This is a genomic window from Propioniciclava sp. LT432 (assembly GCF_059515965.1).
In genome coordinates, this window is the sequence record NZ_JCAKNE010000005.1 from 1 (window position 1) to 56,472 (window position 56,472).

Below are 56,472 nucleotides of genomic sequence, written 5' to 3' on the forward strand. Positions count from 1 at the left end.
GTAGGTGGTGGTTTGGACTGGGGTGTTGTCGCTGGAACTGCGGGTGAGGAGCCGGTAAGGGCCGTACGCGTTGAGTTGGCAACTGGTGGCGCCCCCACTAGTCGCACAAATCTTGGTTCCATTGGCGGCATAGACGTCGACGTAGCCGCGGCCCGTGGCATCAACACTGGACAAGCGGATGTACTCGCCGAGGTTGGCGGTGAACTGATGACAGGTGATCTCCCCGCCGGTCGGGAGGGAAGCGACCAGTCCGGGTGCGGTCCAACTGGTGTCGATAACGCTCGAACAACCGGTCGACCCGTTCACGTCGAACAGGCCAAAAGTGTACGTGTTGGGGTAGCCGGCCGGGTCACCGCTGTACACGAACCGGTAAGTGTGGTTCGCCTTGAGCGTGAGCTCCAGCGGAGAACTGGACACCCACGAACTGGTGACAGCCACGCCACCGGCGTCATACACGTCCACGTAGTGGCTCCAAGAAGAGTTCACCCTGTTGGTGCGCAACAGGTACTGGCCGTAAGCACCAGTGGTCACGGTGAAGCACTCGCTGTCACCCTCACGCGTGCCAGCACCAGGCAACGCCTTACCCCATTCAGCCAACGGCACCGCCGCACATTCAGCGGCTGCAGTGATGTTGTTCAAGTAGGTGGTGGTTTGGACTGGGGTGTTGTCGCTGGAACTGCGGGTGAGGAGCCGGTAAGGGCCGTACGCGTTGAGTTGGCAACTGGTGGCGCCCCCACTAGTCGCACAAATCTTGGTTCCATTGGCGGCATAGACGTCGACGTAGCCGCGGCCCGTGGCATCAACACTGGACAAGCGGATGTACTCGCCGAGGTTGGCGGTGAACTGATGACAGGTGATCTCCCCGCCGGTCGGGAGGGAAGCGACCAGTCCGGGTGCGGTCCAACTGGTGTCGATAACGCTCGAACAACCGGTCGACCCGTTCACGTCGAACAGGCCAAAAGTGTACGTGTTGGGGTAGCCGGCCGGGTCACCGCTGTACACGAACCGGTAAGTGTGGTTCGCCTTGAGCGTGAGCTCCAGCGGAGAACTGGACACCCACGAACTGGTGACAGCCACGCCACCGGCGTCATACACGTCCACGTAGTGGCTCCAAGAAGAGTTCACCCTGTTGGTGCGCAACAGGTACTGGCCGTAAGCACCAGTGGTCACGGTGAAGCACTCGCTGTCACCCTCACGCGTGCCAGCACCAGGCAACGCCTTACCCCATTCAGCCAACGGCACCGCCGCACACGGGTCCTCGGCGGCTGCTGCCGCGTCTGCCGCCGGGGGCATCTCCGACTCTGGTGCGGCAGAAGGATCGGCGCGGGATTCTTCTGGGAGAGCTACGGACGGGGAAGGTGTCGTGTCCGGAAGCGCCGCAGGGGCAGCGGGTAGTTCCTCCACGACCTCCACTTGGGGGCTGGGCGCGGTCGGCTCGGGGGTGGAAACAACTGTCGGAACGGGGTCAGCGGACACCCCTTCCACCGCCACGCTCGGCGCGGCTGAAGAGAGGGCGAGGAGGCAGGCCGTCAGGCCAACTACGAATCCACGGGTGATACGAGCAATTCTCATGTCAGTGCCCTCTGCGAGGTGGTGGTTCCGGTGGGCACTGGGGGGCCGGTCCTCTACAGCGAGGACGGTGGGCGCGAGCGCCTCCCCAGCGAACCCACGGCGAGCCTAATGCGTGGGCCAGCGACTCGGGGCCGGTTCCGAATGAACTGCGAGATCAGATCAGCCTCGATTCCGCCGGCGCTGACTCGTAGGTACCTGTTTCTTTCGGGATTTCGGGGGGCGAGCCGCGCTGCCGGGTGGAGCCACATGCAAAGCTTTGGTGACCCGCGGGCGGTGCACCCTACGGTGCCCAACCCGAGTATGCGGCCTTCACCTCGGCGACCCCGGCGTTCGATGATGCCGTTTACGAGATGCTCACCGTCACTCACGGACGTGGTCACCGCCCTGGGTCCGCGCACCTACGTGCGGGGACTCCGTTGGATCGTGCGAAACGACGCTAGTGTGGAGCGGGGAACAGCGTTCGAGCGGTCACGACGGGAAGGGACGCGCATGTACGCCAGCAGCAACCGAAGCGTCCTCGCCGATCGACGTGCCCTGCACTCCTGTCAGAGCCTGGTCGCCGCCGTGGCGGCCGGAGTTGATCGATGAGGACGCTGTGAGCCAGTCGGTGCAGGACCAGTCCCGGCGGCACGGCCGCCTGCGCGTGGCCGTGCTGGCCGACATTGGGCAACCCGTCTACCACGTGGGTGATGAGGCGATCGGGCACGCAGCGTTCGAGGAGTTGACGCGGCGCGGCGTGGACGTGGTCCTGCTCAGCCGCGATGTCGAGCACACACGACGCCACTTCGGTGACGTCGACGCGGCCCCCACGCTCCCGTTTCCGTGGCCGCCGGCAGAGCGCGAGCGATTCCTGTCCACCGTAGCGGCCGCAGCGCGGGACCGGTCCGCGGCGTCCACGCCCGCCGTCTCCGCGCTCATTGAGACCATTCGGGGCGTCGACGCCGTGCTCATCGCCGGTGGCGGCAACCTGAACTCCATCTACGGCTGGCTGCTGCACGAGCGCGCCGCGACGGCGCAGGTGGCCCGCACCCTTGGCAAGCCTGTCGCGCTGAGCGGGCAAACACTCGGCCCGGCGCTGACGCTCCACGATCGCGGCGTTCTCTCCGAGCTCCTGACGTCTTGCGCCCTTGTCTCCCTACGGGAGCGGCACTCGGTCCAGCTCGCCCGCGAACTTGCGCCCGACCACCCGGCCATCCTGGGGGGGCTGGACGACGCAGCCGGCTGGCGACGTGACAGCCGGCCCCCCGGGGGCGCAACGTCACCCCGGGTGGTTGCCACCTTCAGCCCCAGCACAGGTCGCCTTGGGCACGAGGAAGCGGTCTACCTCCTCGCTGCGCTGCTGGACAACGTCGTCCATCGCTTCGGGGCGGACGTGGAGTTGGTCCCGCACATGGGCCGTCCCGACGGCGAAGACGTCGACGTGGCATTCCACCGATCCATCGCCGACTTGTCGACGTCGGGCCGCGTCCGGGCGCTTCCGCTGGGGTCCGCGGACGAGGCCGCGGACGCAGTGCTGGGCGCTGCGATGGTCATCACCAGCCGCTACCACCCGGCCGTGTTCGCCTGCTCACGGGCGGTGCCCACCTTCGCTCTTGTGCCCGACCACTACACCGACATCCGGGTGGACGGCGCCATGGCCAACCACGGGCTGGGCGGCTGGACGGTGCCGATGGAGGCACTCCGGCAAGGGCAGGCCGTCGCAGCCCTGGGCGCCGCGTGGGACGCCCGCCATCGGGTGCAGGCGCATCTTGTCAACCATGCGGACGCCCTCTACGCCAGCCACGCGCGCCGTTGGGATGCCTTGGTAGGGGCGCTGTCCGGTGATGCCGTGTCGCCCGGGCCGCTCGCCTTCCCGCCACCCCTCACGCCGCCGCCAGCAGTCGCATCCGCCCGGCACGAGTACCTCGCTGACCTTCGCGCTGAAGGAGAGGGCATGGTCGCCTGGCTAGAGGAGCAGCGTGAGGGATCCTACGCGGCGGCGTCCGCACGCTAACGCGCGCGACGATTCAGTTCCGCTTGACGGCGTTCCTCAGCGCCCAGTACTTGCGACGCGCCATGGCGGTGAATCCGACCTCAGTGACCTTCTCCTCCAAGTGGTCCAGACGCCGATCGAAGTGATTCAGGCGCCGCTCGACGGGGTCCGCACGCCGCTCCAAGTGGTCAAGTCGGCCTTCGATCGTGTCGAGGCGCCGATGCAGATGGTCGAACTCTCCCTGGAGGTAGCGGGTCAGGTAGAGCAGTTCCCCCAACCCATGGGTTTCGACATAACTCTTGAGCTCCTGATTGCGAACCAGAAGGTCGGCACGATCGTGCGCGGCGGCACCGACGAATACGCTGTTGCCCAGCGCCCCCTCCTGCGCGGGACGTTGATGCCAGAAGGCCAGCTTCCTGTCGATGAGACCGATATTCGACGCACGCGCCAGCCGCAGGTGGAACTCCCAGTCTCCGACCACCGGCAGGTCTTCCCGGTAGGGCCCCACAGACTCGTGGACCCCGCGGCGGTACAGAAGCGAGATGGGGACGAACCGGTTCGTCCGCAGCAGGTCGAACAGGGTGATGGCGGGCAGGTCGGGCCAGAACGACTCCCGACGTAACTCCACCACCCGGTCTCCGCGGATCTCCTCGAACACGATGTCGGTCCGCACGGTCACGGCGACGTCGTCCGGGTGAGCGTCCAGATGCTCGACCGTGGCTTCCAGAAACCGCGGGTCCCACGTGTCGTCATCGTCGTGGATGCACACGAACTCGCTCGACGAGGCGGCCAAGCCAGCGTTGGAGGCCGACTCCATGCCCGTCGACTCGGTCCGATGGAGCACGTCGATCCGCGACCGCGCGTCCTCGTCCAGAGCCGCGACCAGTCGGTCCACCGTCTCCGGATCACCCACGTCGTTGACGACGACCATGCGCCAGTCTGTGAAGGTCTGCCTCACCACATCGGCCAGTGCACGACGCAACAGCAGCGGCCGGTCCTTCGTCCGCACAATGACACTGACCTTGGCCCACTGAATCACGCGCCCACCCTAGTCCGACGGTCGGGTCCGGCGCCCGCGAACTGGAATGTCCGCCCGGATGTCATCGCGGCGGGAGCGACTCCGCTCGTTGTGCCGCATCTGCGGCGTCTTCCGGACGGCCTTGCAGTCGGAACAGTTGGGCTACGTTGCGCCACGGTTCGGACGCGGACGGACGCAACTCGGCCGCCCGCCGGAAGGCTCCCTCGGCCGCCGCGTAGTCCCCCTTCCCGGCCAAGGCGATTCCGGACTTCAGCGCGGTGTCTACGTTGGTAGCGTCCAGTTCCCGCGCCTCCCTCAACGTCTCCAGTGCGGCGTCATGGTCGCCGGACAGGTCCTCAGCGTCGGCGCGCGTGAGCAGACACTCGACCGACCTAGGCAAGGGGTCACACATCTCCCGGACTACCGCGACGACGCGCGTCGGGTTGGCGGCCCCCGACTCGGCGAGCCGAACCAAGGAGAAGGCGATGCGACGCCGGAAATCGGGATCCCAAGTGCGACTCCCGGCGATCTCCTCCAGCCGGGCCGCCGGGTCGAGGGGATCTTCCAAGGCGTCCGAGTACGCCGCCTCCGTGGCCAGCAACGTACCGGCGCACCAGCCGCCGGCCACCAAGATGCGATCACGCGGGCCACTCGCTCCCTCGTCAGCACCGACATCCCCGCCGGCGAATTGCCCGCGCTCGTCTGGCCGGCCCTCCGGATCAAGGACGCCTCTCTGGCGTCGGTCTCGTTCGAGGACGGGAAGGACGGGTTCTCGGCACTGAACCCGAACTGGGCCGTCGTGAGGGCACGCGTGCAGGCAGCGATCACCCCGCCGCCCCAAGAAGGGCGCCCAGTCCCCTCAGAGGCGAGACAGGCTGCGTCCCCGCCGAGGGAACCGACCTCGTCCCCGCGACCCACGACGCCGGCCTCGGTGCCGGTCGTTGACGAGTGCATGTACCACCCGGCTGCACCCCAGGAGCAACACGCCCGACCCGTCGACGTGACCGGCGTACCCTAGGGAAACGCTGATCTATCGGTGGGGGCTCGCCGGGTGGTGATTGTGGCGGATGGGTCGGCGGAGGCGGGGTCGGGGTGGCCGTGTGGGGCTTCGGCCCCCGGGGTGCGGGTGTGTCGGCTGGTTTCGAGCAGGCTACCGCTTGGGTTGCCCGGTGAACCGCCCCGGGTTTCGTGGAGGCTCGGTTAGTTGGTTCCGACCTCGGTGAGGACCGGGTTCTTACGGTAGTGCTCGACGGGCTGGGTCGCCCAGTGGTTGGTCTCGTACTCGGCGGGCGGGACGAGCCCGACCTCACCGTGGAGGCGCCGGTGGTTGTACCAGTCGACGTACTCGGCGACGGCGATCTCGACATCGACCACGGACTTCCAGCCGCCTTGGGGTCGCATCACGGGGTTGCGGATGCACTCGGCCTTGAACAACGAGTTGAGTGCCTCGGCCATCGCATTGATGCTCCTATAGATCGTCAAGTCGATCAGGCCGCGATTTCGAGCTCTCCATTAACGGGCTTGGCGATGGCGTCCGGGGCCGGCAGCAGGCGGAAGAGCTCGCGAGCGAGGTACCGCTTCAGGCACCGGATGATCTCCCGCTTCGACATGCCCTCGGCGGTGCGACGGGCCACGTAGTCGATCGTCGGCTGATGCCAGCGCATGCGCACGATGACCACGCGATACAGCGCGGCGTTGGCCTGCCGGTTCCCGCCGCGGTACAGACGGTGCCGGCTGTTGGTCTTGCCGGATCCAGCCGGGATCGGGCACGCGCCACACATCTTGGCAAACGCTGCCTCGGACTTGATCCGGTTGGCGTTGTCGCCGGCGGTGATCAGCATCTGTGCCGCAGTGTCGTAGCCGACGCCGACGGCCTCGACGAGCTGGGGCGCAGCGGCCGCAGTGAGTGCCTTCAGTGATGCGGCGTGAGCCTTGGCCTCCTCGTGCAGCGCCAGCCAACGCTTCGCCATCGAGGACAGCACGTGTCGCATCGCCACATCCGGGTCGCCCGGCACAACAACGGCAGGCGCGCCACGGCGCACGGGCGGCAGAGGTGTCGGACCCTCCAGCGCCGCGCAGGCGAGGATCAGCTTGTGATCGGTCAGTCTCTCCAGCTCTGCACGTAGTGTCTCGCTCCCGGTCGCGAGGGTCGCCTTGAGCGTGATCATCGCGGTCGTGCGGGCTTGAACGGCACCGTCGTAGGCGATCTTGACCAGCCTGATCGTTTCGACCGCGCCGTCAGCGGTCTTCGGTGTCGACAGCCCGTGCCCAGCCAGGAGCTGGCGTGCAGCGTGCTCGGCATCGATGGTGTCGTTCTTCCCTGCGAGTCGACGTTCCGCGGCCCGTGCAGGGCGGGCGATCTCGTGGACGTCGTGACCGTGGTTGCGCAGGTAGCGCGCCAAGCCGACCCCGTAGGAGCCGGTGCCCTCGACACCGAACCCGATCAGCCGACCGGCCGACCCGACGAAGGCCAGACAGAAGGCGAGGAGCTCCTCAAACCCGGCGATGGTGGTGGGCACGAGGATGTCGCCGAGCCGGCCGCCAAAGCCGTCGATCGCAACGGCGACGTGGTTGTCCTTGTGGGTGTCGACGCCGACGATGACATCGTCGCGGCGAAGCTGCATGCTGGGCATCGGGCTGTGGATCCTCTCTCGCACTTTCCGGGCGGGCTGTCCATGGCTCAGCTGGCCGGAGTGGGCGGACAGGACTGCGATGAGGCCCTGGTCGAGTCAGGCTCCTATCAGGTCACTGCCCACCCGGCCAGCAGCCTGGTGAACGCCACCACCCGGGGCCGACACGTCAACGCGAGGGCACCCGCAGGGCCGGTCATAAGCAAGGGTCAGACCCCAGGTGGTGGCGCAGTCACGATGCTCGCAGTCGAAGCAGGAGCCGACGCGGCCCATGGACTGGCGAATGCCCTGCTGGGTGCACAGTCTGGTGAACGCGTTCGCCGTGTAGGTGGAACCGCGGTCGGTGTGGAAGACGACCCGCTCGGACTCCTCGGCCCGCCAGATCGCCGCCCTGCCGCCCCGCGTGGCGACGGCCATCTTGATTGTGGTTCCCCCCGAATCGTGGAGGGTTGCTTTACGCGGCTTCCCGGTTGGGGGCCGCGGTCTGCTCGTAGTTGATCGGGCTCTTCATGTCGGCACTCGAGTGGCGCCGGTCGTGGTTGTAGAAGCCGTAGCACCAGTCCATCACGACGGCTTGGGCTTGGCGGGTGTCGGCGAAGGTGTGTCGCGAGAGGACCTCCCACTCCAGGCTGCTGAAGAACGCTTCGGCGGCGGCGTTGTCGAAGCAGGAGCCGACGCGGCCCATGGACTGGCGAATGCCCTGCTGGGTGCACAGTCTGGTGAACGCGTTCGCCGTGTAGGTGGAACCGCGGTCGGTGTGGAAGACGACCCGCTCGGACTCCTCGGCCCGCCAGATCGCCGCCCTGCCGCCCCGGGTGGCGACGGCCATCTTGATCGCCTGGCCAGCCAGTTCGGCGTCGGGGTGCAGCCCGGTGGCCGCGCCGAGGAGCCGGCGGGAGTACAGGTCGATCACGGTCGCCAGGTACAGCTTGCCGTGCTCGGTGGGGATCTCGGTCATGTCGCCGACCCATTTGGCGTTGATGCGGTCGGCGGTGAAGTTCCGTTTGAGCAGGTCGGGGAACTTCGGTGCGGTCCGATCCTGTCGGGTCAGCCCGTTGCGCCGTCTGATCCGCCTTGCCACGAGCCCTTGGCGGCGCATCGAGCCGGCGACGGTCTTCTCGTTCACCGTCCATCCCGAATCGCGTAGGTCCCACACCAGACGGGGTGAACCGTGCAGTCCCTTCGCCTTGCCGAACGCGACCTTGACGGCCCGGTCAACGGTGTCACGCCGCCGGTCGCGGACGGTGTGCAGGCCGCTGGCCGCCGACGGCCCCGACGCCCTGCCCAGCCACTTGTAGAACCAGGCCAGGCTGACCCCGAGCAGGGCGCAGGTGAGCGTGTGTGGCACCCGATGCTTGGTCCTCTGGTCGGCGATGAAGCGTGCCACGCTCACTTCGTCGCCTCCTTCACCCACAGGACCACGGATCGCTTGAGGACATCACGCTCCATCCGGAGCTCGGCGTTCTCGGCGCGCAACCGCTTCAACTCGTCGTAGTCGGCCTCCGACAGGCCCCTCGCACCGGTGCGCGCGTCGCGGGCCTTGACCACCCAGTTGCCGAGGGTGCCCTCGTTCACACCGAGGTCACGGGCTACCGCCGCCACGCTCTTGCCAGTCTCCTCGACGATCCGGACCGCACCCTCACGGAACTCGGCGTCGTACTTGGTTCGCTTCTCAGACATCGTGCTACTCCTTATAGCTGATGCCTCCACGGATCCGGGGGAACCTCAGTTGGCCATCAGCGCACAGGTGTGCCACCGCCCGGCAGTGATTGCCACGGCGCCAGAGAGCCCGCTCACCGGTACGGGGATAGGCGATGGGTTGTCGGTTGTTGAGCCATTACCCAGCTCACCGAACCAGTTGGCGCCCCAGCACTTGACGGTCTGGTCGGCCAGGAGTGCGCAGGTGTGGGCAGTCTCGGCGGTGATCGCTGTGGCCGTTGAAATCCCCTGGACCGTAACCGGGGTCAGCCTGTCCCCGGTGCTGCCGTCACCGAGTTGGCCCGAGGAGTTCGCTCCCCAGCACTTCACGGTGCCGTCGGCGATGAGCGCGCAAGTATGGGCTCCGCCGGCCGCGATCGCCCGCGCGTCGGAAAGACCGGTGACGGGGACCGGGATGTAGCTGTTCGCGGTGCTCCCGTCACCGAGCTGGCCCGAGTAGTTGTCTCCCCAGCACTGCACGGTGCCGTCCGAGAGCAGGGCGCAGGTGTGCATGTACCCGGCCGAGACGGAGACTGCCGGGGAACTCGTCGCCGCTGATGCGCTGAGCACATGACCCGGCACCGACAGCGCAATTAGCAGGCCCAACGTGAGCGCAGCAACACGTCTGCGCCAACCTCTCCCAAGAGGGGTGGCGACGAGACGTCGTGGACGCGCAGCGGACGCCCATCTTGATTCAGACATGTCATCCTCCTGGCGCGTCAATGAATGAGGCCTGAGGTCACCGACGACCCCACTACAAGAGCCTTGCACTCCTCACGAGGGTGCGCAGCCAAATCGGGTCTGTCCGATTAACTGTGGGCGGCACTGGCGTTTACAGGTTGTTTCCTGCCGGGTCGTCGATCCCGACCAGTGGTGCCGTCGCTGCGGCGGTGAGGGCATCCCGCGTGGCACCGTGGTCCGTCGGCTGACGCACGAGCCGTTCGGCTGGCGACCCACACTCGTGCTGGTCACCGTGCGCCGCTACCGGTGCGTCGAATGCGGCCACGTGTGGCGCCAAGACACCAGCAAGGCCGCAGAACCGCGGGCGAAGTTGTCCCGGCGGGCGTTGCGCTGGGCGTTGGAAGGCATCGTGGTCGCCCACGTGACCGTCGCCGGGATCGCCGAAGGCCTCGCGGTGTCGTGGAACACCGCCAACGACGCGGTCCTCGCCGAAGGCAAGCGGGCCCTGATCGATGATCCCAAGCGGTTCGACGGCGTCCAGGTCATCGTGTCGATGAGTCGGGGGTGAGCGCGGTCCTGCGACCGTCGCCTTCTGGCAGGATGCTCCCGGACAACGCCCGCTCGGTTCGCCGAGAACCGGCCTTCACGGCCCCACAGTGAGCCCGCTTGTCGACATGCCCCCCGAGACACAGTTCTACCTGGAAGTCTCCTGGTTGGCCGACAAGGGCATCTCCACCGGCTGGGACGATGGCACCTTCGCCCAACCCAGCCCGTCAACCGGGACGCCATGGCCGCCTTCAGTACCGCCTGAACAACATCATCCCGGCAGCCTGACCCAGAGGCTTACCCCCAACCGAGTGGGCGGCCCCGACTCAGTGGCCGAGGGCGTCGCCAGCTACGAGGCCAATTGGCCGGCGGGAGGCCGTTCAGACAGTATGCGACACCTCACCGTGGCCGGTGTCGCCACATCTGGCCACAATCTGGCACGAAACGCGTCGACTAGAGCATTTGCCCTAGTCAGACGGTCGGGCTGACAGGATTTGAACCTGCGACCCCTTGACCCCCAGTCAAGTGCGCTACCAAGCTGCGCTACAGCCCGCCCGTGACCTGCTCCTTCGAGCTTGGCCACGGCGTTGAACACTACACCAACATCCGCCCTGCTGTGGAATCGTCCACGACGCGGCGCGGGAGCGCGCAGCCTTCGCCGCATCAACAATCCCTTGACAAGCACAGATGCCCAACCCATGCTGAGATATCGGACCCGCGCCGCCGGTTCCGGTAGTGAGGAGAGAGATCATGACCAATCCCACGCTGGACCCTCGAGACGACCGTCTCGACGACAACGACTCCCCGCGAGACCCGCTCCGCGAGGTGACTCAGCCCGTGGTGGATCTCGACAAGCCCCATGAGGAGGTTGAGGGCGAGGAATCCGCGGAGGACAAGTACATCCAGGTGATCGACGGACGCCCCGAGACCTTGGGCTTCGAGACGAAGGGCTCCCCTTCCGGCGGCTCGGAGGCCGATGACTCGGGGGCCCACAAGGCCTGACCAGCCCGGACGAGCACCTGAAGGCACCCCTGTCCCACCGGGCAGTGGCACCATGGCCCCATGCCGACTGACTTCGATGCCTCCGCCCGCACCTGGGACTCCCCGGACAAGATCGCCCGATCGGCCACGATCGCGGATGCGATCGCTCAGGCGATCCCCCTGGACCCCGCGTGGAGCGGCTTCGAGTTCGGGTGCGGCACGGGGCAGGTGACGTGGCAGCTCGGAGACCGAGTGGGCCACGTCACCTTGGCCGACGTGGCCGACGGCATGCTCGACGTGGCGCGGGAGCATGCGGCCGTCGCCCCCGATCGCTACGTGGTGGTGAACCATGACCTGTCGGTCGCCCCGCTCCCCTACCCGGTCGACGTGGCCTACTCAGCGATGGCCCTGCACCACATCCACGACACGGGCGCAGTCCTCCGCAACCTGACCCACAGCGTGAAGCTCGGCGGCTGGGTCGCCCTGGCGGACCTCGATTCCGACCCCGCCAACCACTTCCACGACGATGACTTCGACGGTCACCACGGGGTCGACCGCCATGCCCTGGTCGCAGTCCTGGAGGAGGCGGGTTACACGGACGTCAGCGAACGGACCGCCGCGCGCATCACCAAGGAGAAGCACGGGCAGACCCGCGAGTTCGACGTCTTCCTCGTCACCGGACGCCGCAGCGCCTGACCTCAGGCCGTCCGAGCGGACGTCTCGGCCACGTCGACGACCGCCGTGGGCCGTCGCACCGTGTCGCGCAGGATGCCCGCCTGCACGGCGGCGACGCCACCCACCAGGACCGTGCCGCCGAGCAACTGCATCGGGCCGGGCAGCTCACCCAGCAGCAGCCAGGCCCACAGCACGGCGAACACCACCTCGGTGAGCCCCACGAAGCTGGCCACGGTGGCCCCCAGCCTGCGCGCTGCCACGAACCCCGAGACGTAGGCCAGAGCCGCCGCGAACACCGCCAACTCCAGCAGCGGAGTCCACCACGGCAAGGCCGTGCCGAAGATGACGACATCGTTCGTCGTCGCCTGGAGGGGTGCGAGTCCCATCAGGCCAGCCGCCAGCAGCGCCAGCGCACCCACGCCCAGACCGGACGCGACGAACGCCACCGGTGGGATGTTCGCGGTCTCGGCGGACACGATGAAGTACACGGCCATTCCGGTGGCCGCGAACAGCCCCCACGCCACTCCCCTCAAGTCGGCTGAGGCGAGGTCGGCGGGGTTCAGGATGACGGCCAGGCCCGTGACGGCCACCACCATCCCGGTGAGCGTCACCGGACCGGGGCGACGCCGAGTGCGGGCCCACACGAACAGCACGACCAGCACGACACCGAGGTACTCCAACATCAGGGCGATGCCGACCTCGATGTAGGTGATCGCGTTGAAGTAGGCCACCTGCACCGCGGCACCGCCCAGCAGGCCGTAGGCCACAATCGGACGCCACGCGTCCCGCAGCACGTGCCACCGTCCCCGTAGCGCGAGGGCGGCCGGGACGGCGAGCAGGACCGCGGCCAGGCCCAACCGGACGACCACGGCGGCAGCGGGTGACCAGCCGGCGTCCAGCAGCGGCCGGGCGAACGACCCGGATGTGGCAAAGAGTGCTGCGGACAGGAGCGCGATGGTCAGGCTCACGGCGCGGTTGCCGGGGCGGTCCATCACACGTTCATCCCTCGCGCCGCGACGGCCCAGCGGTCGACGAAACGACCACCCTCCAGCACCGCGTACTCGTCCACCAGGTTGACGGCGTTGCAGGCGTGGTTCGGAACCACGCGCACGGTGGAGCCGAGCGGCGGAAGTGGTTCGCCGCCGAGGTCGACGACGGCGTGGTGTTCGGACAGCATCACGACCCGGGCGTCCGGGTGGTCGAGCAGGCGCCCGAAGCCGGACGCCCAGTCCGGACGATCCGCGCCGAGGATCTTCGAGCCGGAGTCGAGCACGAGGCGTCCGCCCGCATGGCTGACGATGGTCGCGTGGCAGGTGAGCGCGATCTGTTCGGGAGTGCAGGCGCCGAGTTCCCACTGCTGGGCGTCGTTGAAGACGTACACCCCCGGACGGGTCTCGTTGAGTCCCTCGCCCGTCGCAGCCAGGCTGGGGGTCGAGCCGCCGGAGATCACCTCGGCGGCCAGTCCGACCGCGCCGAACGACGCCACGGCGGACGCCAGCGCCGCGGCCTCCTGCGCTGCCGCGGCCTCGCGTCCTCCGACGGCATAGCTGTGGCCGGGGAACGTGAACACGCCCACGATCTCCAGGCCCGCATCGGCCGCACGGGACGCGAGCCGGCCGGCGTCCGACGGGGCGACACCTGAGCGATGGTGGCCCGAGTCGATCTCCACGAGCGCCGTCGCACCCATGCCGGCGAGCCGCCGGGCGGACTCCAGGGAATCGAATCCGACCCGGACGGTGGCGCGCTCGGTCAGCGACCCCAATCCGCGTCTGCGCTCGTCGTCGAGCCACAGGGGATAGGCGATGAACAGGTCGTCGAACCCTGACTGGGCGAAGACCTCCGCCTCACCGATCGTGGCGACGGTGATGCCGGCGACGCCGGCGTCCTCCTGCAGGTGGGCGATCTCGGGGCTCTTGTGCGTCTTGACGTGCGGCCTCAGGCGGAGTCCACGGTCGTCGGCCCAGTTCGCCACGCGTTCGACGTTGGCCTCGAGCACGGTGGCGTCGATGGCCAGGAAGGGCGTGGGTGGCAGGGAGGACGGCATGCGAACACCGTAGCCGTCAGGACGAATGCCGCGCTGCTCCCGCCGTGAGGCGGAACCGGGCGAAGGCGGGGCTGGCGATGGCAGCGATGGCGAGCCCGACGAGGACGAGCACGCCGCCACCGATGGTCGCGCCGGCCGTACCCACCGCGGAGGCGGCGGCGCCGTGCACCACGTCCGCGATGCGGGGCCCCCCGACCACCACGATGATGAAGATTCCCTGCAGGCGTCCGCGCACCGCGTCGTCGGCCGCCGCCAACAGGATGGACTGGCGGAACGCGGCGGACGCCATGTCGGCGACACCAGCAGCGGCGAGCGCGGCGACACCCAGGGTCAACATGAGCGTCGGGGTGAGGTGCGCCAGCCCCACGGACACACCGAACACCACGATCGTCACGCCCCAGGCGGCGATGCACCACAGCACCGCGGCACCGGTTCGGCGCACCCGGGCGACCCACCCGCTGAACACGCCTCCCACCACGGCGCCGGCGGGGATCGCCGCGTACAGCAGGGCGAACGCGAGGCCGCCCTCGGCGGGGCCGCCGAAGTCGAGGTTCGCGATCTGGGGGAACAGGGCCCGCGGCATGCCGAACACCATGGCGATGAGGTCGACGACGAACGACATCATCAGGATCGGGTGGAGGCGCAGGTACGCCAGCCCGTCCACGATGCTGCGCAGGCCCGGCGGCTTCGTCACCCCGCCCTGCACGGGCAGCGGCGGCAAGGCAACCACCGCCCACAACGTCGCGAACAGGAGGACGGTGTCGAGGCCGTAGAGCCAGGCGAAGCCCAGCACGGGGATCAGGGCGCCGCCCACCAACGGGCCGGCGATCGCACCGGCGGACATGACCGTCATGCTCAGGGCGTTGGCCGAGGCGAGCTGGTCGGCCGGGAGCAGGGCGGGCAGGATCGCCTGTCGGGTTGGCTGGTTGATGGCGAAGAAGGCCTGCTGCAGGGCGAAGACCGTCAGCAACAGCCAGACGTTGGTGTTCCCGAGCGCGGCCAACAGCGTGAACAGGCCCGAGGTCACGATGAGCCCGGTAGTGGTGCCGATCAGGAGCGTGCGGCGGTCCATGTGGTCGGCCAGCGCCCCGCCCCACAGCCCGAACACGACGAGCGGCACGAGGCCGAACAGGCCGGTCAGGCCGACCATCGCCGACGAGTTGGTCAGCGACCAGATCTGGGCGGGCACGGCGACCACGGTCAGTTGGGCGCCGATGACGGTGACGATGTTCGCCGTCCACAGCCGACGGAACGCCGGCGTCCGGAGTGGGCGTGTGTCGGCGAAGAGGGACCTCAGTTGCACTTAGCGGCCACGCCTCTCGCGCGCGCGCACCTCCACGGCGACCGGGGTGCCCACGAAGCCGAATTCCTCACGGAGCCGCCGCTCGACGAAGCGTTCGTACTGGGGGTCCAGCTTGCCCGAGGTGAACAGGACGAAGGTGGGCGGGCAGTTCTGCGCCTGGGTGCCGAACAGGATGCGCGGCTGCTTCCCCGAGCGCACCGGGTGCGGGTGGGCGGCGGCCACACGGCCGAGGAACGCGTTGAGGCTGCCCGTGGACACGCGGGTCTCCCAGCCCTCGAGGGCGGCGTCCACGGCCTTCTTCAGCTTGTCGACGTTGCGGCCGGTCAGCGCGGAGATGTTGACGTGCGGCGCCCAGCCGAACGCATGGATGTCCCGCTCGATCTCCCGGTCGAGGTAGCGACGGCGCTCGTCATCGGTGAGGTCCCACTTGTTGTAGGCGATGACCATGGCCTTGCCGGCCTCCTCGACCATGGTGAGGATCTTGAGGTCCTGGTCCGAGATCGTCTCCGAGGCGTCGATGACGACGACGCACACCTCGGCACGTTCGATCGCCTGCTGCGTCCGCAACGAGGCGTAGTACTCGTGCCCGGACGCCTCCTTGACCCGCCGGCGCAGGCCCGCGGTGTCGATGAAGCGGTAGACCTCACCGCCCAGCTCAACGAGCTCGTCGACCGGGTCGACCGTCGTGCCGGACGCGTTGTCCACCACGGAGCGCTGTTGACCCGACAGCTTGTTCAGCAGCGAGCTCTTGCCGACATTGGGCTTGCCGACGATGGCGACGCGGCGCGGACCGCTGACCTCCTCCCACTCGGCGGCCGGCGCCTCGGGCAGCGCCTCGAGGACGGCGTCCAGCAGGTCGCCCGACCCCCGGCCGTGCAGCGCCGAGACCGGATACGGCTCCCCCAGCCCCAAGTTCCACATGGCGGCCGCCTCGGCCTCGAGGCGCTGGTCGTCCACCTTGTTGGCGGCGAGGACGACCGGCTTTCCGGAGCGGCGCAACACCCGCACGACGGCCTCGTCCTCGTCGGTGATCCCGACGGTGGCGTCCACCACGAAGAGGACGGCGTCCGCCGCCCCGATCGCCAGTTCGGCCTGCTCGGCGATGCGTGCCGCCATCCCCTCCGCGTCACTGACCCAACCGCCGGTGTCGACGACGATGAAGTCGCGGCCGTTCCAGGTCGCGTCGTAGCTGACGCGGTCGCGGGTCACACCCGGCAGGTCCTGCACCACGGCCTCGCGCCGCCCCAGAATGCGGTTCACCAGCTGGGACTTGCCCACGTTGGGGCGCCCCACGACGGCGAGGACGGGCTTGATGTCGGTCACGGGATCTCCTTGGCAAGGGCGACGATGGTGTCGACGACCTCGTCGAACGACAGGTCGGAGGTGTCGAGGAGCCGGACGCCGTCGGCGGCGGTCATGAAGTCCACCAGCTTCGAGTCGGCGGCGTCGCGGCGGAGCACCTGGTCGCGCAGTTGGTCGGCGTCGAGGCGTCCGCCCAGCTCGCCGCCGCGCCGGGCCAACCGCACCTCGGGTGAGGCGGTCAGCAACAGGCGCAGGTCGGCGTCGGGGTACACGACGGTGGTGATGTCGCGGCCCTCGGCGACGCACCCGCGGGGGTCGGCGTCCATGAGGACGCGCTGGCGACGGACCAAATCCTCGCGACACTCCGGGATGGTCGAGACGGCCGAGACGTTCGCCGCCGTCCGCGGCTCCCGGATCTCCCGGGTGACGTCGCGGCCGTTGACCCGCACCCAGGTCTCGTCGGGGTTGAGGCTGATCTCGATGTCGGCGCTCGTCGTCGCTCCGATGACGCCCGCCGTGTCGTCGGGGCTGACCCCCGCGTCGAGGAAGGCGACGGCGACGGCCCGGTACATGGCGCCCGTGTCGAGGTATGCCAGGTTGAGCCTGCGGGCGACCTCGCGGGCGGTCGACGACTTCCCGGACCCACTGGGCCCATCGATGGCGATCACGAGTCGGTCGGCTGGCACCGGGGCAGTCTACCGGGACCAGGGGTGGCGTCCTGCCATCCGGTGCGCGACGGCGCCCGGCGTCACGCGGCCGGCCGCACCGTCCACCCGGCCTCGACCATGGCCTCGGTGAGGCGGCCCGCTGCCGGACGCTCCACGTGGATGGCCAGCCACCCGCGCTCGGCCTGGGTGTCGTGGTCGATGGTGACGTCCTCGACGTTGACCCCCGCCGCTTCGACGTCGGCGAACAACCGGGCAAGGGAACCCGGGGCGTCCGGGATCTCGACGACGACCTCGGCCCAGTCGGCCGGGAGCGAGCCGTGCTTGCCCGGCAGGACGCGGGTGCCCTCGCGGCCGCGGGCCAGGAAGGCCTCGACGGCGTCCGGGTCGTCGATGACCTCGATGAGGCGGCCCAGGTCGGCGTGCAGTTCCTGCAACTCGATGCGCAGTGCGCGGTGGTTCGCCGAGATGATCTGGCGCCACAGCTTGGGGTCGCCGCCGGCGATGCGGGTGACGTCGCGCAGCCCCTGGCCGGCGAGCCTGAGGTGCTCCCCGGGAACGTCGAGCAGCCCTCCGGCGACGAGCGCACTCATCAGCTGCGGCACGTGGGAGACCTGCCCCACGGCCTCGTCGTGGTGCTGGGCCGCCATCGTGACCAGTCGCGCGCCGCAGACTTCCGCGACCTTGCGCACGACGAGGACCGACTGGGCCGCGGAGGTGTCGTGCGGGGTGATCACCCAGGTGCGGTCCTCGAACAGCTCGGCGCGGGCGGTCAGCGGGCCGTCCTTCTGCGAGCCGGCCATCGGGTGGGAACCGCAGTAGCGGGACAGGTCGACACCGGTCGCCCGCAACGCCGAGAGCACGACACCCTTGACCGAACCCACATCGGTGATGGTGGCGTTCGGGAACCGCTGCAGCGCGTCGAAGATGACTCCGGCCAGCGCTTGGGGTGGGGTGGCGACGACGACCAGGCGGACCAGGAGCGGATCCACCGGCTCGACCGTGCCCGCGCCCCGGGAGGCGGCGACCAGGGCATGGGAGCGGTGCTTGTCCTCCAGGTGCACCGCGACGCCGGCGCGCGTGAGCGCCATGGCGACGGACGCCCCGACGAGCCCGGTCCCGATCACGACGGCGGGGCTCAGGCTGACCTCGATCACTGGCCACCCTTCTGGACGAAGCCCTTGACGTACTCCTCCGCGTCGGACTCGAGGACGAGGTCGATCTCGTCGAGGAGCGCATCGAGGTCGTCGGCCTGGTGCTGCCCGGTGGTGAGGGGCTCGGTGGCCTCCTCGCGCTGGCTGGAGGTGCCGCGCTGACGCTGGATGCGTTCGCTCATGGTGTCCTCCCCGATCGTGGCCGCGGCCGAGTCTACCGGCGTCTCAGGACTGCCCGTGCCAGCGGACCAGTCCGTCCACGCCGAGTCGTGGCGGGGGGCCGGCGTGCCCGAAGGGGTCCGGCATCCGCAGGGGGTGGAGCGATCCCCAGGTGTCGCGCACGAGCAAGGAGTCCCACCCTGCCGCGACGACGTTGTCGACGTGGTCGGCGACCCAACGGCCCCGGGTCGCTGCACGCGTGTCGCCGGGTGGGGTCACCATGGCGGACGCCACGGCCACGGCGTCCGGACCGTGGCGGAGGCGGCCGGCCCGCTGAAGCTTGGCCACGATGGACGACTCCCCCAGCTCAGCCCAGGCGAGGTCGACCTGGGCGAGCTTGGGATGGTGCCACGCGAGGGCGTCGCGCGTCCGGTACCCCTCCAGGAGTGCCAGCTTGGCCGCCCAGTCCAGCCGGTCGGAGAGGCGCGCGGGGCTGGCCAGATCGTCCAGCACCGCGGCCCACTCGGCGAGGATCTCCTCCGCCTCGGGGAACTCGACCCGCTCGGCGAACCGGCTCGCCGCGGTCCACAACTCACCCTGGATCTCCCGGGCCTTGGCGCGGCGTCCGTCGGCCAGGGGCAACGGCGCCGAGAAGTTCAGGTCGCGGCTGACCGTCCGGAAGGCGGCCACGGGATCGGCCAGGGGGATGGTCGGCAACTGCCCCGCCTCCAGGGCCGCCAGGCACAGCCCGAGGACGCCGACCTTGAGCCACGTGGCGAACGGGGACCGGGTGGCGTCCCCGGCGATGACGTGCAGGCGACGCCAGTCGCGCGGAAACGCGTGTGGCTCGTCCCGGGTGTTGACGATCCCGCGCCTGCGCGTGGTGTCCAGACCACTGACCCGCTCGAAGAAGTCAGCGCGTTGGGACAGCTGGAAGCCGGGCTCCTCCGACGCGGGAGCGAGGCCCACGCGACCGGCACCGCCCAGGACCACGCGGGTGACCAGGAGTGCGGGCAGCGACGCCTCGATGTCCCCCCACGGGGTCGAGCGGCTGAGCAGGTAGTTCTCGTGGTAGCCGTAACTTCGGCCCTTGCCGTCGGTGTTGTTCTTGAACACGCGGACGCTCGCGTCCAGCGCGTCCGAGAGCGAGACAGCGGCGTCGGCGACGATCCGGTCGCCCGCGAGCTCGTGGACCAGGAGGGCGCTGGGGGACGTCGTCTCGGGCGTGCAGTACTCGGGGTGCGCGTGGTCGACGTAGAACCGGGCACCGTTGCCCAGCATGCGGTGGCGCGAGTCCTCGACGACCGGGGTCGCCGCCACGCCGCAGGCCTCCACGACCCCGGCCGAGAGGTCGTGCGCGTCGAGGTCGGGCCGTCCGGGTGCGGCGATGCCGTACTCCGTCTCGGTCCCCAGGAGCAGCCGCATGCGGGCATTGTGCCAGCCGGCCGCTACGCTGACCGGCAATCGAGCCCTGTCGAAGGAGTGCCATGGCCCGCATCGTTGCGATCATCGCCGACCTGCTCCTGGTGGTCGTCTTCGCCATCATCGGACGCGCCTCGCACGGGGAGGCGCTGGACGTCGAGGGCATCCAGCGGACGGCGCTCCCGTTCCTGGCCGGCACCCTGATGGCGTGGATCGGCTTCCTCCTGAAGCGCCGTACCGGCACCACCCTGCTCAACGGCGTGTTCGTTTGGGCGATGACGGTCGTCCTGGGCATCCTGTTCCGCCTGTTGCTCGGGGACACCGCCCAGGTCCCGTTCATCGTCGTGGCGACGATCGTCCTGGCCGCGTTCCTCATCGGGTGGCGCGCCGTGCTGCACCTGGTGCGTCGTCCGCGTCGCGGCGCCCCCAAGCCGAAGGATCCGCGCCGCTCCGGCAACCCGGCCAAGCGCAGCACCGGACGCTAGTCACCGGGGCGACGTGCCGGGGTGGACAGGGCTCCACCCTCAGGTGTCGAGGGCCCTCACCCCGCCTGTGGAACCGCCGCCCAGGGTTCGCATGAAGACGATGCGCTCCCCTCGGCGTCCCGACAGCTTGGCCCAGTCGTCGGGATTGGTGGTGTTGGGGAGGTCCTCGTTCTGCGTGACCTCGGCCCGCACCGCCTCCAGGACGTGCGCCCTGCGGACGCCCCGCTCACCTCCGGCCAACAATTCCTTGATTGCCGCCTTCTTCGCCCGTGAGGCGATGTTGGCCAGCATGGCACCGGAGGCGAAGTCCCCCACGTGGAGGACCTCCCGCTGGCCGCTGGCGTACGTGACCTCCACGAAACGGTTGTCGTCAGTGGGGGCGTACAGGTCATCGACCGCGTCGGCGATGACGGAGGTCCGCAGTGCGTCCATACCGCCCGCCGCGGCCACCTCGCGCTCGTTCCACGGCGTCCGCTCGGTCAGCGACAGCCCCAGGATCTCCACCGCTCCCGTGCGCGAGGGGCGGTCCAGCCTGATCTTCACGTCCAGGCGCCCCGGACGGAGGATCGCGGGGTCGATCAGGTCCTCCCGGTTGGTCGCCCCGATCACGATGACGTTGGCCAGCGACTCGACACCGTCGATCTCGGCCAGCAACTGCGGCACGACCGTCGACTCGACGTCCGAGCTCACCCCCGACCCACGGGTACGGAACAGCGAGTCCATCTCGTCGAAGAACACGATGACGGGACGGCCCGCCTCCGCCACCTCCCGCGCACGGGCGAAGGTCAGGCGGATCTGTCGTTCGGTCTCGCCGACGTACTTGTTGAGGAGTTCGGGCCCCTTGATGTTCAGGAACGACGAGCCCACCGAGTTCGCCACGGCCTTGGCCACCATGGTCTTGCCGCAGCCGGGCGGCCCGTAGAGCAGGACGCCCTTGGGCGCGGCCAGGCCGAACTCGCTGAAGAGCTCCCGGTGGCGGAAGGGCAGCTCGACGGCGTCGCGCACCTGCGCGATCTGGTCGTCGAGGCCGCCGATGTCGGACCACTGTACGTCCGGCACCTCCTCGAGCGTGAGCTCCTCGACATCCGTCCTGTCGACGCGTGCCCAGGCGACCAGGGCCCGGCGGTCCGCCAGCAGGGATTCCCCGGGAACCAGCTCGGCGTCCGCCAAACCGGACGCCAGCGCCACGACGACCTCCTCGTCGTTCGCGCCCGCCACCAGGACCGAGCCCCCGTCCAGCCGCTCCCTCACCCGCACGACCTCGCCCGCGTCCCGGTGATCGGTCACCCCGACGACGACCTGGGCCTCGTTCACGAGCACGCCGGCCCCGAGGACGAGTCGCTCGACGTCGACCACCTCCGGAGCCACCGCCGCGCGCAGGAGGCGTCCCCCCACGTGGACGTCGGCCAGGCCCGACTCGGGCAGCCCGACCACGATGCCGAACTGTTGGGGCGGCAGGGCCAACGCGGCGACCTGCTCACGCAGGGCGACCAACTGGTCGCGGGCCTCGCGCAGCGTCGCGTTCAGCTTGTCGTTGTGCTGGGCCAAGGCCCGGGCGTCCGTGCGCGCCTGCGCCAGGCGACGCTCGGCGACCTCCACCCGGCGGTCCGCGTCCTCGATCACGACCGCACCCAGGCGAACACACAGAACGGGTGCCCGTCGGGATCGGCGAAGACGTACAGCGGCTCCTCGGGATCGTCGCTGCGATCGAGCAGCACCCGTGCGCCGAGCCCCACGAGGCGAGCCCGATCCGCCTCCAGTTCCTCGCGGGAGGCGGCGAGGAAGTCCAGGTGCAGCTGCTGCGGCACCCGGGGTCCCGGCCACGTGGATGGCGACAGCTCGTCCACCCGCTGGAACGCCAGCCGCCGGCCGGACTCCGGGTCCACCAGGACGTCCCACTCGGCGTCCGGGGCGGGCTCGCCGCCGCGATGGTCCCAACCGAGCCAGCTCCGGTAGAACTGCGTGGCGCGCCGCACGTCGGTGGTGTCGATCACCGTCTGGAAGAGTTCGGCCATGTCGGCAGCCTAGTCACGTGCCCCCGGCCCGGCTCAGCCCGCGGAGGACTCGTCCTCGGCCACCTCATCCACCGGCGCCTCGACCAGCGGCACCTCGACCCCGGCCGGACGCGGCCCGGTGTAGTCCGCGCCGTACGCCCCGGGCGCCGGCCGGCGCTTCTTGCGGGGGGCCTGGTGCCCGGGCGCCAGCCTGCGGGTGAACATCAGGAAGCCGGTGTGACCCGAGGTCGCGTGACCCGGGCGGATGGCCAACCCCTCCGCGTGCCAGTCACGCGCGGTGTACTCCCGCATGACGGGTTCGGTGAAACCCCCGTGGGTGCGCAGCGTGTCGGCGGTTCGACCCAGTTGGGTGGCGGTGGCCACGTAGCAGCACAGGACGCCACCCGGGGCGAGCCGCTCCGCCACCGGGTCGATGCAGTCCCAGGGGGCGAGCATGTCGAGGATCGCGCGGTCGACCTGCTCGGGGCCGATGACCTCCGCCAAGTCCCCGAGACGCACCTCCCAGGTGGCCGGCTCCTCGCCGTAGAACATGCGGACGTTCTTGCGCGCCACCTCGGCGAACTCGGGACGCCGCTCGTAACTCCACAACCGCCCGGTCGGTCCGAGCGCGCGCAGGAGGGCCAGCGACAGGGCACCGGACCCCACCCCGGCCTCGAGGACCCGGGCGCCCGGGAAGATGTCGGTCTGCATGAGGATGTGGGCGGCGTCCTTGGGGTAGATCACGGCCGCCTGCCGCGGCATGGCGACCATCACGTCGTGCAGCAGCGGCCGGAACACCAGGAACTCGGCGCCCCCGACGGACACGGCGACGACGCCCTCGGGTCCGCCGATGATGTCGTCGTGGCTGATGCCCCCCTTGGTCGTGTGGAAGACGCCGCCAGCGCGCAGCCTCACGGTGTGCCGGCGGCCCTTGGCGTCCGACATCACGACGCGTTCGCCCTCCTGGAGAGGGCCGGTCGTGGTCGCGGGGACGGGATCAGTCACGCAGGCTCCAGAGTCCGAGTTGCCAGGCAGGACCGAACGGTTGGCCCTGCAGGGTCGTGCCGGGGCCGAGCAGCATCGTCTCGGGCCCGATGGCGAGGGGGATGAGGGTCAGGTCGACCGCCGCCTGCTGCTGGATCTCGGCCAGCAGGGCCTCACGGGTGGCGGGGTCCGGGGTTTCGCGCGCGCTCTGGACCAGGCCGTCGATCTTGGCCTGGGAACCCGGGAGGGCGTCGTCCACGTAGGGCTGCAGCCAGCCGAACGCCGTGTTCACCCAGGCCGGACGATCGGTCAGGACCAGGTCGCTGGCGGCGGCGTCCGGCACCAGCTGGACCGACATCCCGGCGGATTCCTCCAAGCGGTCTCGCAGCACGGCCGCGCGCTCGCGAGCGCCGGGGGCCTGGGACGAGTAGCCCAGCGTCAGGCGCAGCCGCTGGCCGCCAAGGTCGGGCAGCTCCCCCGATCCGCCGACGGGGAACGACTCCACCGATCCCGGGACCGACGGCGGAACGATGGACGCCAGCGTCCGGTCCGGCTGGAGCGCCACAGCCACGGCCGCCCGGACGGCGGGATCCTCCCGGAAGGGGGAGGCGGAGCCGAACGCCAACCTCTGGACGCGGGCGCCCGGGAGTTCGACCAGGGTGAAGCCCGACTCAGCGCTCCCGTCGTCGGCCTCCATCGCGGTGCTGATGCGCTCCAGCGCCGACGGCGAGAGGCTTCGCCACACGACGTCGGTGGTCGCCTCCGCGACGGCTCGCTCGGCGGCCGCGGAGTCGGGGGCGAAGGAGAGCATGATCTCGTCGATGCTGCCGGTCAGGGCCCCCCGGTAGTCCTGGAACCGCTCGAACACGAGGTGGTCGGACGCCGTCGTCACGAGTTCGTAGGGGCCCGAGCCGACGACCGGCGCCTCGTTCGGGCGCACCGCGTCCGGGTCGTACAGTTCCTCGTCCACGATGCTGGCGGACGGGGTGGCCAAGGCGTACCCGAACTGGGTGTCAGCGTACTTGAGCACGAACGACACGGTCTGGTCGTCCACGACCTCGACCCGCTCGAGCGAGTCGAACAGCTGGATGGAGCTGTTCGGCACGCTCAACCGGTACGCGCGCTCGATGCTGAACTTCACGTCGGTCGCGGTGAGCGCGTGGCCGTTGTGGAAGGTCAGGCCGGGTGGCAGGTCGCACTGGTAGGTGGTCGGCGACGTGTAGAGGCAGTCGCGAGCCAGGTCGGGCTTGAGCTCGGCAGCCTGGGGGTGGACGACCATGAGGCGGCTGAAGGAGTTGAGGGCCACGATGGCGTCCGGGCCCGTCGTGGCCGCCGCCGGGTCGAACGTGGAGGGTTGCTCCGTGGTGGTCACGGTGAACGGACGCGGCGCCGGGGTCGCCGACGCCGACGAGGTTCCGCTCGGCTCTGGCTGCGGGACGGTCGGTCCGGTGCAGCCCGCCAGCACCGCCGCGGCGAGGACGCCGATGAGCGCCCTACGCATCGCGGAGCTCACGCCAGTGCCCCCCCAGCTCGGCCAACGTGAGGCCGGCCAGGGTCGGGACGAGCCGCCGCCGCGTGGCGGGCGCCATCTCCTGCTCGAACGGGATGCCCAGCGTCGCCAGTCCGGCACGCTCCGCGGACGTCGTGCCGGGGATGGAGTCCTCCAGCGCCAAGCAGTCACGAACCTCCAGGCCGAGACGCTCCACGGCCGTCAGGTACGGCTCCGGTCCCGGCTTGCCCTCGGTGACCATGTCTCCGCCGACCACGACCTCGAACCTGTGGTTGTCCATCCCGGCGAGGATGGCCTCCAGCACGCCCACGAAGGTGGCGGACACCAACGCCTGGCGCATGCCGGCCGCGGCCGCGGCGTCCAGCAGTTCCAGGGCGCCCGGGCGGAACTCCACGCCCTGGACCTCCATGTCCGCCAAGGCGTAGTCGTTCAGGACCTGGGCGTACTCGTCGGGGTCACCGTCGGTGCGCCCCGCGATGCGCATCAGGGTCAGGGCGCTGTCGCGCAGCGACAGGCCCGTCATCGCCTTCTGCTGCTCGGGGGTGACGGTCGCCCCCCACTCGGCGGCGAGCCTGCGCTCGGCGGCGTGCCAGGACTTCTCCGAGTCGACCAGCGTGCCGTCGAAGTCCCACAGGAGCGCGGCGGGCAGGTCGACGCCGGGGGTGGGGTCAGCGTGCATTGAAGTACTTCGCCTCCGGGTGGTGAACGACGAGCGCGTCGGTGGACTGCTCGGGGTGCAGCTGCAGCTCCTCGCTCAGGGTCACGCCGATGCGCTCGGGCTCCAGCAGCGACACCAGCTTCGCACGGTCCTCCAGATCGGGGCACGCCGGGTAGCCGAAGCTGTACCGGGAGCCACGGTAGGCCTGGTCGCGGATCATGGCGTCCACCTCGGCATCGCCCTGACCGGTGAGGCCCAGGTCCTCGCGGACGCGGGCGTGCCACATCTCGGCGAGCGCCTCCGTGAGCTGCACCGACAGCCCGTGCAATTCGAGGTAGTCACGGTAGGAGTGCTCCGCGAACAGCCTGGTGGTCTCCTCGGCGACACGCGCCCCCATGGTGACCAACTGGAACGAGATGACGTCCGGGCCCAGCTCGGCGGCCTCCTCGGCGTCCCGGAAGAAGTCGGCCAGGCACAGGCGCCTGTCGCGCGACTGGCGCGGGAACAGGAACCGGGTGATCTCGCGGGACGGGTCCGCAGGGTCGCCGATGATGAGCGTGTTGCCCTCGGAGTGGCAGGGCCAGTAGCCGTAGGTCACCGCGAACTCCGCGAGTCCGTCGGTGGCGATGCGGTCCAGCCAGGCGCGCAGGCGCGGCAGGCCCTCGGTCTCGACGAGTTCCTCGTACGTGGCCCCCTCGCCATCCGTGCCGCCACGCGTACCCCGCAGTCCCCACTGGCCCATGAACGTGGCCCGGTGGTCGAGCCAGCCGGCCACGTCCGCCAGCTTGATGCCCTTGACGACGCGACTGCCCCAGAACGGCGGCGTGGGGACGTCGATGCGTCGCGCCACGTCCGAGCGGGTGGGGTCGGAGTACAGGTCGGGATCGAGCTCCTCCTGGCGGGTCTTCCCCTTCACCTTGCGCTCGCGGGGCGCGGGCAGCGCCTCCTGCTCGCCGCGCTTGACGGCCATGACCTGGTCCATGAGGTTGAGGCCCTCGAACGCATCACGGGCGTAGCGGACCTCACCCTCGAAGAGGCAGTTGAGGTCCTGCTCGACGTACGCGCGGGTCAGCGCGGCACCGCCCAGGAGGACGGGCTTGTCGATGAGGCCCTTGGCGTTCAGCTCGAGCAGGTTGTCCTTCATCACCACGGTCGACTTCACCAGCAGTCCGGACATGCCGATCGCGTCGGCGTTGTGGGCGACCGCCGCCTCGATGATCGTGCCGACCGGCTGCTTGATGCCGAGATTGACGACCGTGTAGCCGTTGTTGGTGAGGATGATGTCGACGAGGTTCTTGCCGATGTCGTGGACGTCGCCCTTCACCGTGGCCAGAACGATCGTGCCCTTGCCCTCGGTGTCCGACTTCTCCATGTGCGGCTCGAGGTGCGCGACGGCCTTCTTCATCACCTCGGCGGACGCGAGCACGAAGGGCAACTGCATCTGGCCGGAGCCGAACAACTCGCCGACGGTCTTCATGCCGGCCAGCAGGTCGTCGTTGACGATGTCCAGGGCCGGCTTGGTCCTCAGCGCCTCGTCCAGGTCGTCGGCCAAGCCCTTGTCGTCGGCGTCCACGATGCGGCGCTGGAGCCGCTCCGCCAGGGGCAGGGCGGCCATCTCGGCGGCACGGGCCTCCTTGGTGTCCGCGGTGGTGACGCCCTCGAAGAGCTCCAGGAACGTGGCCAGCGGGTCGTAGCCCTCGCGACGGCGGTCGTAGACCATGTCGAGGGCGACCTCGCGCTGCTCGTCGGGGATGCGCGCCATCGGCAGGATCTTGGACGGGTGCACGATCGCCGAGGTCAGCCCGGCCTCGACGCACTCGTTCAGGAACACCGAGTTCAGCACGACGCGGGCTGCCGGGTTGAGGCCGAAGCTGACGTTGCTGACGCCCAGGGTGGTCTGCACCTCGGGGTACTTCGTGGTGATCCGGCGGATCGCCTCGATCGTCTCCACGGCGTCGCGGCGCGTCTCCTCCTGTCCGGTTCCGATGGGGAAGGTCAGGCAGTCCACGATGATGTCGGCCGTCCGCAGGCCCCAGTTCCGGGTGAGGTCCTCGATGAGCCGCTCGGCGACCCTGACCTTCCAGTCGGCGGTGCGCGCCTGGCCCTCCTCGTCGATGGTCAGGGCGACGACGGCGGCGCCGTGCTCCTTGACGATCGGCATGACGCGGGCGAAGCGGCTGCCCGGCCCGTCGCCGTCCTCGTAGTTGACCGAGTTGATGACGCAGCGTCCACCGAGCGACTCCAGGCCGGCCTCGATGACCTCGGGCTCGGTGGAGTCGAGCATGATCGGGAGCGGGACGGCCGTGTTGAGACGGGTCGCCAGTTCCCGCATGTCGGCGGTGCCGTCGCGACCGACGTAGTCGGCGCACAGGTCGAGCAGGTGGGCGCCCTCACGGGACTGGGCCTTGGCGATGTCGACGCACTCGTCCCACTTCGCGCCGAGCATGGCCTCCCGGAAGGCCTTGGAGCCGTTGGCGTTGGTGCGCTCCCCCACGCTCAGGTAGGAGGTGTCCTGCCGCAGCGGCGTCTCGGCGTACAGGCTCGAGACGGACGCCAGCGCCTGCGGCTCGCGCGCGGCCACCGGACGCCCGCGCACCGACTCCGCGAGCTGGCGGATGTGCTCCGGGGTCGTGCCGCAGCACCCACCGACCAGCGCCAGCCCGAACTCGCCGACGTACTGGGTGAGGGTGGCGGTGAACTCCTCCGGTCCGAGGGGGTAGCGGGCCCCGTCCTTCGTGAGCTCCGGAAGACCCGCGTTGGGCATGCACGCGACGCCGATCCTCGCGAACCGGGACAGGTGGCGGAGGTGCTCGCTCATCTCGGCGGGGCCCGTGGCGCAGTTCAGCCCGATGACGTCGATGCCGAGCGGTTCGAGCGCGGTCAGCGCCGCGCCGATCTCCGACCCCATGAGCATGGTGCCGGTGGTCTCGACGGTCACGTTCACCAGGATCGGGAGGTCGACACCGGCCTCCGCCATGGCGCGCTTCGCCCCCACGATCGCGGCCTTGGACTGCAGCAGGTCCTGGCAGGTCTCGACCTGGAAGGCGTCGATGCCGCCCCGGATCATGGCCGCGGCCTGGGTCTGGTAGCCGTCGCGGATCGTCGAGTACGGGAGGTGCCCCAGGCTCGGGAGCTTCGTGCCGGGACCCATCGACCCCAGCACCCAGCGCGGCCGATCGGGGGTGGACGCCGCGTCCGCCGCCGTGCGCGCGATGCGGGCGCCGGCCTCGGCGAGTTCGGCGATCCGGTCCGGGATGTCGTACTCGCCCAGCGCGGCCAGGTTCGTGCCGAAGGTGTTGGTCTCGATCGCGTCGGCGCCCGCGTCCAGGTAGGCGGCATGGATGGCCGCGACGACATCGGGACGGGTGACGTTGAGGATCTCGTTGCAGCCCTCGAGCCCGGCGAAGTCGCCGTCGACGGACAGCTCGTACCCCTGGAGCATCGTCCCCATGCCCCCGTCGGCGATGACGACGCGGGTGGACAACGCTGTTCTCAGGTCTTGGATCACCGATACAGGATAGGCGAGGCCCTGTCCCGACCCGGAACGGGCCCGCCTCCTGAGCGGCGCGGATGGGCGCGCTAGGGTGATTCGCATGGTAACGCCGCGCCTGACCGACCTTCGGCGTCCGGTCGTGCTGTTCGCGTTCAGCGGCTGGAACGACGCCGGCGACGCCGCCACGGGTGTCATCGACCACCTGAGCGACAGCTACGAGACCGAGTTCGCGTTCCAGCTGGACCCGGACGACTACTACGACCTGACCGAGAACCGTCCCGTGCTCGTGCGCCAGGACAACGGCGAGCGGTCGGTCCAATGGGCCACCACGGAGGTCCTCGTGGCCCACCTCCCGGAGCAGGACCTCGTGCTGGTGAACGGTCCCGAGCCCAACCTCCGCTGGAAGGCGTTCTGTGCATCGCTCGTGTCCGCCTTCCGCTCGATCCGTCCGAAGCGCGTGATCGCCATGGGGGCGATGCTGGCGGACGCGCCGCACAGCCGTCCCGTCCCGGTGTCGGAGGACGGCACCGACTACGAGGGTCCCACCGGTGTCGTGGGCACCCTCGCCCAGGCGTGCCGCGACGCGGGCCTGACCACGACCAGCCTGTGGGCGTCGGTGCCGCACTACGTGGCGGAACCGCCGAACCCCAAGGCGACGCTGGCCCTGGTGCGGCGGGTCGGTGAGTTCCTCGACTCCCCCCTGGATGAGCACGACCTGCCCCAGATGGCGGCGACGTGGGAGATCCGGGTCAACGAGCTCGTCGGGGACGACCCCGACATCGTGGAGTACGTGACCAGCCTCGAGCAGCGCTACGACACCGCCGAGGCGACGGGCGACGAGATCGCCTACGAGTTCGAGCGGTACCTGCGCCGCCGGGGACGCTGAAAGTCGCCAGCGTCGAGCGGCAGGGTTAGCCTCGAGCCACACGAACCCGGAGGGACCAATGGCGCGCCTGTCGGTAGTTGAGTTGCTGGAGGCCGTCTTCGACCGCGTGGTGACCTGGGATCTCCCGGTTGGCGACCCGGCCATCACCTCCACCTACCGGGCGGAGTTGGACGCAGCCCGTGCAAGGACAGGACGTGACGAGTCGATCCTGGCCGGCGAGGCGACGCTGCGCGGACGCCGTGTGGCGTGGGTCGCCGGTGACCCGGCGTTCCTGCTGGGCTCCATCGGGATCGCCGCCGGCGTCCGCCTGACGGGGGCCCTGGAGCGCGCCACCGCCGAGCGCCTGCCCGTGATCGCGTTCCCCGTCGGGGGCGGCACCCGCATGCAGGAGGGCACGGTCGCCTTCCTCCAGATGGTCAAGATCACCGGTGCCGTCATGGCCCACAAGGCCCAGGAACTCCCCTACCTCGTCTACCTGCGCAACCCCACCATGGGCGGCGTGTTCGCCTCGTGGGGGTCGTTGGGCCACGTGACGCTGGCCGAACCCGGGGCGCTGGTCGGCTTCCTCGGTCCACGCGTGTACGAGGCGCTCTACGGCGAGCCCTTCCCGTCCGGAGTGCAACTGTCGGACAACCTGGCCGAACGCGGCGTCATTGACGCGCTCTGCCCGCCGGACGAACTGGGCGAGGCCCTGGACCGCCTGCTGACGGTGATGCTGGCCCGCACCGAGACCGGGCTGACCTCCGAGGCCCGCGCGGTGGCGCCGCCAGCGGCTGCCCCGGTCGAGCTGCCGGACGTGCCCGCCTGGGAATCCGTGCTGCGGACGCGGCGCCGGGATCGTCCCGGACTCCGCGACCTGCTCAGGGTGGCAGCCACCGACGTGACCATGCTGAACGGGACGGGCGACGGCGAATCGCATCCCGGCTCGGTGCTCGCCCTGGCCCGCTTCGGCGAAGCCCCGTGCGTCGTCGTCGGTCAGGACCGCCTGCGGCAGGACGAGCCCCTCGGGCCGGCCGCACTGCGCGAGGTTCGCCGCGGCATCCGGCTCGCCCGAGAACTGCGGTTGCCGCTGGTGAGCGTCATCGACACGCCCGGGGCCGCCCTGTCGAAGGAGGCCGAGGAACGGGGGCTGGCGCCCGAGATCGCCCGCACCCTCAGCGAATTGCTGACGCTGCCGACGCCGACGGTGAGCCTCCTGATGGGTCAGGGTGCGGGCGGCATCGCCCTCGCCCTGAACCCGGCCGATCGCGTCCTGGCCAGCCAGCACGCGTGGCTGGCGCCCCTGCCGCCCGAGGGTGCCTCGGCAATCATGCACCGGACGGTCGACCGCGCCCCCGACGTCGCCACGCTGCAGGGCGTCCGTTCGATCGACCTGCTGGCGGCGGGGATCGTCGACCGGGTCGTCCCGGAGCCGGACGACCCGGCGTCCGATCTCGAGGCGTTCTGTGGAGCGCTCGGCACGGCCCTGCGCGACGAACTGCTGTGTGTCATGGCGATTCCCCGCAAGGAGCGCCGTGCCGCGCGTGCCCAGCGCTACCGCGAGTTGGGTCAGCGCCAATAGTTGTTCGCGGCGGCCACCGTCTGGAACTTGATCGCGACCACCTGCGAGGCCGCGCGAACGGAGCCGTCAGGCGAGAGCTTGGCGGAGCGTGTCGAGCGCCTGTTGCTCCTCGGGTTGCACGCCCTGGGACGCCTCGGCCACCTGCTGGACGGCGGCCAGCACGACCTGCCTGAGGGCGTCCGCGTCGGCGGGGTCCTTGGCGGCGACGGCGGCCAGCGCGGCCTGGAGGTCGGGCACCACGGACGCGTCGAACTCCTCCGGGGACTGCGCCTCGGGGAGGACGAAGCCACCCGTGAGCAGGGAGCGGACGTTCTCCGGGGCCGCGGCCAACGCCCGGGCTCCCGCGGCGCTCTCAGGGAATGCGGCGAAGAAGCCCGGATCGGACTTGGAGACGTACGCCAACGCGTTGAGGACGGCGCGACGGACCTGGTCGGTTTCCTGTTCGGTGTACTCAGCCATGGCTGTCATCTTGGCCACCGGCACCCCGGCTTGTCACCGGCTCTCAGGGAATCCTCAGGGTCTGTGGGTTCCGTGGCGCCGAGGGTCTACTGGATCGCCCGGCGCGGAACGCGCTCGCCCCGGCGGGGGTCCCAGACACCCTCGGGGCGCTGCTCACCACGCAACTCCTCCACCAGGGTGGTGACGGCGTCCATGATGCGCTCGGTGGCGACGCGCATGGCCTCGACGTCGGTGCGTCCCACCAGGTCCGCCAGGTCGACGGGCTGGCCCATGATGATCCGCACGGTCTTGCGCGGGAAGATTCGCGGGAGGGTCAGCTTGCGTCCGGGCATGATCGCGTGGGTCCCCCAGTGGGCCGTCGGGATGACCGGCACCCCGGTGGCCAGCGCGAGCCGTGCCACGCCCGTCCGGGCCGTCTGGGGCCACAGGTCGGGATCGTGCGTCCGGCCCCCCTCGGGGTAGATGCCGACGCACTCCCCCCGCTCCAGCGCAGCCTGCGCCGGGGCCAGGGCGTCACGGGCGTTCACCGAGTTCCGCAGCACCGGAATCTGGTTGCACTGGCGTGCGAACCAGCCCACGACCGGGACCTTCCACAGTTCTGCCTTGCCCAGGTAGCGGGGCCAGCGTCCGGACCAGATGACGTAGCGGCCCACGGCCAGCACATCCGCGTAGGAGACGTGGTTGCTCACCAGCAGCATGCCGCCGCTGGCGGGCAGCTGGCGGGCGTCGTCCCACACCTCGCGGCTGACTGCGCGGAACACCCAGCCGACGAGGACCGCCAGGCCGCGGTAGACGCGACCGTCACCGGGAGCACTGGGCGTGCGCAGCGGGCGCTGGCTGCGGTTGGCGAGTTCCTGGCCCACGATCGGCCTCAGTGCCCGGCACAGCGTGCGTCGGCCAGCTCGCCGAGCGACCGGACCATGACGTCCGGGTCGTCCGCACGGAACACCGCGGAGCCGGCCACGAAGACGTCGGCACCGGCGTCCACGACCTGCTCGATCGTGGACTCGGACACTCCTCCGTCGACCTGGATCCAGATCTCCTGACCGGAGTTCTTGACGATCTCACGCGTGCGGCGGATCTTGCCGAGCATGCCTTCGAGGAACTTCTGCCCGCCGAAGCCGGGGTCGACGGTCATGATCAGGACCATGTCGAACTCGGTGATGATGTCGGCCAGCGGCTCGATGGGGGTCTGCGGGCGCAGGCCGATGGACGCCCGCGAACCGAGCGACCGGATCTGGCGCGCGGTGCGGATCGGTGCGTTGGACGCCTCGACGTGGAAGGTGACGGACTCGCAGCCGATCTCGGCGTAGGCGGGCGCGTGGACATCGGCGTTCTCGATCATCAGGTGGATGTCGAGGAAGGCGTCCTCGTGGTTCTTGCGCAGGCACTCGACCACCGGGAGGCCCAGCGTCAGGTTGGGCACGAAGTGGTTGTCCATGACGTCGATGTGGATGCCGTGCGAGCTGGGGATGCGCCGGATCTCGTCGTCCAGGCTGGCCAGGTTCGCGTTCAGGATGCTCGGATGGATGCGGTTCGCCACAGGCCGACTCTACCGGCGTGGGGTCAGGATCGGCGCAGCGTTGCCAGGAACATGGCATCCGTCCCGTGCCGGTGCGGCCACAGTTGGACGTAGGGGCCCAGGGCAGCGTCCTCGACGCCGGGCAGCGCGGCGGGGGCGTCCAACACCTCCACGTCGTCACGCTCAGCGAGCACCGCCTCGAGGACGCCACGGGTCTCGTCCGCGTGGGGTGAGCACGTGACGTAGGCGACGACCCCGCCCGGGGCCGCCGAGTCGAGCGCCGCGTTGAGCAGGCGACGTTGCAGCGGGACGAGGGCCGCGAGGTCGGCGGGGGTTCGCCGCCATCGCGACTCCGGACGCCGCCGTAGCGCCCCCAGTCCGGTGCAGGGCACGTCGGCCATGACGCGGGCGAAGGTGTTGGACGGCCAGGCCGGACGGGTGCCGTCGGCGGCGATGACCACGGGGGCGTGCGCCCCCTCGTAGGCGCGCAGGGCGTTCGCGACCAACTGGGCCCGATGGGGCTGCAGCTCGGAGGCCAGCAGGGTCTGCCCAGCTCCGCGTGCCAGGCCCGCCAGCAGGGCCGCCTTGCCGCCCGGGCCGGCGCAGAGGTCCAGCCAGGGGCCCTCGGGAGCTTCGGTCTCGGCCAGGGCCCACGCCACCAGCTGGCTGCCCTCGTCCTGGACACCGGCTCGACCCTCGCGCACGGCCGCGACGTCAGCGGGGTTGCCGGCCCGGCGGGCCCCGAACGGTGAGTGCACCGTGGGCCGGCCGTCCAGTTCCCCAATCTCGGCGAGTCCGGGACGGACCACCAGCGTGGGGAGGGGCGCGACGTTGTTCGCGGCGAGGGCGGCCTCCGCCTCGTCGCCCAGCAGGGTGACGTGGGCCTCCGCGATCCAGCGGGGGTGGTGGGTCCGGAGGGCCAGGGCACCCAGGGCGTCCTCCTCCCGGGACAGCTCCGCGATCCAGCCGTCCATGTCGCGGGCGGAGACCTTGCGCAGGACGGCATTGGTCAGCCCGGCGACCTTCTCCCCCACCTCGGCGGCGGCGAGGTCGACCGTGGCGGCGATCGCGGCGTGCGGGGGCACCCGCATGGACAGCAGTTGGTGCGCGCCCAGGCGCAGCGCGTCCGCCAGTGATGGGTCGAAGCCGTCCCGGCCGGACGCCGCGGCCAGGATCCGGTCGTACGTGCCGAGCAGCCGGCAGGTCCCGGAGACGAGTTCGGTGACGAAGGCCGCGTCCCTGGCCTCCAGGTGGGCCTCCCCCAGCACGCGCGCGGTCTCGAGGTTCGCGTAGGCGTCCTGCTGCGTGACCGCCCCGAGGATGCGGTACGCCAGGAGACGCGGCCGGTCCGGACGCCGGCGCCGCAACCTGCGGTTGGCCCGGCCCCCTGAGGTTGCCCGGCTCCCCGGGCCGGCGGACGGGCCCATCAGGCGAACCGGACCGTGTCATGCAGGCCGCGACCCCAGTCGGCGGCGGCCATCTCCTTCTTGCCCTGCGGCTGGACCCGGACGAGTTCGAGGGCCCAGGTGCCCGTCCCGACCAGAACCCTGCGCTTCTCCACCCGGACCTCGCCCGGCGCGAGGCCCTCCTCCAGCGTGGGTGCGGCGAGTGCGACCTTGAAGCGCTCCGCGTCGCCGTCACCCACGGTGGCCATGGTCCAGGCCATCGGCTCGGGTGAGCACCCGCGGATCAGGCGCTCGAGTTCGACCGCGGGACGGCTCCAGTCGAGGTGCGCCTCCTCGACGGTGATCTTCGGGGCGAGGGTCAGCCGTTCGAGGTCGACCTGCGGGACGGGCGTGGCGCCCGCGGCAATGGCATCGAGGGTGTCCACGAGGAGACGGGCCCCCGCCACCGCCAGGGTCTGCAGCAACTCCCCGGCCGTCTCGGTGCCCTCCAAGGCGTGCGTGATGGTGCCGTACACCGGCCCGGCGTCCAGTTCCCGCACGAGTCGGAAGGCCGTCGCACCGGTGACATCGTCACCGGCCATGATGGCGCGCTGCACGGGAGCAGCGCCGCGCCAACGGGGCAGCAGGGAGAAGTGCAGGTTCACCCACCCATGGACCGGGATGTCCAGGACGTCCTGGGGCACGAGCGCGCCGTAGGCGACGACCGGGCAGACGTCCGGCGCGAGCGCGGTGAGGGCCTCGACGAAATCGGGGTCGCGTGGGTGCACCGGCTTGAGCACCGGGATCCCCCGCTGCTGGGCCCAGGCCCCCACCGCGCTCGGCAGCAGCTTCCTGCTGCGGCCACGGGCGGCGTCCGGCCGGGTGACGACCGCGACGACCTCGTGGTCGGAGGCGACCAGGGACTCCAGCGAGGGCAGGGCGACGGACGGGGTTCCGGCAAAGACGAGACGCACCCCGACAGCTTACGGCGCCCGGGCTCCGGAGTTGTGCCCCCTCACCAGGGGTCGACCTGGAGGCGCATGGCTCCGGGGGCCTTGCGCGAGAGCCGGTCGGCGACGACCTCCTTCAGCCCGGACACGAGGAGGTCGCCGTGGGCCGGGGGGCACCGGACGGTCAGCCGCCACGTCTCCCCTTCCTTCGACTCCAGCGGCACGGGCCCGAAGGGCTCGCCACCGGGCACCGGACGCCACGCCGCCTCTGCCTCGTCGAGCGCTGCCCGCGGCCCGTCGAACTGGACGAGCCGCGCCGCCGGCGGGAACCGGGTCTCGACGCGCTCGGCGTACTCGCGGGCGGCGAAGCCCCCCACATCGAGGCGGACCAGCGCCTGCAGGGCCCGAGCATCCGGCTCCCCCACGGCCATGACCGTGCCGCCACGGGCGGCCGGGCGGACGAGGGCGCACACCGACAGCCAACGGCGCAGGGCCTCCTCGGCCGCACGCAGGTCCGGTCGGCCCAGCAGCAGGCCCGTGTCCATCAGAATCGCCGCCGCATAGCCACCGACGGCCGACGGCTCGGCACCGGGCGTGGCCAGCACCAGCGCCGGCTCATCGGCGACCGTGTCCAGCAGGTGCCCTGACCACGATTGGAGCACCCGCACCCGGGGAAATGCGCGTCCCAGCTCCTCGGCGGTGCGCCGAACGCCGACGCGCGGTGCCCGCACCGTGGTGTCGCCACACTCGGGGCACTGCCACGGACCCTCCAGCGGTCCACACGTGGAGCACACCAGGGTGAGCTCCCCGCCGCGAACCCGCTCACCCCGAAGCGGGAGTGAGCACCGCGGGCACCGGGCGAGGTTCCGACAGGCCTGACAGGCCATGCTGGGTGCGTACCCGGCCCGTGGGACCTGCAAGAGCACGGGCCCGGACGTCAGCCCCGCCCGGATGGCGGCGAAGACGTCGCGGGGCAACCGGGCGGTGTGGGCGGCCGGATCGCGATCCTCGGCGCGCTCGTCGGCCGAGGCGATGCGGACCGCCGGACCCAGCCTCCGTACCTCGCGGGCCTCGTGGGCCAAGGGGACCAGCCACCCGCGTTCCACCAGTGCCTCGACCTCGGCCGTGCGGCCGTACCCGGCCAGCAGGAGACCGCACTGCTCGCGGCTGGCGCGCAGGGCCGCGACCTCGCGGGCATGGGGGTAGGGGGCCCGCGGTTCGGCCAGCGCATCGTTGCCCTCGTCCCACACGACCACCAGCCCGAGGTCGTGCACCGGGGCGAACACGGCTCCGCGCGTGCCCAGCACGAGACGAACGTCCCCCCGGGCCACCGCGAGGAAGTTCCGGTAGCGGGCGGCCGGACCGAGGTCGGCCGACAGCGTGGTGAAACTCCCCGCCCCGAACGCCTGCGTGCACCGGGCCGCCAAGGCCGCCAGGGCGTCCGCGTCCGGCACCACGACGAGCGCCCCCCGCCCCGAGCGCAGCACGGCGCCCGCGGCGTCCACCACGCCACCGGCCCAATCCCCCGGACGGTCGGCCACCGGGACCGGGTTCCAGGCCGCGCGCAGGGGCTCACCGGAGGCCAGGCCGGCGAGGTAGCGTTCCCCACCCGGGTAGGTGCCCAGCACCCCCGGCAGGTCGGAGGTGGTCGCCTCCGGACGCTCGGGCCGGGCCGCGGCCTCGGACGCCGCGTGCCGCGGTGGGATCGCGAGGCGGGCGACGTCGGAATAGGTGCCGCCCCAGTGGTCGGCCACCGCCCGCACGAGGCCCGCGACCGGTCGGGTGAGGACGACCTCGGGGGAGGTCACCCGCTCCAGCGGCGCCAGTCGATCCAGCTCGCTGCCGTCGACGACCTCCAGCACCCACCCGTCGCGCAGCTTGCCGGCGAAACGTACGCGGACGCGCACGCCGGGACGCACGGCGTCCGCCTGCGCGTCGGTGATGGAGTAGTCGAAGACACGATCCAGGTGCGGGAGCGGCACATCGACGGCCACCCGAGCGACGCGCGGCGGCGTCGGCTGGGTTGCGGTCATGAAGGGATCCTAGGGCGGGACTCTGACAATCCCCGCCCGGGGCGGAGCCTCAGCCGCGGACGGCCGCCGCCAGCGCCTCGGCACGGTCCGTGCGCTCCCACGTCATCTCGGGGAGTTCACGGCCGAAGTGGCCGTAGTTGGTGATGCGCGAGTAGATCGGGCGCAGCAGGTCGAGGTCGTGGATGATCGCGGCCGGACGGAGGTCGAAGACCTGCTTGATGGCGTCGTTGATCTGCTCGACGGGCACGGTCTCGGTGCCGAAGCACTGCGTGTACAGGCCCACCGGGTGTGCGCGGCCGATGGCGTAGGCCACCTGCACCTCGCACCGGGTCGCCAACCCCGCGGCCACCACGTTCTTGGCCACCCAGCGCATCGCGTAGGCAGCTGAACGGTCCACCTTGGACGGATCCTTGCCGGAGAAGGCGCCGCCGCCGTGGCGGGCCATGCCGCCATAGGTGTCGACGATGATCTTGCGCCCCGTCACGCCGGCATCGCCCATCGGGCCGCCGATGACGAACTTGCCGGTGGGGTTCGTGTAGGTCTTGCGGCCCTCGGAGCTGATGTCGTAGCGGGCCAGCACCGGGTCGATCACGTGGCGGACGAGGGCGTCCTTGACGATCCCGTCGCGCCAGGCGGCCTCGGTGTGCTGGGTGGACACCACGACGGTGTCGACCCTGACCGCGCGGTCACCCTCGTACTCGATGGTGACCTGGGTCTTTCCGTCCGGCAGCACCCACTCCAGTTCCCCGTCCTTGCGCACCTCCGCGAGGCGCTCGGACAGCCGGTGGGCGATGTCGATGGGCAGGGGCATCAGGGTGGGGGTGTCCGTGCACGCGTAGCCGAACATGAGGCCCTGGTCACCGGCACCCTGACGGTCGTAGGCATCGACGGCCACGCCGTCACGCACCTCCTCGGCGTTGTCCACGCCCTGGGCGATGTCGGGGCTCTGCGAGCCCAGCGACACCAGCACGCCGCAGCTCTTGCCGTCGAACGACGCGGCCGCACGGTCGTAGCCGGTGGACACGATGCGCTCGCGCGCGATGCTCGAGATGTCGGCGTAGGCGGTGGTCGTCACCTCGCCCGCCACCACCACGGTGCCGGTGGTCACGAGCGTCTCCACCGCGACGCGGCTGTTGACGTCCTGCTCCAGCAGGGCGTCCAGGACGGCGTCGCTGACGGAGTCCGCCAGCTTGTCCGGGTGCCCCTCGGTGACCGACTCCGACGTGAACAGACGACTCACGAATCCCCCTTCGACGCCACGACGGCGTCCCAGATGCGGTGCGCGATGACGGCCTTGTCGCCGCTCGCAGTCGCCACCGGCCCGGTGGCGTCGATGATGGTGACGGCGTTGCTCTCCGACCCGAAGACGGCGCCGCCGCTGACGTTGTTGAGGACGAGCAGGTCGCAGCCCTTGCGCGACAGCTTCTCCCGGCCGAGCGCGAGCAGGTCGGCGTCGTCGCTGGCCGTCTCCGCCGCGAAACCGACGATGACCTGGTCGTGGGGACGGTCGTGGCTCAACGTCGCCAGCACGTCCGTGGTCTGGCGCAACTCGAGGGTGAGGCCGCCGTCCCCGACCTTCTTGATCTTCCCGCCGGCCGGCGCCACCGGCGTGAAGTCGGCGGGGGCTGCCGCCATGACGATGACGTCGGCGTCCGGCTGCAGGCGCCGCATGGCGTCCGCCAGGTCGGCGGTCGAGGCGACCCGGACCACCTCCGCGCCGCTCGGGATCGGCAACGCGACGTTGGCGGCCACCAGCGTCACCCGGGCTCCGCGCAGGGCGGCGGCCTGGGCGAGGGCCAGGCCCTGGCGTCCGGACGAGGAGTTGCCGAGGAACCGGACCGGGTCGAGTGCCTCGTGGGTGCCGCCGGCCGAGACGACGACGTGGCGCCCCGACAGGTCACGCGAGCGGACGGCGGCGACCGCCTCGGGCGAATGCAGCAGCGATGCGGCGACCGCGGCGATGTCGAAGGCCTCGGGCAGGCGACCCGGACCGGTGTCGGCACCGGTGAGGCGCCCCGAGGCGGGATCCATCACCAGGACCCCCCGCTCGCGCAGGGTGGCGACGTTCGACTGCGTGGCGGCGTGCTCCCACATCTCGGTGTGCATCGCCGGGACCATCAGCACGGGGCACGTGGCGGTCAGCAGCACGTTGGTCAGCAGGTCGTCGGCCCGGCCGGACGCCGCTCGCGCCAGCAGGTCGGCGGTCGCGGGTGCCACGACCACGAGGTCGGCGGACTGCCCGATCCGGACGTGCGGCACCTCGGTGACGGCGTCGAAGACACCGGTGTGGACGGGCTGCCCCGACAGGGCGGCCCACGTCGTCTCCCCCACGAACTGCAGCGCGTTCGGGGTGGGGACGACGGTGACCTCGTGGCCGCCCTCGCGAAAGCGCCGGAGGACCTCGCACGCCTTGTAGGCGGCGATTCCTCCGGCGACCCCCAGGACGATGCGGCTCACCTCAGGCCCCCGGGAGACGACGGCTCAGGCCAGGTCGTCAGGATCGAACGGGCCCAGCCCGAAGTCGGGATCCGCCTCGGCCTGGGCGCGCGCGGCGGCCTCGGCCTCGGGGTCGATCTCGGTGACCTCGAGCACGTCGGCGGCGATCTCGCGCAGGGCGATGGTCAGCGGCTTCTCCTGCACCGAGGTCTCGACCAGCGGGCCGACGTTCTCGAGCAGGCCCTCGCCGAGCTGGCTGTAGTAGGCGTTGATCTGACGGGCGCGCTTGGCTGCGAACAGGACCAGGCGGTACTTGGAGTCAACCTTGCTCAGGAGGTCGTCGATCGGCGGGTTGGTGATGCCCTCAGGGATGGTGGTGCTCAACGTCAACCTTCTTCACTTGGTGTGATGGGTCTACAAACCCAAGGAGCTTACCAGCTTGGCCACGGTCTCGCCCAACTCGTCGTTCACGATGACCTCGTCGAACTCCTCGGCGGCCGCCATCTCGACCCGCGCGGTCTCGAGGCGTCGGGCCACCTGGTCGGGCGACTCGGTGCCGCGGCCCTCCAACCGGTTCACGAGCGTCGACCAATCCGGCGGGGCGAGGAACACGAAGTGCGCCTCCGGCAGGGTCTCACGCACCTGGCGGGCACCTTGGAGGTCGATCTCCAGGATCACCGGGCGGCCCTGGGCGGCCGCCTCGAGGACCGGCGCGGCCGGGGTTCCGTACCGATGACGCCCGTGCACGACCGCCCACTCGAGCAGGCCGTTGGACGCCACGAGGTCGTCGAATTCAGCGTCGGACAGAAACCGGTAGTGGATGCCGTCCACCTCACCGGGGCGCGGGGGCCGGGTCGTCGCCGAGATGGACACCCAGATCTCCGGGTGTGAGCTCCGCAACCGCTGCACCACGGTGCCCTTCCCGACCCCCGCCGGGCCGGAGAGGACCGTGATGCCATGCCTCACTTGAACTCGGTCTTGAGGCCGGCCACCTGGTGCCGGCCCAGACCGCGGATGCGGCGGTTGGGAGCGATGTCCAACTTCTCCATGACGGCGGCCGCACGCTTCTCGCCCACGCGCGGGAGCGACTTCAGCAGGTCCACGACCTTGATGTGGGCCAGCACGTCGTCCTCCGCCGCGACGTCCAGGGCTGCGGCGAGCGACAACTCACCGGTCCTCACCTTCGCCTTGTGGTCGGCGCGGGCGCGGCGAGCTTGCGTGGCGGCGGCACGAGCAGCCTGCAACTGCTCCGGCGTCAGCTGGGGAATGGACACAACTTGCTCCCAACGTTCTTGTCAAGGGGCGTCGACTGGCGTTCCGGCTGCGCCCGTACCATCTGAGTCGCGACAAATGGTAGCAATCAGCGGTCGAGAAATGTCCCAACCCTTGTCCGAAGAGACTCAGGGTCGGGTCCCGCCTGCAAGATGCCCCGCCCCACCATGGGGAGCACGTTGTCGAGCGCGGGCCCGAACAGGCCCGGGAGGTCCTCCATGCGTCCGCCCTGGGCCCCGATTCCGGGCACCAGGATGGATCCGTTGAACTCCGACACATCGATGCCGATGCTGCCGTGGGAACCCCCGACCACCAGGCCGATCGCCCGGGTCCGGGCGCGGGTGTTCAGTTCCCTGGCCGCGTCGACGATCTCCTGGGCGACCGAGCCGTCCCGTCCCAGCGCGAGCTGGACGCGCCCGCCCTCGGGGTTGGACGTGCGCGCCAGGACGTACACGCCCTTGTCGAAGGCGATCGCGCGCTCGAAGGCCGGCGCCAGGGACCCGAAGCCGAGGTAGGGGGACAGGGTCACCGCGTCTCCGGCCAGCGAGGAGTCCCGGCCGAGGTACGCCTCGGCGTACGCCTCCATCGTCGAACCGATGTCGCCGCGCTTCGCGTCCACGATCGAGAGTGCCCCCGCGGCGCGGATGTCGACGAGGAGCCGCTCCAGCACGGCGATGCCGGCCGAGCCGTACACCTCGAAGAAGGCCGCCTGCGGCTTGAACACCGCGACCCGATCGCCCAGCGCGTCCACGATCGTGCGGCAGTACTGCTCCAGCCCGGACGCCGTCAACGGGAATCCCCACGCGGCGAGCAGGTTCGCGTGCGGGTCGATTCCCACGCAGAGATTGCCCCGCTCGGCGACGACCGCCTTCAAGCGCTGCCGATACGTGCTCATCGAACCTCCTCGTTGATGTCCGCGATCAGGGCCGGGCCCGCGTAGACGAAGCCAGTGTAGAGCTGGACCAGGCTCGCACCGGCGTCGATGAGCGCCCGCGCGTCCGTCGCCGTCATGACGCCACCCGAGCCGATCACCGGCAGGTCGGTGTGCGCCGCCACGTACCCCACCACCTCACGGGCTCGGGCGGTCAGCGGACGCCCGGAGAGGCCACCCGCCTCGTGGGCGAGGTCGGCGTCGGCGGGGGCGAGCCCGTCGCGGCTCAACGTGGTGTTCGTGGCGATGATCCCGGCAACGCCCGCGTCCGCCGCCGCGGCCAGCACCTCGTCGACCTGGGGCCATGTGAGGTCGGGTGCGATCTTCACGAACACCGGGACCGGCGACGCCGGGGTCGCGACGCGGGCCCGCGCGGTGAGGGCTCCGAGGAGTTCGACGAGCGCTCCCCCATCCTGCAGGGAGCGCAGCCCGGGCGTGTTGGGGCTGGAGACGTTCACGGCGATGTAGTCGGCGTGCGGGTGCACCGCGTCGAACGACGTGAGGTAGTCGGCGACGGCGTCCTCCACGGGGACGACCTTGGTCTTGCCGAGGCTGATGCCCAGCGGGATGCCGGCCGCGCCGTTGCCGCGGTACACCCCGGCCGCGGCCAGCCGGACAGCCAGGGCGCCGGCCCCGTGGTTGTTGAAGCCCATCCGGTTCACGAGGCCGCCGGACGCCTTGGCTCGGAACACGCGCGGCTTGGGGTTGCCCGGCTGTCCTTGGGCGGTGACCGTGCCCAGCTCCGCGAAGGCGAAGCCCAGGTGCTGCCAGGCCAGGGCGGCGAGGCCGTCCTTGTCCATCCCGGCGGCGAGGCCGACACGTCCGGGGAAGCGGATGCCGGCCACCTCGACCGGGCTGCCCGGCGTGGCGGTGAGGGCGCCCACCAGGGAACCCGCACCCGGGGCCCGGGCGAGCAGCGCGAGGGCACGGATCATGTCCTCGTGGATGCGCTCCGGGTCGCCCCCGCGGGCGGCGAACAGGATCGGACGCAGGATCCGCGCGTAGCCCCCGGCGACCAGCGCGCGTCTCATCGGACGCCCGTCCTGCCTCCAGCCCGGTCCGCGGCGGCGAGCTGTGCGAGCTCCGCGGCGATGTCGGCGTTCCAGGCCTGGAGCGGTCGGACACCCACCTCCCCGGCCTGGGCCGCCTCGATGCCCTGCACCGCCGCGGAGAGTCCCTGCACGGTGGTGATGATCGGGATGTCCTTCAGGATCGCCGCTGACCGGATCGACCAGCCGTCCCGGCGGGGCTGGCCGTCGGGGCTGGCGCCCTGGGGGGTGTTGAAGATCAGGTCGACCTCGCCCCCGAGGATCGCGTCCACGACGGTCGGCTCGCCGTTCTCCCCCCGTCCCTGGTGGGCCTTGCGCAGCACCTCGACGGCGATGCCGTTGCGGCGCAGCACCTGCGCGGTGCCGGCGGTGGCGACGATGCGGAAGCCCAGGTCGACCAGGCGCTTGACCGGGAAGATCGCATGGCGCTTGTCGCGGTTGGCGATCGAGACGAACGCCGTCCCCGAGGTCGGGAGGCCGCCGTAGCTGCCCGTCTGGCTCTTCGCGAAGGCCGTCCCGAAGCGCTCGTCCAGCCCCATGACCTCACCCGTGGACTTCATCTCCGGCCCGAGGAGCGAGTCGACGGAGGCACCCTCCGACGTCCGGAACCGGTTGAACGGCATCACGGCCTCCTTGACGGCGATGGGCGCCGACTCGAGGAGGCGGGCACCGTCCCCGTCGGCGCGCAGGACCCCGGCGGCGCGCAGGTCGGCGATGGACTCCCCGAGCATGAGTCGTGCGCACGCCTTCGCCAGCTGGGTACCGGTCGCCTTCGAGACGAAGGGGACCGTCCGCGACGCGCGGGGGTTCGCCTCCAGGACGAACAGGGTGTCGCCCTGCAGCGCGAACTGGATGTTCACCAGACCCCGGACGCCGACACCCCCGGCGATCGCCTCGGTCGCGGTGCGGATCCGGTCGATGGCGTCGTCGCCGAGGGTGATCGGGGGCAGCGTGCACGCCGAGTCTCCCGAGTGGATGCCGGCCTCCTCGATGTGCTCCATGACGCCGCCGAGGTAGAGCTCCGTGCCGTCATAGAGGGCGTCCACGTCGATCTCGATCGCGTCGTCCAGGAACCGGTCGACCAGAACCGGCTGCTGCGGCGTGATGAACGTGGCCCGCTCGATGTAACCGACCAGCGCGTCGTCGTCGTAGACGATCTCCATGCCGCGACCGCCCAGCACGTAGCTGGGCCGGACGAGGACCGGATAGCCGATCCTGTTGGCGATCTCGAGGGCCTCGGCGGAGCTCTGCGCCATGCCGTACTTGGGGGCGGGCAGCCCGGCCGCCGTCAGGACGTCCCCGAAGGCGCCCCGCTCCTCGGCCAGGTGGATGGCCTCGGGGGCGGTGCCGACGATCGGCACCCCATTGTCCTTCAGCGCCTGGGCCAGCTTCAGCGGGGTCTGGCCGCCGAGCTGGACGATGACGCCCGCCACCGGACCCTTGGCGGCCTCGGCGTGGTAGACCTCGAGCACGTCCTCCAGGGTGAGCGGCTCGAAGTACAGCCGGTCCGAGGTGTCGTAGTCGGTCGAGACGGTCTCCGGGTTGCAGTTGACCATGACGGCCTCGTACCCGGCCTCGCGCAGCGCCATGGCCGCGTGCACGCACGAGTAGTCGAACTCGATGCCCTGCCCGATCCGGTTCGGGCCTGACCCGAGGATGAGGACCGCCTCCTTGGTGCGGTCCTCGACCTCGTCCTCCTCGTCGTAGGACGAGTAGTGGTACGGCGTCCGCGCGGCGAACTCGGCGGCACACGTGTCGACGGTCTTGTAGACCGGCTTGACGCCCAGCGCCCACCGGACGCCGCGCACCACCTCGTCCGACGTGTTGCGCAGCAGGGCGATCTGGTGGTCGGACAGGCCGGTCCGCTTGGCGCGGCGCAGCAACTCGGGATCCACGGCGTCGGCGTCCCGGACGCGCTGGGCCATCTCCCAGATGGACAGGATCTCGTCGAGGAACCAGGGGTCGATCCTCGTTGCCGCGTGCACCTGCTCCACGGTCGCGCCGGCGCGGAAGGCGCGCATGACGAGCTGGAGGCGTCCGTCGTGCGGACGGGCGGCCGCCGCGAGGATCTCGTCGACCGGCTCGGTGACCGGGGAGGTGAAGTCGAACGGCGCCTTCGGGTCCTCGAGCGAGCGGAGCGCCTTGTTGAGGGCCTCGGTGAAGTTGCGGCCGATCGCCATCGCCTCGCCGACGGACTTCATGTGGGTGGTGAGGGTGTCGTCCGCGCTGGGGAACTTCTCGAACGCAAAGCGTGGGACCTTGACCACGACGTAGTCCAGCGTCGGCTCGAAGGACGCCGGCGTCTCGGCGGTGATGTCGTTGGGGATCTCGTCGAGCGTGTACCCCACGGCGACCTTCGCGGCGATCTTCGCGATCGGGAAGCCCGTCGCCTTGGACGCCAGCGCCGAGGACCGCGACACGCGCGGGTTCATCTCGATGACGACCATGCGCCCGTCGACCGGGTTGATCGCGAACTGGATGTTGCAGCCGCCCGTGTCGACGCCCACCTCGCGGATGATGGCGATCGCGACGTCGCGCATCGCCTGGTACTCGCGGTCGGTGAGGGTCATCGCCGGGGCGACGGTGATCGAGTCGCCCGTGTGGACGCCCATCGGGTCGAGGTTCTCGATCGAGCAGATGATGACGACGTTGTCCGCCTTGTCGCGCATCACCTCCAGCTCGTACTCCTTCCAGCCCAGGATCGACTCCTCGGCCAGCACCTCCGTCACCGGAGACGCGGCCAGACCGATGGCGGCCATCTCGCGCAGTTCGTCCTCGTTGTGCGCGAATCCCGAGCCGACGCCGCCCATCGTGAAGGAGGGGCGCAACACGAGCGGGTAGCCGAGCTGCGAGGCGGCGGCGAGCACCTCGTCGAGGGTGTGGCAGACGAAGGACCGCGCCGACTCCGGGTTCGCGCCCGGGACGTCGAGTCCGGAGACGATCTCCTTGAACTTTTCGCGGTCCTCCCCCCGCTGGATTGCGTCGAAGTTGGCGCCGATCATCTCGACGCCGTACTTGGCCAGCACGCCGTTCTCGTGCAGCGCGACGGCGGTGTTGAGGGCCGTCTGGCCGCCGAGGGTCGGCAGGATGGCGTCCGGCCGCTCGATCGCGATGACCTTCTCGACCATCTCCGGGGTGATGGGCTCGAGGTAGGTGGCGTCGGCGAACTCGGGGTCGGTCATGATCGTCGCCGGGTTGGAGTTCACCAGGACGACCCGGTACCCCTCCTCGCGCAGGACGCGACAGGCCTGGGTGCCGGAGTAGTCGAACTCGCAGGCCTGGCCGATGACGATCGGGCCCGAGCCGATGACGAGGATCGACGAGATGTCGGTGCGCTTGGGCATCAGTTCTCCTTGGCAGCAGCGAGGACGTCGACGAACCGGTCGAACAGGTGGGCGGAGTCGTGCGGTCCGGCCGCGGCCTCCGGGTGGTACTGGACGCTGAACCCGCGGACGCGACCCGCGGCGTCCGTCAGCTCGAGGCCCTCGACGACGTCATCGTTGAGGCAGACGTGGCTGACGCGGGCCGTGCCCCACCGCGTCGCCGTGTCGGCGTCCAGGGGCGCATCGACGGCGAAGCCGTGGTTCTGGGCGGTGATCTCGACCAGGCCCGTGGACCGGTCCAGGACGGGCACGTTGATGCCGCGGTGGCCGTACTTGAGCTTGTACGTGCCGAACCCGAGGGCGCGTCCGAAGATCTGGTTGCCGAAGCAGATGCCGAAGTAGGGGATCTCGGCGTCCAGCACCTCGGTGAGCAGCGCCACGGCCTCGTCGGCGGCGGCCGGGTCACCGGGCCCGTTGCTGAAGAAGACACCGTCGGCGCCCGTCGCGCGGATGTCGTCCAGCGTGCTGGAGGCGGGCAGGACGTGCACCTCGATGCCTCGGCGAGCCATGAGCTCGGGGGTCATCTCCTTGATGCCGAGGTCGATGGCGGCCACGGTGAAGCGCTTGTCACCCTGGGCCGGCACGACGAGGGGCTCGGCGACGGTCACGTCGCCGACGAGGTTGGCGCCGGCCATCGGCGGCTGCTCGAGCACCCGGGCGAGGAGCTTCTCGGGGTCCAGTTCGATGGTCGAGATGCCGACGCGCATCGCCCCGCGCTCGCGCAGGTGGCGGGTCAGCGCGCGGGTGTCGACCTCGGCGATCCCGACCACGCCCTGGGCCCGCAGGACCTCGTCCAGCGAGCGGGTGGAGCGCCAGTTGGAGCGGAGGCGGCTGGCGTCCCGGACGACGTAGCCGGACACCCAGATGCGGCGCGACTCGTCGTCCTCGTCGTTCCACCCGGTGTTGCCGATGTGCGGCGCGGTGGCCACGACCACCTGCCGTCGGTAAGAGGGATCCGTCAGGGTCTCCTGGTAGCCGGTCATCCCGGTCGAGAAGACCGCCTCGCCGAAGGTCTCGCCGGCCGCCCCGAAGGACACTCCACGAAACGATCGACCGTCTTCGAGGACCAACAGTGCTGGTACGTCGTCTCGAAGTTCCATGGAGGTGTCCTTCCTCACGTGTCCTGGTTGTCCCCCGGGTTCGCGACGGCGAGCCGTTCGGCAGCCGCCGAGAGCACGCCGTTCAGGAACGACGGCGAACTCGGGGTGGAGAGCTCGGCGGCCAGGTCGACCGCCTCGTTGATGGCCACCTTCGGTGGCGTGTCGGTGTGCACGATCTCGTACAGGGCGATGCGCGCCAGGTTGCGGTCGACGTGGGCCATGCGGTCCAGCGTCCACGCCCCCGTGAGGACGGCCGCGATGGCGTCGTCCAGCTCATCGAGGTGCGCGACCACGCCGTTGACCAGTTCGATGGTGAAGGGCCGGACGGGGGGTTCCCCCAGGCCGATGCGCTCGGCGAGCGTGTCGGTCGCGGGACGGTCGCGCAGCTCGCTCTCGTACAGGATGTCGAGGGCGCGCTTGCGGGCCTTGGTCCGCGTCGAGTTGTCGCGGTTCTGGGTCACCCGTTGACCCGGCCGAGGTAGCTGCCGTCGCGGGTGTCGACCTTGACCTTGGTGCCCGACTCGATGAACAGCGGGACCTGGATCTCCTTGCCCGTCTCCAAGGTTGCGGGCTTGGTGCCCGCGGAGCTGCGGTCACCCTGCAGGCCCGGCTCGGTGTAGGTGATCTCGAGCTCGACCGACGCGGGGAGGTCGATGTAGAGCGGGTTGCCCTCGTGGGTGGCCACGATGGCGTTCTGGTTCTCCAACATGTAGTCCTTGGCGTCGCCGACCACCTCCTCGGAGATGTTCAGCTGCTCGAAGGTGTCGGTGTCCATGAAGACGAAGGCCTCGCCGTCGTGGTACAGGTACTGCATTTCGCGGCGGTCGACCGTCGCGCTCTCGACCTTGGTGTCGGAGTTGAAGGTCTTGTCGATGATCTTGCCGCTGGTGACGTTCTTGAGCTTGCTGCGGACGACGGTGTTGCCCTTGCCCGGCTTGTGGTGCTGGAACCACTGGACCTGCCACAGCTGGCCGTCGATGACCAGGACGGTGCCGTTCTTGAGGTCGTTCGTGGAGATCGTGGGCATGGGTGTTCCTTCCGGCGTCGCGTTACCGACGGGCCAGTCTACCGGTGCGAGCGGCTCGTCGCGAACCGGGACGCCAACCTTGCGCGGCAAGGTAGTGACGAGCCCTGCCCAACGTTTGCCCCTGCGCCCGAGCCGGCTGGCGCCGAGATCGCCGCCACGTGCGACCGGGCCGGCATCCGCTTGTTGGGGCTGCGCGTGGCGACCCCGAACGGTGTCGGCGGCCTCGGGGTCGCCGCGTGACACCTCCGTGGCGGTCACTCCGGGCGGTGAGGGTCCAACTGACCCAGGCGACGGCCCTCCTTGACGTCCGCCAACAACCGGAAGCGGGCCTCGGCGTGGGGCAGGCTGACCGCCTCCATCTCGCACGCCAGCGCGTCCGACCCCGCCTCGCGCAACCCGGCTATGACGCCCCCGATGTCCTCGGGCGTCCGGTTCTGGTTCAGCTTCGCCTTGGCCTCCACACGGGCGATGGGCAGCTCGATCCCCACGACGGCGCGCAGCATCCTGTCGATCGCCTCAGGATCGACGCGCCGGGAGTCGTACCCGAACCGGTCCGACAGCTCGAACACCGCGTCCCGCGTCCAGTCGGGGTCGTCGTGGACGACCAACGGGCCGTAGGCGTGGACGGTGACGTAGTTCCACGTGGGGACGCCCGGGGCCTCGGCGTTCGAGGGGAACCAGTCGGGGTGGATGTAGCCGTCCGGGCCCGACAGGATCGCCAGGGCGTCGCCGAGGTGGGGCTCCTTCCACACCGGGTTCACGCGCGTGACGTGCAGGACGAGCGACCCCCAGCCCTCGCCGGACGGGTCCGGGCGCCAGGCCACGGGCAACAGGGTCGCGACGGGCCCCGTTTCGTGCGCCGTCACCAGCTGGGCGGTCTCGGCGGACGCGAGGAGCGAACCGATGTGCTCGTCCGTCATCGAGAAGTGCCGGGGGGTGTACATCAGGCCGTCAGTTCCTCATAGGTGGCGCGCAGGACGTCCTCGTCGGGGGCTTGCGCGATGAACGGCCGGGCGACCCCGTCGAGCAGCACGAAGCGCAAGGCACCGCCGCGGGACTTCTTGTCGAGGTTCATCGTGGCGCGCAGTTCGTCCCAGACCCCCGCCCGATACGTGAGCGGCAGTCCCACCCCGCTGAACACTGCGCGGTGGCGCTCCACGAACGCGTCGTCGGCGTGTCCGAGGTTGCGCGACAGCAGCGCCGCGTACTGGGCCCCGATCGACACGGCGTACCCGTGCGCCATCGTGTAGTCCTCTCGACGCTCGATGGCGTGGGCGAGGGTGTGGCCGTAGTTGAGCAGCTCGCGCCCCACCGCGTCGCTCGAACTCGTGCGCTCACGCAGATCACCCGAGACGACGGAGGCCTTCACCTCCATCGACCGGACGACGGCCTCCTCTAATTCGGGGCTGCCGGCCGTGAGGAGGGCCTCCGGAGCGGTCTCGAAGAGTTCCAGGGTGCGTTCGTCGGCGATGAACCCGTGCTTGGCCATTTCACCGAGGCCGCCGCGCAGCTCGTCCACGGGGAGGGTGGTCAGGAAGTCCAAGTCGGCCAGGACGGCCGCCGGCTCCCAGAAGGCGCCGACGAGGTTCTTGCCCGCGGCCAGGTTGATGCCGGTCTTGCCGCCGACCGCGGCGTCCACCATCGCCAGCAGCGTGGTGGGGACCGACACGTACCGGACGCCGCGCAGCCACGTGCCCGCGACGAAGCCCGCCAGGTCGGTGGTCGCTCCCCCGCCGAGGCCGACGACCGCGTCCGTTCGGGTGAAACCCTCCTCGGCCAGGCGTCGCCAGCACGAGTCGAGCACCTCGGTGGTCTTGGCGCGCTCCCCCTCGGGCAACGGGATCAGGGTGACGTCGGCGTCCAGCGTCGCGGCGAGGTCGGACGCCCGTTTCCCCATGACCTCGGGGTGCAGGATGGCCACCTTCGCCGCGCCGGCCAGGGCGTCCCCGAGGCCGGACGTCGCCCCGTGCCCGACGACGACGTCGTAGGGGCTGGCGGTGGCGACGCGGATGGTACGGCTCATGTCGCGGACCCTTGGAGCAGGCTGATGATCTCGTCGACCACCTCGGACGGTTCGCGACCGCTGGTGTCGACATGGTGACGTCCGACGGCGGAGTAGGTGGGGGTGCGAGCACGGAGCATCTTGATGAGCGTCGCGCGGATGCCCCCACCGGCGAGCAGCGGGCGGCTGTCGTCCAGGCCGATGCGCCGGAAGGCGTCGTGGGCATCCACCTGGAGCCACACGGTCTCGACGTCGGCCAGGGCCTCGGCGATCTCCGGGGTCAGGGGCGCTCCCCCGCCGAGGCTCACGACCCCGTCGCCGACCAGGAGCGACAAGGTGGCGTCCTTCTCGATCGCGCGGAAGGCCTCCTCGCCGTCGTCGGCGAAGATCTCGCGGATGAGCTTGCCGTGCACGCGCTCGATCTCGGTGTCGACGTCGAAGAAGGGCAGGCGGAGCCGCTGCGCGAGCAGGGCGCCGACGGTCGACTTGCCCGACCCCGGCGCGCCGATGAGCGCGATCGTCGTCACGCGAGCCCCCGCTCCGCGAGTCGGTCCAGGTAGCTGCGGTGGTTGCGCGACGTCTCGGCCACGGAGTCGCCGCCGAACTTGTCGAGCATCAGCTCGGCCAGCACGAGGGCGACCATGGCCTCGGCGACCACGCCCGCGGCCGGCACGGCGCACACGTCGGAGCGCTGGTGATGGGCCTGGGCCGGTTCGAGGGTCGTGGTGTCGACCGTGCGCAGGGCGCGGGGCACGGTGGCGATGGGCTTCATCGCGGCCCGGACGCGCAGCACCTCGCCGGTGCTCATGCCTCCCTCGGTGCCGCCGGACCGGTTGCCGGTACGGGTGATGTGCTGCCCCTCCATGACCATTTCGTCATGCGCAAGGGAACCTCGGGTGCGGGCCAGCTCGAACCCGTCCCCGACCTCGACGCCCTTGATCGCCTGGATGCCCATGAGGGCCCCCGCGAGGCGCGCGTCCAGTCGCCGGTCGCCCTGGATGTGGGAGCCGACTCCGGCCGGAAGGCCGGTGACGACGACCTCGACGACGCCGCCGAGGGTGTCACCGTCGGACTTGGCGTCGTCGATCTCGGCGAGCATGCGGGCCGAGTACTCGGGGTCGAAGCAACGCACCGGGTCCGCGTCGATGGCGTCCCGGTCTGCGAACGTGGGGAGGCGGTCGCCGGTCGAGGCCACAGCGCCGATCTCCACGACGTGGCTGACGACGCCGATGCCGAAGGCCTGGTCGAGGAAGTTGGACGCGACGCGTCCCAGCGCCACGCGTGCGGCCGTCTCGCGGGCGGAGGCCCGCTCCAGGATGGGGCGGGCCTCGTCCCAGTCGTACTTCTGCATGCCCGCCAGGTCGGCGTGGCCGGGACGCGGACGGGTCAGGGCGGCGTTGCGCGCCTGCGCGGACAGGACCTCGGGGGCCACCTCGTCCGGCGCCATGACGGTCTCCCACTTGGGCCACTCGGTGTTGCCGATCATGATCGCGATCGGGGAGCCGAGTGTCTCGGCGTGCCGGACGCCGGCGAGGACGGTCACCTCGTCGGCCTCGAACTTCATCCGGGCGCCGCGACCGACTCCCAGGCGACGGCGCCGCAGCGCGTCGGCCAGGTCGTCGGTCGTCACGCGCACGTGGGCGGGGATTCCCTCGATCGTCGCCACCAGGGCGCGGCCATGGGACTCACCGGCGGTCAACCAACGCAACATGCGGGCCAGTCTTTCACGCCGCCGCGGCGCGTCGCGTGGGACGACGCTGTGGCGGACGGGTCACTTGCAGCGCCCGGGCGCCTGCGTCCTGCACCACTCCTGGAACTGCGCCACCGAGGCGTTGTGCTGCGCCAGCGTGTCGTTGAAGGCCGTCTCCCCCGTGTCGAGGTTGACCACGACGAAGTACAGCCACGAGCCCTCGGCCGGGTGCACGGCCGCGTCCATGGCTGCGTGCGCGGGGGACGTGATCGGTCCGGGGATCCACCCGGCGTTCTTGTAGGTGTTGTACGGCGAGTCGATGGCGCGCTCCGCGTCGGTCGTGAACACGCGCCCCGTGATGTTGTTGGCGTACGCGACCGTGGCGTCCGACTGCAGCGGCATCCCTTGTGCCAAGCGGTTGTAGAAGACCCGGGCGACCTTCGCCCGGTCCTCGTTGCTGACGGCCTCCCGCTCCACGAGGCTCGCCATGATGAGGGCCTTGTAGGGGTCGCCGGCCGGCGAGGCGGCCGCGTTATTGGCGAAGTCCAGGTCGGCGGCGACACGCTTGAACTGGTCGACGGCGGGCTTCATGACGGCCTGCGCGGTGGGGTTCTGGCCCACCTCGTACGTGTCGGGGAACAGGAAGCCCTCGAGCTTGCCCCCCGACCAGTCGGGCAACTCCAGGGGGGTGGGGTCGGCGGCGAGTGCTTCGAAGTCGGACCGCGGGAGCCCCGTGAGCTCCGACAGCAGGGCGACCTGCTCGCTGAGCCGCTGCCCCTCGCGGAGCTGGACCATGTTGCGGACCACGTTGGCCGGGTCCAGGAGCCGGTCGAAGGCCGCCTGCGCCGAGATCTCGGTGCGCATGTTGTACGTGCCGGCCTGGATCTTCGCCGCCTCGTCCGGGCGGGTGCGCGCGTACTTCTTGAACGTGTCGGCCGACTTGATGACGTTGGTGTCCTGCAGGGCCTGGCCGATCTGAGCCATGGAGGCGCCCCTGGCCACCTCCACCTGGATGTCGGCCACCCCGTCCGACCCCACGTAGTCGTCCGCGGTGCGGAAGTCCATGAAGGCGTCCCAGGCCCGGCCCCCCACGAACCAGCCGCCGCCGAGGACGACGACGAGCGCGACCAGCACCGCCACCCACCCCTTGAGGCGGTGCCGGATCTCGTCGGAGTCCCATTCACCGGTCTCCGGGTCGCGCAAGGTGTCCCGTCGGCGTGCCCGGCGAGGCTCGGTCATGTCATCCCTTTCGGTCGATGCGCTCCCCGGCGCGGGCGCCCGTGAGGCGCTCCGTGTCGAGGGCATGGTTCAAGATTGCCACGGCGGCAGCTTGGTCGATCACAGCGCGCTGGGTCCGGGCGGACCTGCCCGCTTCCTGCAGTTGACGGGTGGCCGACACCGTCGTCATGCGTTCGTCGATGAGGTGCACCGCCACGTCGGGGAAGGCCGTCGCCAGCCAGCGCGCCTGACCCCGGGCCTTCGCGGCGGACTCCCCCTCGCCCCCCTTGAGGTGGCGCGGCAGGCCGAGGTAGGCCACCACGGGTTCGTACTCGGCCATGATCGCCGTGAAGCGTTCCCGGACGACACGGGCGTCGGACGCCGGCGCGATCGTCTCGACCGGGTAGGCCAGGACGCCGCCGGCGTCACAGGCGGCGACCCCGATCCGGGCCTGGCCCCAGTCGATCCCGAGACGGACGCCGCGGAGTGCGTCGTCGGTCATCCGGCCAGGGCGGCGCGGACCGCGGCGAGCGCTGCGGCTGCACCCGCGGCGTCCGAACCGCCACCCTGGGCGAGGTCGTCCTTGCCGCCGCCCTTGCCGCCGAGGTGCGGGGCAGCCACGCCGACGAGCCGGCCCGCCCGGGCACCGGCCTCGCGGGCGGACGGGGTGGTCGCGACGATGACGACGGGCTTGGCGTCTCCGCCGATGAGGGCGACGACGGCGGGCTGGTTGGACAGCTTGTCGCGCAGGCCGAGCGCGAGGGTGCGCAGGTCCCCCCCGCTCACGCCGGGCAGCTCGCGAGCGATCAGCTTGACCGCCCCGGCGTCCGTCGCGGTGGCGGCGAGCTCGTCGAGGTTGCCGAGCAGCTGGGCGGTGCGGAGGTCCGCGATCTCCTTCTCGGCCTGCTTGAGCTGCGCGAGGAGCTTCTCGACGCGATCCACGAGCTGGTCGGGCTGGGTCTTGAGCGTTTCGGCGAGGGTGCCCACCAACGCGCGCTCCGCCGCGAAGCGGTTGAACGCGTCGCCGCTGACGAGGGCCTCGACGCGCCGGATGCCCGACCCGACGGACCCCTCGCCGAGGAGGTTGACCAACCCGATCTGGGCGGTCGAGCCGACGTGGGTGCCACCGCAGAGCTCGCGGCTCCAGGCGCCGTTCAGCTCGACCACGCGGACGACGTTGGGGTACTTCTCGCCGAACATCGCCTGGGCACCGAGAGCCTTGGCGTCCTCGAGGGGCATCTGCCTGTCGGTGACCATGAAGTTGTCGCGCACGGCCTGGTTGACGATGCCTTCGAGTTCCTGCTTCGCGTCGAGCGAGAGACCCGAGGTGGCGTTGAAGTCGAACCGCAGGTAGCCCGGCTTGTTGTACGAACCGGCCTGGTGGGTCGTGTCGCCCAGGATCTGGCGGAGCGCGGCGTTCACGATGTGGGTCGCCGTGTGGGCCTGGCAGGCGCCGAGGCGTGCCAGCGCGTCCACCTCGGCGAGGACCTCGGCCCCGGTGGTGAGCTCGCCCTCGGTGACGAGTGCCTTGTGGACGGTCAGCCCCTGCACGGGACGCTGGACGTCCAGAACCTCCAGCGCGAGCCCCGGCGCGGTGAGGACGCCCGAGTCGGCGTCCTGGCCGCCCGCCTCGGCATAGAACGGGGTCTCGGCGAGCACGACCTCGACGACGTCGCCGGGCTGGGCCACGGGAACCATCGCGCCGTCGCGGACGATGCCGCGCACGCGGCTGGGCACGGTGAGGTCGGTGTAGCCGAGGAACGGGGTCTCCCCGGCCTCGCGGAGGGTCCGGTAGGCCTCGGTGTTGACCGCGCCGCCCTTCTTGGCGCGGGCGTCCGCCTTCGCGCGGTCCTTCTGCTCCTGCATGAGCCGCTTGAACTCGCCCTGGTCGACGCTCAGGCCCGCCTCGGACGCCATCTCCAGCGTCAGGTCGATCGGGAAGCCGTACGTGTCGTGCAGCTGGAACGCCTGGTCGCCCGGCAGCACGGTGGCGCCGGCGTCCTGGGCGCGCTTCACCGCGACGTCGAAGATCTGGGTGCCGGCGGTCAGGGTACGGCGGAAGGCCTCCTCCTCGGCGTACGCCGTGGTCGAGACTCGGTTCCACTCGGTGGTGACGTCGGGGTAGGACTCCTCCATCAGGGCCTTGCTGATCGGCAGCAGCTCGGGCAACACCGGGTCGTGGACGCCGAGCAGTCGCATCGCGCGCACGCTGCGGCGCAGCAGGCGGCGCAGGACGTACCCCCGCGCCTCGTTGCCCGGGGTCACGCCGTCGGTCATCAGCATGAGGCTGGAGCGGATGTGGTCGGCCACGACGCGCATGCGGACGTCGTCGTCGTGCCGGACGCCGTAGCGCTTGCCCGACAACTCGGCCGCCTTCTCGATCACGGGGAAGATCTGGTCGATCTCGTACATGTTCTCCTTGCCCTGCAGCAGGTACGCGACCCGCTCCAGGCCCATGCCGGTGTCGATGTTCGGCTTCGGCAGGGGGCGCAGGACATCGAAGTCGTCCTTGGCGCGGACGGCGGAGAGCTCCTGCTGCATGAACACGAGGTTCCAGATCTCGAGGAAGCGGTCCTCGTCCACGACCGGGCCTCCGTCGGGGCCGAGGGCCGGGCCGCGGTC

53 protein-coding genes, 1 tRNA gene and 2 pseudogenes (1 of these 56 only partly in view) are annotated in these 56,472 nt (G+C 70.6%); 7 read left to right on the forward strand and 49 right to left on the reverse strand.

What is annotated here, in order from left to right:
- On the reverse strand, window positions 1-1,170 hold a 1,170-nt coding region (locus AC5YDV_RS03425; protein ID WP_496184990.1), incomplete at its 3' end, for a hypothetical protein.
- Between the two features lie 997 nt (window positions 1,171-2,167).
- Here AC5YDV_RS03425 and AC5YDV_RS03430 point away from each other — a divergent pair.
- Entirely contained in the window at window positions 2,168-3,565 is a 1,398-nt protein-coding gene (locus AC5YDV_RS03430; protein ID WP_496184989.1) for a polysaccharide pyruvyl transferase family protein, read from the forward strand.
- A 13-nt stretch (window positions 3,566-3,578) separates the two neighbouring features.
- On the opposite strand, the gene AC5YDV_RS03435 is transcribed toward AC5YDV_RS03430, so the two are convergent.
- The 8 genes and pseudogenes from AC5YDV_RS03435 to AC5YDV_RS03470 form a co-directional block, all read right to left on the reverse strand.
- Entirely contained in the window at window positions 3,579-4,583 is a 1,005-nt protein-coding gene (locus AC5YDV_RS03435) for a glycosyltransferase family 2 protein (RefSeq protein WP_496184988.1), read from the reverse strand.
- Between the two features lie 61 nt (window positions 4,584-4,644).
- Window positions 4,645-5,190 carry a tetratricopeptide repeat protein gene (locus AC5YDV_RS03440; RefSeq protein WP_496184987.1) on the reverse strand — a complete coding sequence of 182 codons (546 nt, stop codon included), beginning with the start codon at window positions 5,188-5,190 and terminating at the stop codon, window positions 4,645-4,647.
- 572 nt (window positions 5,191-5,762) lie between these two features.
- Complete coding sequence (locus AC5YDV_RS03445) at window positions 5,763-6,017, reverse strand: IS3 family transposase (RefSeq protein WP_496184986.1); 255 nt, start codon at window positions 6,015-6,017, stop codon at window positions 5,763-5,765.
- Between the two features lie 32 nt (window positions 6,018-6,049).
- On the reverse strand, window positions 6,050-7,195 hold the full coding sequence (locus tag AC5YDV_RS03450) for an IS110 family RNA-guided transposase (RefSeq protein ID WP_496184985.1): 1,146 nt from the start codon (window positions 7,193-7,195) through the stop codon (window positions 6,050-6,052).
- 243 nt (window positions 7,196-7,438) lie between these two features.
- Window positions 7,439-7,615 (reverse strand): annotated as a pseudogene (locus AC5YDV_RS03455) (DDE-type integrase/transposase/recombinase); the annotation flags it as partial.
- 31 nt (window positions 7,616-7,646) lie between these two features.
- Window positions 7,647-8,579, reverse strand: coding sequence for an IS3 family transposase (locus tag AC5YDV_RS03460; RefSeq protein WP_496192329.1), 933 nt, complete (start codon window positions 8,577-8,579; stop codon window positions 7,647-7,649).
- Between the two features lie 2 nt (window positions 8,580-8,581).
- Window positions 8,582-8,872: a transposase gene (locus AC5YDV_RS03465; RefSeq protein WP_496184983.1), complete on the reverse strand. Its 291-nt coding sequence runs from the start codon at window positions 8,870-8,872 to the stop codon at window positions 8,582-8,584.
- Window positions 8,873-8,917: 45 nt separating this feature from the next.
- Entirely contained in the window at window positions 8,918-9,592 is a 675-nt protein-coding gene (locus AC5YDV_RS03470) for an RCC1 domain-containing protein (RefSeq protein ID WP_496184982.1), read from the reverse strand.
- 136 nt (window positions 9,593-9,728) lie between these two features.
- On the opposite strand from AC5YDV_RS03470, the pseudogene AC5YDV_RS03475 reads away from it, so the two are divergent.
- Window positions 9,729-10,118 (forward strand): annotated as a pseudogene (locus tag AC5YDV_RS03475) (ISL3 family transposase); the annotation flags it as partial.
- A gap of 478 nt (window positions 10,119-10,596) precedes the next feature.
- Here the strand turns inward: AC5YDV_RS03475 and AC5YDV_RS03480 are convergent.
- Window positions 10,597-10,670, reverse strand: a tRNA-Pro gene (locus tag AC5YDV_RS03480).
- Between the two features lie 197 nt (window positions 10,671-10,867).
- On the opposite strand from AC5YDV_RS03480, the gene AC5YDV_RS03485 reads away from it, so the two are divergent.
- Together AC5YDV_RS03485 and AC5YDV_RS03490 are read left to right on the forward strand one after the other, a co-directional pair.
- Window positions 10,868-11,119, forward strand: a complete 252-nt coding sequence (locus AC5YDV_RS03485) for a hypothetical protein (RefSeq protein WP_496184467.1) — start codon at window positions 10,868-10,870, stop codon at window positions 11,117-11,119.
- 60 nt (window positions 11,120-11,179) lie between these two features.
- On the forward strand, window positions 11,180-11,794 hold the full coding sequence (locus tag AC5YDV_RS03490) for a class I SAM-dependent methyltransferase (protein ID WP_496184468.1): 615 nt from the start codon (window positions 11,180-11,182) through the stop codon (window positions 11,792-11,794).
- Window positions 11,795-11,796: 2 nt separating this feature from the next.
- Here AC5YDV_RS03490 and AC5YDV_RS03495 read toward each other — a convergent pair whose 3' ends face one another.
- The 8 genes from AC5YDV_RS03495 to AC5YDV_RS03530 form a co-directional block, all read right to left on the reverse strand.
- Complete coding sequence (locus AC5YDV_RS03495; RefSeq protein WP_496184469.1) at window positions 11,797-12,765, reverse strand: DMT family transporter; 969 nt, start codon at window positions 12,763-12,765, stop codon at window positions 11,797-11,799.
- The gene (locus AC5YDV_RS03500) at window positions 12,765-13,817 is read right to left on the reverse strand and encodes an alanine racemase (RefSeq protein ID WP_496184470.1); all 1,053 of its coding nucleotides are present in this window, start codon (window positions 13,815-13,817) and stop codon (window positions 12,765-12,767) included. The genes AC5YDV_RS03495 and AC5YDV_RS03500 overlap by 1 nt, the downstream gene beginning before the upstream one ends.
- 16 nt (window positions 13,818-13,833) lie before the next feature.
- Window positions 13,834-15,120: an MFS transporter gene (locus AC5YDV_RS03505; protein WP_496184471.1), complete on the reverse strand. Its 1,287-nt coding sequence runs from the start codon at window positions 15,118-15,120 to the stop codon at window positions 13,834-13,836.
- A complete protein-coding gene (der, locus tag AC5YDV_RS03510) occupies window positions 15,121-16,443 on the reverse strand; it encodes a ribosome biogenesis GTPase Der (protein ID WP_496184472.1) in 1,323 nt (440 codons plus the stop codon). It lies immediately after the preceding gene.
- Complete coding sequence (cmk, locus tag AC5YDV_RS03515; protein ID WP_496184473.1) at window positions 16,440-17,108, reverse strand: (d)CMP kinase; 669 nt, start codon at window positions 17,106-17,108, stop codon at window positions 16,440-16,442. Before cmk ends, der begins: the two co-directional genes overlap by 4 nt.
- Before the next feature lie 62 nt (window positions 17,109-17,170).
- Window positions 17,171-18,244 carry a prephenate dehydrogenase gene (locus AC5YDV_RS03520; protein ID WP_496184474.1) on the reverse strand — a complete coding sequence of 358 codons (1,074 nt, stop codon included), beginning with the start codon at window positions 18,242-18,244 and terminating at the stop codon, window positions 17,171-17,173.
- Window positions 18,241-18,423 carry a ubiquitin-like protein Pup gene (locus tag AC5YDV_RS03525; RefSeq protein ID WP_496184475.1) on the reverse strand — a complete coding sequence of 61 codons (183 nt, stop codon included), beginning with the start codon at window positions 18,421-18,423 and terminating at the stop codon, window positions 18,241-18,243. Before AC5YDV_RS03525 ends, AC5YDV_RS03520 begins: the two co-directional genes overlap by 4 nt.
- A gap of 43 nt (window positions 18,424-18,466) precedes the next feature.
- Window positions 18,467-19,825, reverse strand: coding sequence for a proteasome accessory factor PafA2 family protein (locus AC5YDV_RS03530; protein WP_496184476.1), 1,359 nt, complete (start codon window positions 19,823-19,825; stop codon window positions 18,467-18,469).
- Between the two features lie 62 nt (window positions 19,826-19,887).
- Between AC5YDV_RS03530 and AC5YDV_RS03535 the strand changes: the two genes are divergently transcribed.
- Complete coding sequence (locus AC5YDV_RS03535; RefSeq protein ID WP_496184477.1) at window positions 19,888-20,307, forward strand: DUF3054 domain-containing protein; 420 nt, start codon at window positions 19,888-19,890, stop codon at window positions 20,305-20,307.
- A gap of 39 nt (window positions 20,308-20,346) precedes the next feature.
- Here AC5YDV_RS03535 and arc read toward each other — a convergent pair whose 3' ends face one another.
- Genes arc through metH form a run of 6 tightly spaced genes read right to left on the reverse strand, consistent with a single transcriptional unit; the run spans window position 20,347 to window position 28,904 of the window.
- On the reverse strand, window positions 20,347-21,930 hold the full coding sequence (arc, locus tag AC5YDV_RS03540; protein ID WP_496184478.1) for a proteasome ATPase: 1,584 nt from the start codon (window positions 21,928-21,930) through the stop codon (window positions 20,347-20,349).
- Complete coding sequence (locus AC5YDV_RS03545) at window positions 21,927-22,322, reverse strand: VOC family protein (protein ID WP_496184479.1); 396 nt, start codon at window positions 22,320-22,322, stop codon at window positions 21,927-21,929. The genes arc and AC5YDV_RS03545 overlap by 4 nt, the downstream gene beginning before the upstream one ends.
- Before the next feature lie 33 nt (window positions 22,323-22,355).
- Window positions 22,356-23,306 (reverse strand): tRNA (adenine-N1)-methyltransferase, encoded by a 951-nt coding sequence (locus AC5YDV_RS03550; protein WP_496184480.1) that lies wholly within the window; start codon window positions 23,304-23,306, stop codon window positions 22,356-22,358.
- Window positions 23,299-24,786 (reverse strand): ABC transporter substrate-binding protein, encoded by a 1,488-nt coding sequence (locus AC5YDV_RS03555; protein ID WP_496192330.1) that lies wholly within the window; start codon window positions 24,784-24,786, stop codon window positions 23,299-23,301. Before AC5YDV_RS03555 ends, AC5YDV_RS03550 begins: the two co-directional genes overlap by 8 nt.
- A complete protein-coding gene (locus tag AC5YDV_RS03560) occupies window positions 24,779-25,474 on the reverse strand; it encodes an HAD family hydrolase (RefSeq protein ID WP_496184482.1) in 696 nt (231 codons plus the stop codon). The genes AC5YDV_RS03555 and AC5YDV_RS03560 overlap by 8 nt, the downstream gene beginning before the upstream one ends.
- Window positions 25,464-28,904 carry a methionine synthase gene (gene metH / locus AC5YDV_RS03565; RefSeq protein WP_496184509.1) on the reverse strand — a complete coding sequence of 1,147 codons (3,441 nt, stop codon included), beginning with the start codon at window positions 28,902-28,904 and terminating at the stop codon, window positions 25,464-25,466. Before metH ends, AC5YDV_RS03560 begins: the two co-directional genes overlap by 11 nt.
- A 142-nt stretch (window positions 28,905-29,046) precedes the next feature.
- Here metH and AC5YDV_RS03570 point away from each other — a divergent pair, with 142 nt between their 5' ends.
- Complete coding sequence (locus tag AC5YDV_RS03570; RefSeq protein WP_496184483.1) at window positions 29,047-29,832, forward strand: PAC2 family protein; 786 nt, start codon at window positions 29,047-29,049, stop codon at window positions 29,830-29,832.
- A 58-nt stretch (window positions 29,833-29,890) separates the two neighbouring features.
- On the forward strand, window positions 29,891-31,393 hold the full coding sequence (locus tag AC5YDV_RS03575) for a carboxyl transferase domain-containing protein (protein ID WP_496184484.1): 1,503 nt from the start codon (window positions 29,891-29,893) through the stop codon (window positions 31,391-31,393).
- Here AC5YDV_RS03575 and AC5YDV_RS03580 read toward each other — a convergent pair.
- The 25 genes from AC5YDV_RS03580 to alaS form a co-directional block, all read right to left on the reverse strand.
- Window positions 31,381-31,434: a hexameric tyrosine-coordinated heme protein gene (locus AC5YDV_RS03580; RefSeq protein WP_496184510.1), complete on the reverse strand. Its 54-nt coding sequence runs from the start codon at window positions 31,432-31,434 to the stop codon at window positions 31,381-31,383. The two genes, AC5YDV_RS03575 and AC5YDV_RS03580, sit on opposite strands and share 13 nt — an antisense overlap.
- A gap of 25 nt (window positions 31,435-31,459) precedes the next feature.
- Complete coding sequence (locus AC5YDV_RS03585; protein ID WP_496184511.1) at window positions 31,460-31,852, reverse strand: hypothetical protein; 393 nt, start codon at window positions 31,850-31,852, stop codon at window positions 31,460-31,462.
- Window positions 31,853-31,938: 86 nt separating this feature from the next.
- Window positions 31,939-32,715, reverse strand: a complete 777-nt coding sequence (locus tag AC5YDV_RS03590) for a lysophospholipid acyltransferase family protein (protein ID WP_496184485.1) — start codon at window positions 32,713-32,715, stop codon at window positions 31,939-31,941.
- Between the two features lie 8 nt (window positions 32,716-32,723).
- Entirely contained in the window at window positions 32,724-33,395 is a 672-nt protein-coding gene (rpe, locus tag AC5YDV_RS03595) for a ribulose-phosphate 3-epimerase (protein ID WP_496184486.1), read from the reverse strand.
- A gap of 23 nt (window positions 33,396-33,418) precedes the next feature.
- A complete protein-coding gene (locus tag AC5YDV_RS03600) occupies window positions 33,419-34,801 on the reverse strand; it encodes an RsmB/NOP family class I SAM-dependent RNA methyltransferase (RefSeq protein ID WP_496184487.1) in 1,383 nt (460 codons plus the stop codon).
- Window positions 34,801-35,733 (reverse strand): methionyl-tRNA formyltransferase, encoded by a 933-nt coding sequence (fmt, locus tag AC5YDV_RS03605; RefSeq protein WP_496184488.1) that lies wholly within the window; start codon window positions 35,731-35,733, stop codon window positions 34,801-34,803. Before fmt ends, AC5YDV_RS03600 begins: the two co-directional genes overlap by 1 nt.
- Before the next feature lie 41 nt (window positions 35,734-35,774).
- Entirely contained in the window at window positions 35,775-37,742 is a 1,968-nt protein-coding gene (locus AC5YDV_RS03610; protein ID WP_496184489.1) for a primosomal protein N' family DNA-binding protein, read from the reverse strand.
- Window positions 37,743-37,791: 49 nt separating this feature from the next.
- The gene (gene metK, locus AC5YDV_RS03615; protein WP_496184490.1) at window positions 37,792-38,982 is read right to left on the reverse strand and encodes a methionine adenosyltransferase; all 1,191 of its coding nucleotides are present in this window, start codon (window positions 38,980-38,982) and stop codon (window positions 37,792-37,794) included.
- Window positions 38,979-40,199, reverse strand: coding sequence for a bifunctional phosphopantothenoylcysteine decarboxylase/phosphopantothenate--cysteine ligase CoaBC (gene coaBC, locus AC5YDV_RS03620; protein ID WP_496184491.1), 1,221 nt, complete (start codon window positions 40,197-40,199; stop codon window positions 38,979-38,981). The genes metK and coaBC overlap by 4 nt, the downstream gene beginning before the upstream one ends.
- Window positions 40,200-40,223: 24 nt before the next feature.
- Entirely contained in the window at window positions 40,224-40,562 is a 339-nt protein-coding gene (rpoZ, locus tag AC5YDV_RS03625) for a DNA-directed RNA polymerase subunit omega (protein WP_496184492.1), read from the reverse strand.
- 30 nt (window positions 40,563-40,592) lie between these two features.
- Window positions 40,593-41,144, reverse strand: coding sequence for a guanylate kinase (gene gmk / locus AC5YDV_RS03630; protein ID WP_496184493.1), 552 nt, complete (start codon window positions 41,142-41,144; stop codon window positions 40,593-40,595).
- On the reverse strand, window positions 41,141-41,452 hold the full coding sequence (gene mihF, locus AC5YDV_RS03635) for an integration host factor, actinobacterial type (RefSeq protein WP_496184494.1): 312 nt from the start codon (window positions 41,450-41,452) through the stop codon (window positions 41,141-41,143). Before mihF ends, gmk begins: the two co-directional genes overlap by 4 nt.
- 86 nt (window positions 41,453-41,538) lie before the next feature.
- Window positions 41,539-42,345: an orotidine-5'-phosphate decarboxylase gene (gene pyrF, locus AC5YDV_RS03640; protein WP_496184495.1), complete on the reverse strand. Its 807-nt coding sequence runs from the start codon at window positions 42,343-42,345 to the stop codon at window positions 41,539-41,541.
- Window positions 42,342-43,412: a quinone-dependent dihydroorotate dehydrogenase gene (locus AC5YDV_RS03645; RefSeq protein WP_496184496.1), complete on the reverse strand. Its 1,071-nt coding sequence runs from the start codon at window positions 43,410-43,412 to the stop codon at window positions 42,342-42,344. The genes pyrF and AC5YDV_RS03645 overlap by 4 nt, the downstream gene beginning before the upstream one ends.
- On the reverse strand, window positions 43,409-46,774 hold the full coding sequence (gene carB, locus AC5YDV_RS03650) for a carbamoyl-phosphate synthase large subunit (RefSeq protein ID WP_496184497.1): 3,366 nt from the start codon (window positions 46,772-46,774) through the stop codon (window positions 43,409-43,411). The genes AC5YDV_RS03645 and carB overlap by 4 nt, the downstream gene beginning before the upstream one ends.
- Complete coding sequence (gene carA / locus AC5YDV_RS03655) at window positions 46,774-47,913, reverse strand: glutamine-hydrolyzing carbamoyl-phosphate synthase small subunit (RefSeq protein WP_496184498.1); 1,140 nt, start codon at window positions 47,911-47,913, stop codon at window positions 46,774-46,776. Before carA ends, carB begins: the two co-directional genes overlap by 1 nt.
- A 14-nt stretch (window positions 47,914-47,927) precedes the next feature.
- A complete protein-coding gene (gene nusB / locus AC5YDV_RS03660) occupies window positions 47,928-48,374 on the reverse strand; it encodes a transcription antitermination factor NusB (protein ID WP_496184499.1) in 447 nt (148 codons plus the stop codon).
- Complete coding sequence (gene efp, locus AC5YDV_RS03665) at window positions 48,371-48,940, reverse strand: elongation factor P (protein WP_496184500.1); 570 nt, start codon at window positions 48,938-48,940, stop codon at window positions 48,371-48,373. The genes nusB and efp overlap by 4 nt, the downstream gene beginning before the upstream one ends.
- Window positions 48,941-49,194: 254 nt before the next feature.
- Complete coding sequence (locus AC5YDV_RS03670; protein WP_496184501.1) at window positions 49,195-49,884, reverse strand: FMN-binding negative transcriptional regulator; 690 nt, start codon at window positions 49,882-49,884, stop codon at window positions 49,195-49,197.
- Entirely contained in the window at window positions 49,884-50,963 is a 1,080-nt protein-coding gene (gene aroB / locus AC5YDV_RS03675; protein ID WP_496184502.1) for a 3-dehydroquinate synthase, read from the reverse strand. Before aroB ends, AC5YDV_RS03670 begins: the two co-directional genes overlap by 1 nt.
- Window positions 50,960-51,469, reverse strand: coding sequence for a shikimate kinase (locus AC5YDV_RS03680; protein ID WP_496184503.1), 510 nt, complete (start codon window positions 51,467-51,469; stop codon window positions 50,960-50,962). Before AC5YDV_RS03680 ends, aroB begins: the two co-directional genes overlap by 4 nt.
- Entirely contained in the window at window positions 51,466-52,653 is a 1,188-nt protein-coding gene (aroC, locus tag AC5YDV_RS03685; protein ID WP_496184504.1) for a chorismate synthase, read from the reverse strand. Before aroC ends, AC5YDV_RS03680 begins: the two co-directional genes overlap by 4 nt.
- A 60-nt stretch (window positions 52,654-52,713) precedes the next feature.
- A complete protein-coding gene (gene mltG, locus AC5YDV_RS03690; protein ID WP_496184505.1) occupies window positions 52,714-53,871 on the reverse strand; it encodes an endolytic transglycosylase MltG in 1,158 nt (385 codons plus the stop codon).
- Window position 53,872: 1 nt separating this feature from the next.
- Window positions 53,873-54,352, reverse strand: coding sequence for a Holliday junction resolvase RuvX (gene ruvX / locus AC5YDV_RS03695; protein ID WP_496184506.1), 480 nt, complete (start codon window positions 54,350-54,352; stop codon window positions 53,873-53,875).
- Window positions 54,349-56,472 carry the 3' portion of an alanine--tRNA ligase gene (alaS, locus tag AC5YDV_RS03700; protein ID WP_496184507.1) on the reverse strand. 552 nt of this gene lie beyond the right edge of the window, so only the last 2,124 of its 2,676 coding nucleotides appear in the window; its start codon lies beyond the right edge, outside the window; it ends in the stop codon at window positions 54,349-54,351. The genes ruvX and alaS overlap by 4 nt, the downstream gene beginning before the upstream one ends.

What these genes read in the sequence shown, in the direction of transcription:
- AC5YDV_RS03490 (WP_496184468.1), top strand. Translation starts at nt 11,180, where the DNA reads ATGCCGACTGACTTCGATGCCTCCGCCCGCACCTGGGACTCCCCGGAC.
- AC5YDV_RS03485 (WP_496184467.1), top strand. Translation starts at nt 10,868, where the DNA reads ATGACCAATCCCACGCTGGACCCTCGAGACGACCGTCTCGACGACAAC.
- AC5YDV_RS03670 (WP_496184501.1), bottom strand. Translation starts at nt 49,884, where the DNA reads ATGTACACCCCCCGGCACTTCTCGATGACGGACGAGCACATCGGTTCG.
- AC5YDV_RS03470 (WP_496184982.1), bottom strand. Translation starts at nt 9,592, where the DNA reads ATGTCTGAATCAAGATGGGCGTCCGCTGCGCGTCCACGACGTCTCGTC.
- AC5YDV_RS03645 (WP_496184496.1), bottom strand. Translation starts at nt 43,412, where the DNA reads ATGAGACGCGCGCTGGTCGCCGGGGGCTACGCGCGGATCCTGCGTCCG.
- metH (WP_496184509.1), bottom strand. Translation starts at nt 28,904, where the DNA reads ATGGGGACGATGCTCCAGGGGTACGAGCTGTCCGTCGACGGCGACTTC.
- AC5YDV_RS03450 (WP_496184985.1), bottom strand. Translation starts at nt 7,195, where the DNA reads ATGCCCAGCATGCAGCTTCGCCGCGACGATGTCATCGTCGGCGTCGAC.
- AC5YDV_RS03465 (WP_496184983.1), bottom strand. Translation starts at nt 8,872, where the DNA reads ATGTCTGAGAAGCGAACCAAGTACGACGCCGAGTTCCGTGAGGGTGCG.
- AC5YDV_RS03530 (WP_496184476.1), bottom strand. Translation starts at nt 19,825, where the DNA reads ATGCGGCTGCTCCTGGGGACCGAGACGGAGTACGGCATCGCCGCACCC.
- ruvX (WP_496184506.1), bottom strand. Translation starts at nt 54,352, where the DNA reads ATGACCGACGACGCACTCCGCGGCGTCCGTCTCGGGATCGACTGGGGC.
- AC5YDV_RS03555 (WP_496192330.1), bottom strand. Translation starts at nt 24,786, where the DNA reads ATGCGTAGGGCGCTCATCGGCGTCCTCGCCGCGGCGGTGCTGGCGGGC.
- AC5YDV_RS03585 (WP_496184511.1), bottom strand. Translation starts at nt 31,852, where the DNA reads ATGGCTGAGTACACCGAACAGGAAACCGACCAGGTCCGTCGCGCCGTC.
- efp (WP_496184500.1), bottom strand. Translation starts at nt 48,940, where the DNA reads ATGCCCACGATCTCCACGAACGACCTCAAGAACGGCACCGTCCTGGTC.
- AC5YDV_RS03445 (WP_496184986.1), bottom strand. Translation starts at nt 6,017, where the DNA reads ATGGCCGAGGCACTCAACTCGTTGTTCAAGGCCGAGTGCATCCGCAAC.
- AC5YDV_RS03610 (WP_496184489.1), bottom strand. Translation starts at nt 37,742, where the DNA reads ATGACCGCAACCCAGCCGACGCCGCCGCGCGTCGCTCGGGTGGCCGTC.
- AC5YDV_RS03535 (WP_496184477.1), top strand. Translation starts at nt 19,888, where the DNA reads ATGGCCCGCATCGTTGCGATCATCGCCGACCTGCTCCTGGTGGTCGTC.
- AC5YDV_RS03560 (WP_496184482.1), bottom strand. Translation starts at nt 25,474, where the DNA reads ATGCACGCTGACCCCACCCCCGGCGTCGACCTGCCCGCCGCGCTCCTG.
- AC5YDV_RS03545 (WP_496184479.1), bottom strand. Translation starts at nt 22,322, where the DNA reads ATGGCCGAACTCTTCCAGACGGTGATCGACACCACCGACGTGCGGCGC.
- AC5YDV_RS03570 (WP_496184483.1), top strand. Translation starts at nt 29,047, where the DNA reads ATGGTAACGCCGCGCCTGACCGACCTTCGGCGTCCGGTCGTGCTGTTC.
- carB (WP_496184497.1), bottom strand. Translation starts at nt 46,774, where the DNA reads ATGCCCAAGCGCACCGACATCTCGTCGATCCTCGTCATCGGCTCGGGC.
- carA (WP_496184498.1), bottom strand. Translation starts at nt 47,913, where the DNA reads ATGGAACTTCGAGACGACGTACCAGCACTGTTGGTCCTCGAAGACGGT.
- AC5YDV_RS03600 (WP_496184487.1), bottom strand. Translation starts at nt 34,801, where the DNA reads ATGGGCCCGTCCGCCGGCCCGGGGAGCCGGGCAACCTCAGGGGGCCGG.
- aroB (WP_496184502.1), bottom strand. Translation starts at nt 50,963, where the DNA reads ATGAGCCGTACCATCCGCGTCGCCACCGCCAGCCCCTACGACGTCGTC.
- AC5YDV_RS03525 (WP_496184475.1), bottom strand. Translation starts at nt 18,423, where the DNA reads ATGAGCGAACGCATCCAGCGTCAGCGCGGCACCTCCAGCCAGCGCGAG.
- aroC (WP_496184504.1), bottom strand. Translation starts at nt 52,653, where the DNA reads ATGTTGCGTTGGTTGACCGCCGGTGAGTCCCATGGCCGCGCCCTGGTG.
- AC5YDV_RS03495 (WP_496184469.1), bottom strand. Translation starts at nt 12,765, where the DNA reads ATGGACCGCCCCGGCAACCGCGCCGTGAGCCTGACCATCGCGCTCCTG.
- mltG (WP_496184505.1), bottom strand. Translation starts at nt 53,871, where the DNA reads ATGACCGAGCCTCGCCGGGCACGCCGACGGGACACCTTGCGCGACCCG.
- pyrF (WP_496184495.1), bottom strand. Translation starts at nt 42,345, where the DNA reads ATGAGCACGTATCGGCAGCGCTTGAAGGCGGTCGTCGCCGAGCGGGGC.
- AC5YDV_RS03575 (WP_496184484.1), top strand. Translation starts at nt 29,891, where the DNA reads ATGGCGCGCCTGTCGGTAGTTGAGTTGCTGGAGGCCGTCTTCGACCGC.
- AC5YDV_RS03500 (WP_496184470.1), bottom strand. Translation starts at nt 13,817, where the DNA reads ATGCCGTCCTCCCTGCCACCCACGCCCTTCCTGGCCATCGACGCCACC.